Origin of the sequence: Paenibacillus borealis, from assembly GCF_000758665.1 — a bacterium.
GTDB classification, from domain to species: domain Bacteria; phylum Bacillota; class Bacilli; order Paenibacillales; family Paenibacillaceae; genus Paenibacillus_AQ; species Paenibacillus_AQ borealis.
This window is the reverse complement of sequence record NZ_CP009285.1, coordinates 7894567-7952237: the sequence shown is the minus strand read 5'-3', so window position 1 is coordinate 7952237 and position 57671 is coordinate 7894567. Positions and strand designations below refer to the sequence as shown.

At 52.7% G+C, this 57671-nt stretch carries 55 protein-coding genes and 1 riboswitch (2 of these 56 only partly in view); of the genes, 38 read left to right on the top strand and 17 right to left on the bottom strand.

Annotated features, from left to right (window positions below; translation table 11 throughout):
* Window positions 1–619, bottom strand: the 5' portion of a protein-coding gene (gene nudC / locus PBOR_RS33805) for an NAD(+) diphosphatase (RefSeq protein ID WP_042218442.1). Its footprint begins 254 nt before the window's first position; only the first 619 of its 873 coding nucleotides appear in the window; its start codon is at window positions 617–619; its stop codon lies off the left edge, out of view.
* A 227-nt stretch (window positions 620–846) separates the two neighbouring features.
* On the opposite strand from nudC, the gene PBOR_RS33800 reads away from it, so the two are divergent.
* The 6 genes from PBOR_RS33800 to PBOR_RS33775 all read left to right on the top strand — a co-directional run bounded on the left by PBOR_RS33800 (window position 847) and on the right by PBOR_RS33775 (window position 7707).
* Complete coding sequence (locus tag PBOR_RS33800; protein WP_042218441.1) at window positions 847–1701, top strand: SDR family oxidoreductase; 855 nt, start codon at window positions 847–849, stop codon at window positions 1699–1701.
* Window positions 1702–1855: 154 nt separating this feature from the next.
* Window positions 1856–3472 (top strand): copper amine oxidase N-terminal domain-containing protein, encoded by a 1617-nt coding sequence (locus PBOR_RS33795; protein WP_042218439.1) that lies wholly within the window; start codon window positions 1856–1858, stop codon window positions 3470–3472.
* Window positions 3473–3733: 261 nt separating this feature from the next.
* Window positions 3734–4828: an iron-siderophore ABC transporter substrate-binding protein gene (locus tag PBOR_RS33790; protein ID WP_042218437.1), complete on the top strand. Its 1095-nt coding sequence runs from the start codon at window positions 3734–3736 to the stop codon at window positions 4826–4828.
* The gene (locus PBOR_RS33785; RefSeq protein WP_042218436.1) at window positions 4821–5861 is read left to right on the top strand and encodes a FecCD family ABC transporter permease; all 1041 of its coding nucleotides are present in this window, start codon (window positions 4821–4823) and stop codon (window positions 5859–5861) included. Before PBOR_RS33790 ends, PBOR_RS33785 begins: the two co-directional genes overlap by 8 nt.
* Window positions 5858–6889, top strand: a complete 1032-nt coding sequence (locus PBOR_RS33780) for a FecCD family ABC transporter permease (RefSeq protein ID WP_042218434.1) — start codon at window positions 5858–5860, stop codon at window positions 6887–6889. Before PBOR_RS33785 ends, PBOR_RS33780 begins: the two co-directional genes overlap by 4 nt.
* Window positions 6889–7707 carry an ABC transporter ATP-binding protein gene (locus tag PBOR_RS33775; RefSeq protein ID WP_042218432.1) on the top strand — a complete coding sequence of 273 codons (819 nt, stop codon included), beginning with the start codon at window positions 6889–6891 and terminating at the stop codon, window positions 7705–7707. Before PBOR_RS33780 ends, PBOR_RS33775 begins: the two co-directional genes overlap by 1 nt.
* 57 nt (window positions 7708–7764) lie before the next feature.
* Here PBOR_RS33775 and PBOR_RS38275 read toward each other — a convergent pair whose 3' ends face one another.
* A complete protein-coding gene (locus PBOR_RS38275) occupies window positions 7765–8109 on the bottom strand; it encodes a hypothetical protein (RefSeq protein WP_245647983.1) in 345 nt (114 codons plus the stop codon).
* Between PBOR_RS38275 and PBOR_RS38270 the strand changes: the two genes are divergently transcribed.
* The 3 genes from PBOR_RS38270 to PBOR_RS33760 all read left to right on the top strand — a co-directional run bounded on the left by PBOR_RS38270 (window position 8068) and on the right by PBOR_RS33760 (window position 10149).
* The gene (locus tag PBOR_RS38270) at window positions 8068–8319 is read left to right on the top strand and encodes a LytTR family DNA-binding domain-containing protein (RefSeq protein WP_245647981.1); all 252 of its coding nucleotides are present in this window, start codon (window positions 8068–8070) and stop codon (window positions 8317–8319) included. The two genes, PBOR_RS38275 and PBOR_RS38270, sit on opposite strands and share 42 nt — an antisense overlap.
* 14 nt (window positions 8320–8333) lie before the next feature.
* A complete protein-coding gene (locus tag PBOR_RS33765) occupies window positions 8334–8768 on the top strand; it encodes a DUF3021 family protein (RefSeq protein ID WP_042218430.1) in 435 nt (144 codons plus the stop codon).
* 145 nt (window positions 8769–8913) lie between these two features.
* Window positions 8914–10149, top strand: coding sequence for an alpha/beta hydrolase (locus PBOR_RS33760; protein WP_052429766.1), 1236 nt, complete (start codon window positions 8914–8916; stop codon window positions 10147–10149).
* Window positions 10150–10166: 17 nt separating this feature from the next.
* On the opposite strand, the gene PBOR_RS35920 is transcribed toward PBOR_RS33760, so the two are convergent.
* Window positions 10167–10994 carry a GNAT family N-acetyltransferase gene (locus PBOR_RS35920; RefSeq protein WP_052429765.1) on the bottom strand — a complete coding sequence of 276 codons (828 nt, stop codon included), beginning with the start codon at window positions 10992–10994 and terminating at the stop codon, window positions 10167–10169.
* A gap of 200 nt (window positions 10995–11194) precedes the next feature.
* Here PBOR_RS35920 and PBOR_RS35915 point away from each other — a divergent pair, with 200 nt between their 5' ends.
* Window positions 11195–12112, top strand: a complete 918-nt coding sequence (locus tag PBOR_RS35915; RefSeq protein WP_052429764.1) for a GNAT family N-acetyltransferase — start codon at window positions 11195–11197, stop codon at window positions 12110–12112.
* 62 nt (window positions 12113–12174) lie between these two features.
* On the opposite strand, the gene PBOR_RS33745 is transcribed toward PBOR_RS35915, so the two are convergent.
* Both PBOR_RS33745 and PBOR_RS33740 read right to left on the bottom strand, forming a co-directional pair.
* Window positions 12175–12510, bottom strand: coding sequence for a hypothetical protein (locus PBOR_RS33745; protein WP_042218426.1), 336 nt, complete (start codon window positions 12508–12510; stop codon window positions 12175–12177).
* A gap of 92 nt (window positions 12511–12602) precedes the next feature.
* On the bottom strand, window positions 12603–13280 hold the full coding sequence (locus PBOR_RS33740; RefSeq protein WP_042218424.1) for a helix-turn-helix domain-containing protein: 678 nt from the start codon (window positions 13278–13280) through the stop codon (window positions 12603–12605).
* Window positions 13281–13445: 165 nt separating this feature from the next.
* Here PBOR_RS33740 and PBOR_RS33735 point away from each other — a divergent pair, with 165 nt between their 5' ends.
* From PBOR_RS33735 to PBOR_RS36720, 3 genes are all read left to right on the top strand, one after another.
* Window positions 13446–14069 (top strand): NAD(P)H-dependent oxidoreductase, encoded by a 624-nt coding sequence (locus PBOR_RS33735; protein WP_042218423.1) that lies wholly within the window; start codon window positions 13446–13448, stop codon window positions 14067–14069.
* A 117-nt stretch (window positions 14070–14186) separates the two neighbouring features.
* On the top strand, window positions 14187–15056 hold the full coding sequence (locus tag PBOR_RS33730) for an AraC family transcriptional regulator (protein ID WP_042218421.1): 870 nt from the start codon (window positions 14187–14189) through the stop codon (window positions 15054–15056).
* 494 nt (window positions 15057–15550) lie between these two features.
* The gene (locus tag PBOR_RS36720) at window positions 15551–15706 is read left to right on the top strand and encodes a short-chain dehydrogenase (protein WP_099052508.1); all 156 of its coding nucleotides are present in this window, start codon (window positions 15551–15553) and stop codon (window positions 15704–15706) included.
* A 186-nt stretch (window positions 15707–15892) separates the two neighbouring features.
* Here PBOR_RS36720 and PBOR_RS33725 read toward each other — a convergent pair whose 3' ends face one another.
* A complete protein-coding gene (locus PBOR_RS33725; protein WP_042218419.1) occupies window positions 15893–16984 on the bottom strand; it encodes a GIY-YIG nuclease family protein in 1092 nt (363 codons plus the stop codon).
* A 140-nt stretch (window positions 16985–17124) separates the two neighbouring features.
* Between PBOR_RS33725 and PBOR_RS33720 the strand changes: the two genes are divergently transcribed.
* The 7 genes from PBOR_RS33720 to PBOR_RS33690 all read left to right on the top strand — a co-directional run bounded on the left by PBOR_RS33720 (window position 17125) and on the right by PBOR_RS33690 (window position 24502).
* Window positions 17125–17574: a YdeI/OmpD-associated family protein gene (locus PBOR_RS33720; protein ID WP_042218418.1), complete on the top strand. Its 450-nt coding sequence runs from the start codon at window positions 17125–17127 to the stop codon at window positions 17572–17574.
* A gap of 93 nt (window positions 17575–17667) precedes the next feature.
* Window positions 17668–18504, top strand: a complete 837-nt coding sequence (locus PBOR_RS33715; RefSeq protein WP_042218416.1) for a MerR family transcriptional regulator — start codon at window positions 17668–17670, stop codon at window positions 18502–18504.
* A gap of 121 nt (window positions 18505–18625) precedes the next feature.
* Window positions 18626–20617, top strand: a complete 1992-nt coding sequence (locus tag PBOR_RS33710) for an FAD-dependent oxidoreductase (protein WP_042218415.1) — start codon at window positions 18626–18628, stop codon at window positions 20615–20617.
* A 76-nt stretch (window positions 20618–20693) separates the two neighbouring features.
* Window positions 20694–21242 carry a DUF6033 family protein gene (locus tag PBOR_RS33705; RefSeq protein ID WP_042218414.1) on the top strand — a complete coding sequence of 183 codons (549 nt, stop codon included), beginning with the start codon at window positions 20694–20696 and terminating at the stop codon, window positions 21240–21242.
* A 145-nt stretch (window positions 21243–21387) separates the two neighbouring features.
* On the top strand, window positions 21388–22809 hold the full coding sequence (locus tag PBOR_RS33700) for a hypothetical protein (protein ID WP_042218413.1): 1422 nt from the start codon (window positions 21388–21390) through the stop codon (window positions 22807–22809).
* A gap of 322 nt (window positions 22810–23131) precedes the next feature.
* On the top strand, window positions 23132–23413 hold the full coding sequence (locus PBOR_RS33695; protein ID WP_042218412.1) for a hypothetical protein: 282 nt from the start codon (window positions 23132–23134) through the stop codon (window positions 23411–23413).
* A gap of 246 nt (window positions 23414–23659) precedes the next feature.
* Window positions 23660–24502, top strand: a complete 843-nt coding sequence (locus PBOR_RS33690) for an EcsC family protein (RefSeq protein WP_042218411.1) — start codon at window positions 23660–23662, stop codon at window positions 24500–24502.
* 141 nt (window positions 24503–24643) lie between these two features.
* On the opposite strand, the gene PBOR_RS33685 is transcribed toward PBOR_RS33690, so the two are convergent.
* Complete coding sequence (locus PBOR_RS33685; protein WP_042218410.1) at window positions 24644–24967, bottom strand: putative quinol monooxygenase; 324 nt, start codon at window positions 24965–24967, stop codon at window positions 24644–24646.
* 82 nt (window positions 24968–25049) lie between these two features.
* On the opposite strand from PBOR_RS33685, the gene PBOR_RS33680 reads away from it, so the two are divergent.
* The 8 genes from PBOR_RS33680 to PBOR_RS33645 all read left to right on the top strand — a co-directional run bounded on the left by PBOR_RS33680 (window position 25050) and on the right by PBOR_RS33645 (window position 33226).
* Window positions 25050–26309, top strand: a complete 1260-nt coding sequence (locus PBOR_RS33680) for a nitric oxide synthase oxygenase (protein ID WP_052429763.1) — start codon at window positions 25050–25052, stop codon at window positions 26307–26309.
* 257 nt (window positions 26310–26566) lie between these two features.
* A complete protein-coding gene (locus PBOR_RS33675; RefSeq protein WP_042218409.1) occupies window positions 26567–27115 on the top strand; it encodes a TetR/AcrR family transcriptional regulator in 549 nt (182 codons plus the stop codon).
* A gap of 623 nt (window positions 27116–27738) precedes the next feature.
* Window positions 27739–28707 carry an NAD-dependent epimerase/dehydratase family protein gene (locus tag PBOR_RS33670; RefSeq protein WP_042218408.1) on the top strand — a complete coding sequence of 323 codons (969 nt, stop codon included), beginning with the start codon at window positions 27739–27741 and terminating at the stop codon, window positions 28705–28707.
* Between the two features lie 109 nt (window positions 28708–28816).
* The gene (locus tag PBOR_RS33665; RefSeq protein ID WP_042140424.1) at window positions 28817–29173 is read left to right on the top strand and encodes a nucleotide excision repair endonuclease; all 357 of its coding nucleotides are present in this window, start codon (window positions 28817–28819) and stop codon (window positions 29171–29173) included.
* Between the two features lie 274 nt (window positions 29174–29447).
* A complete protein-coding gene (locus PBOR_RS33660; RefSeq protein ID WP_042218407.1) occupies window positions 29448–30170 on the top strand; it encodes a hypothetical protein in 723 nt (240 codons plus the stop codon).
* 5 nt (window positions 30171–30175) lie between these two features.
* Window positions 30176–31513, top strand: coding sequence for a polysaccharide deacetylase family protein (locus PBOR_RS35910; RefSeq protein ID WP_081972293.1), 1338 nt, complete (start codon window positions 30176–30178; stop codon window positions 31511–31513).
* 190 nt (window positions 31514–31703) lie between these two features.
* Window positions 31704–32801, top strand: a complete 1098-nt coding sequence (rlmN, locus tag PBOR_RS33650) for a dual-specificity RNA methyltransferase RlmN (RefSeq protein WP_042218405.1) — start codon at window positions 31704–31706, stop codon at window positions 32799–32801.
* A gap of 137 nt (window positions 32802–32938) precedes the next feature.
* Window positions 32939–33226 (top strand): DUF6509 family protein, encoded by a 288-nt coding sequence (locus PBOR_RS33645; protein WP_039294928.1) that lies wholly within the window; start codon window positions 32939–32941, stop codon window positions 33224–33226.
* Between the two features lie 79 nt (window positions 33227–33305).
* On the opposite strand, the gene PBOR_RS33640 is transcribed toward PBOR_RS33645, so the two are convergent.
* The 3 genes from PBOR_RS33640 to PBOR_RS33630 all read right to left on the bottom strand — a co-directional run bounded on the left by PBOR_RS33640 (window position 33306) and on the right by PBOR_RS33630 (window position 35764).
* Window positions 33306–34055 (bottom strand): esterase family protein, encoded by a 750-nt coding sequence (locus PBOR_RS33640; protein ID WP_042218402.1) that lies wholly within the window; start codon window positions 34053–34055, stop codon window positions 33306–33308.
* Between the two features lie 13 nt (window positions 34056–34068).
* A complete protein-coding gene (locus PBOR_RS33635) occupies window positions 34069–35238 on the bottom strand; it encodes an ATP-grasp domain-containing protein (RefSeq protein WP_042218400.1) in 1170 nt (389 codons plus the stop codon).
* Window positions 35239–35326: 88 nt separating this feature from the next.
* Window positions 35327–35764 carry a MarR family winged helix-turn-helix transcriptional regulator gene (locus tag PBOR_RS33630; protein WP_042218399.1) on the bottom strand — a complete coding sequence of 146 codons (438 nt, stop codon included), beginning with the start codon at window positions 35762–35764 and terminating at the stop codon, window positions 35327–35329.
* A 260-nt stretch (window positions 35765–36024) separates the two neighbouring features.
* Between PBOR_RS33630 and PBOR_RS33625 the strand changes: the two genes are divergently transcribed.
* On the top strand, window positions 36025–37509 hold the full coding sequence (locus PBOR_RS33625) for an MDR family MFS transporter (RefSeq protein ID WP_052429761.1): 1485 nt from the start codon (window positions 36025–36027) through the stop codon (window positions 37507–37509).
* Between the two features lie 89 nt (window positions 37510–37598).
* A complete protein-coding gene (gene greA, locus PBOR_RS33620) occupies window positions 37599–38081 on the top strand; it encodes a transcription elongation factor GreA (protein WP_042140416.1) in 483 nt (160 codons plus the stop codon).
* A 98-nt stretch (window positions 38082–38179) separates the two neighbouring features.
* Here greA and PBOR_RS33615 read toward each other — a convergent pair whose 3' ends face one another.
* A complete protein-coding gene (locus PBOR_RS33615; RefSeq protein WP_042218395.1) occupies window positions 38180–38899 on the bottom strand; it encodes an SDR family oxidoreductase in 720 nt (239 codons plus the stop codon).
* 148 nt (window positions 38900–39047) lie between these two features.
* The gene (locus tag PBOR_RS33610; protein WP_039294909.1) at window positions 39048–39386 is read right to left on the bottom strand and encodes a winged helix-turn-helix transcriptional regulator; all 339 of its coding nucleotides are present in this window, start codon (window positions 39384–39386) and stop codon (window positions 39048–39050) included.
* Window positions 39387–39592: 206 nt separating this feature from the next.
* On the opposite strand from PBOR_RS33610, the gene PBOR_RS33605 reads away from it, so the two are divergent.
* Window positions 39593–40519, top strand: a complete 927-nt coding sequence (locus PBOR_RS33605) for an AEC family transporter (protein ID WP_042218393.1) — start codon at window positions 39593–39595, stop codon at window positions 40517–40519.
* Between the two features lie 103 nt (window positions 40520–40622).
* Here PBOR_RS33605 and PBOR_RS33600 read toward each other — a convergent pair whose 3' ends face one another.
* Together PBOR_RS33600 and PBOR_RS33595 are read right to left on the bottom strand one after the other, a co-directional pair.
* Entirely contained in the window at window positions 40623–41465 is an 843-nt protein-coding gene (locus PBOR_RS33600; RefSeq protein ID WP_042218392.1) for an aldo/keto reductase, read from the bottom strand.
* A 366-nt stretch (window positions 41466–41831) separates the two neighbouring features.
* A complete protein-coding gene (locus PBOR_RS33595; protein ID WP_042218390.1) occupies window positions 41832–43037 on the bottom strand; it encodes an MFS transporter in 1206 nt (401 codons plus the stop codon).
* A 172-nt stretch (window positions 43038–43209) separates the two neighbouring features.
* Here PBOR_RS33595 and PBOR_RS33590 point away from each other — a divergent pair, with 172 nt between their 5' ends.
* A complete protein-coding gene (locus PBOR_RS33590; RefSeq protein WP_042218388.1) occupies window positions 43210–43602 on the top strand; it encodes a winged helix-turn-helix transcriptional regulator in 393 nt (130 codons plus the stop codon).
* Window positions 43603–43704: 102 nt separating this feature from the next.
* On the opposite strand, the gene PBOR_RS33585 is transcribed toward PBOR_RS33590, so the two are convergent.
* The 3 genes from PBOR_RS33585 to PBOR_RS33575 form a co-directional block, all read right to left on the bottom strand.
* Entirely contained in the window at window positions 43705–44880 is a 1176-nt protein-coding gene (locus PBOR_RS33585; protein WP_042218386.1) for an ATP-binding response regulator, read from the bottom strand.
* An 8-nt stretch (window positions 44881–44888) separates the two neighbouring features.
* Complete coding sequence (locus tag PBOR_RS33580; protein WP_245647979.1) at window positions 44889–48473, bottom strand: response regulator; 3585 nt, start codon at window positions 48471–48473, stop codon at window positions 44889–44891.
* Between the two features lie 170 nt (window positions 48474–48643).
* Window positions 48644–49210 (bottom strand): hypothetical protein, encoded by a 567-nt coding sequence (locus tag PBOR_RS33575; protein ID WP_245647978.1) that lies wholly within the window; start codon window positions 49208–49210, stop codon window positions 48644–48646.
* A 230-nt stretch (window positions 49211–49440) separates the two neighbouring features.
* Window positions 49441–49544: riboswitch (purine riboswitch) on the top strand.
* Between the two features lie 166 nt (window positions 49545–49710).
* Between PBOR_RS33575 and PBOR_RS33570 the strand changes: the two genes are divergently transcribed.
* The 6 genes from PBOR_RS33570 to PBOR_RS33545 form a co-directional block, all read left to right on the top strand.
* Complete coding sequence (locus tag PBOR_RS33570) at window positions 49711–50340, top strand: xanthine phosphoribosyltransferase (protein WP_042218384.1); 630 nt, start codon at window positions 49711–49713, stop codon at window positions 50338–50340.
* On the top strand, window positions 50334–51632 hold the full coding sequence (locus PBOR_RS33565) for a nucleobase:cation symporter-2 family protein (protein WP_042218382.1): 1299 nt from the start codon (window positions 50334–50336) through the stop codon (window positions 51630–51632). Before PBOR_RS33570 ends, PBOR_RS33565 begins: the two co-directional genes overlap by 7 nt.
* Before the next feature lie 95 nt (window positions 51633–51727).
* A complete protein-coding gene (locus tag PBOR_RS33560; RefSeq protein ID WP_245647976.1) occupies window positions 51728–54844 on the top strand; it encodes a hybrid sensor histidine kinase/response regulator in 3117 nt (1038 codons plus the stop codon).
* A gap of 40 nt (window positions 54845–54884) precedes the next feature.
* The gene (locus tag PBOR_RS33555; RefSeq protein WP_042218379.1) at window positions 54885–56021 is read left to right on the top strand and encodes a response regulator; all 1137 of its coding nucleotides are present in this window, start codon (window positions 54885–54887) and stop codon (window positions 56019–56021) included.
* Between the two features lie 98 nt (window positions 56022–56119).
* Complete coding sequence (locus tag PBOR_RS33550) at window positions 56120–57469, top strand: MFS transporter (protein ID WP_042218377.1); 1350 nt, start codon at window positions 56120–56122, stop codon at window positions 57467–57469.
* Window positions 57470–57507: 38 nt separating this feature from the next.
* Window positions 57508–57671 carry the 5' portion of a hypothetical protein gene (locus PBOR_RS33545; protein ID WP_042140406.1) on the top strand. It continues 43 nt past the right edge of the window, so the window shows 164 of its 207 coding nt (coding positions 1–164); its start codon is at window positions 57508–57510; its stop codon lies off the right edge, out of view.

The window sequence follows — 57671 nt, the reverse complement described above, 5'->3', positions numbered from 1 at the left end:
CAACCTCTTCCATAGTCTCACGCCGCACACAGTCCTCCAGAGTTTCACCCGGCTCGACAAAGCCGGCAATCAGCCCGTACATCCCGTTCTGGAAATGCGGAGCATGGGCGAGCAGAATCTGATTGTCCTTCAGGATAGCTGTAATGACGGCAGGCGCAAGCTGTGGGTAACTAACCAGACCGCACTGCGGGCAGATCCGGGACCGTTCCGTCAGAGAGTGGGCGGTTTCGGTTCCGCAACGGCCGCAGAACCGGTGATTGCCGTCCCAGACCAGCAGCTGCAGCGCTTTGCCGGCAAGATGGAACAGATCTTCCTCCAGCAACCCATATAAGGAGCGCAACGGACGGAAAGCAAGGCCAGGCGGTTCGGGAGTTTCTGCACTTACTTCTGAAGCATAGCAGGGGAGACCCGCGAAGGTGCCCAGGTAGAGTATGCGCAGCGGCGTGACCGCCAGCTCTTCAAGGGAGCGGGCCATAGGGATGCCGGGAGCAGAGGGAGGCTCCGTAATGAGCAGCTTACCGGATTGGAAGATGAGCTGGCAGGCCTCACCAGTGAATTCAGACTCCGGAGTCAATCCCGGAACATAACGTTTATAGATGCTGTCACTTAGTTTCTCCATTATGCAGAACCTTTCTGAAGGGGAATTTGTCTATTAAGAATAGCATGATAGGGGAAAGCTAACCATTCAGCGTTATGCACATTCCATGCTGTCTTCAGCTGATGAAACAATCCATTTGACATTGCGCCTACTTGTAACTACAATGGTTACAGGATAGATATTCACCTATGCTTACGGAAATAACAGCTGATATTCAAATAAAAGACACCCACAATGGAGGAATTGAGATGAAAATTGCATTAACAGGAGCAACAGGTCAATTTGGTTCCATCGTAGCAGAGACATTACTGAAGACCGTACCGGCAGAGAATATTATAGCCAGTGTCAGAAACCCGGAGAAGGCAGAGAAGCTGAAGGCACAAGGCGTGGATGTCCGTCATGGCGATTTCGATCAGCCGGAGACCCTGGATGCAGCCTTTGCCGGAGTAGAGCGCCTGCTGATTATCTCCGCAGACGGTGACAATGATACACGTATCCGCCAGCACAAGGCGGCTGTGGACGCAGCGGTCCGTGCAGGTGTGGGTTTCATTATCTATACCAGCGTAGGCGACGCCGATAACAGCTCCCTGTTTCTGGCACCGGTACACCGTGCTACTGAAGAGTTTATCCGCGAATCCGGCATTCCTTATGCCTTCCTGCGCAATAACTGGTATCTGGAGAATGAAGTTGGCTCCATTCAGGCAGTGAAAGCCGGTGCACCTTGGCTGACCTCAGCGGAAGACGGCAAGGTTGGCTGGGCCACACGCAGTGATTATGCCCAGGCGGCAGCCGCCGTTCTGGCTGCTGAAGGCCGTGAGAATGTCATCTACGAATTGTCCGGCAAACCGCTCACCCAGGCTGAACTGGCAGCCGTGGTTGGTGAGGTTCTGGGTCAAGAGGTTAACGTGCAGCAGGTAGATGACGCTACTTACGCGAAGATCATGGCCGGCGCAGGCGTGCCGGAAGCGGCGCTGCCGATTGTAGTTGCCATTCAGGGCGCGATCCGCGACGGCGCACTGAATATCGAGAGCAGCGATCTGGAGAAGCTGCTGAACCGTCCGCTCACACCGCTTAGTGAAGGTGTACGCCAGCTGCTGGCCTGATTTCCTATCCGGCATAGCAGCCTCTGACGCCTTATTTTCAAAAGCATCCCCACTTGCTGATTACAGCGGGTGGGGATTTTTTTTGATCCTATAGTGATCCATACCTGAACTGCCCCCGTAACACTCATAACACTAACCTAAGGAGTGAAGCGAGATGACAATGAAGAAATGGATCGTTCCCATGTTAAGCATGACCTTATTGATGCCGGCAATTGCAGGTGCAGCAGAACCGGCAGCTACAGCAGTGAAAGCATCGGTGAACACACCGGCGGCTGAACTTAGAGCAGGACTGGATTATTTGCTCTCCGAGCATTTCACCCTGGCGGTAACGGCAATGACCAAAGCATATGACGGGACAACGGATGCGGCTGCTGCCTACAAAGCGCTTGATCAGAACGCACTTGATATGCAGCCGGCTATTGCTTCGCTGTACGGCGATGCAGGCGCAGCTGAATTCGAGAGAATCTTCCGCGCCCATAATCAGTACACAGATGATTTAGTGAAGGCAACCAAGAACAAGGATGCAGCCGCAATGAAAACTGCGGAGGATAAAGTAAGCGGCTTTGTAGACGAATTCGGTAATTTCCTCGGCACGGCCACAGAAGGCAAGCTTCCGGCAGCCGCAGCGAAGCAAGTCATCCGCAGTCATGAGGATCATGTACAGGAAGTATTCGAAGATTATGCAGCAGGCGATTACCTAGGCGCTTATGAGGCATATCGCAAGGGCTACGCTGAAATGTTCGGCATCAGTAAGGCATTATCGGGCGCAATCGTTGCCCAGATGCCTGCCAAATTCGAAAGCACCAAGGCCGATACCAAAGCAGCTGATCTGAGATCCGCGCTCAATCAATTGGCCGGCGAGCATTTCGCCCTGTCGGTTCTGCAAATGCAGGAGCAATACGAGGGAAGAGCTGCTTCAGACGCGCTGATCCGGGCAGAAGCCATGAACACGGCTGACTTCAAAGCAGCGATTGCCTCCATCTATGGTGCAGAAGGTGCAGCGGCATTCGGGCAAATCTGGGTGACGAACCATGTCAATGCGCAAGCTGATTTTGTATCGGCAGTCAAAAATAAGGATGCAGCAGCCCAAGCGGCAGTAGAGGCGCGTATCGCCGGATTCACTACTGAATTCGCCGCGTTCCTTGATTCGGCAACCGCAGGCAACCTGCCGGAGGCTGCGGGTCAAGCCGCGCTAACAGCACATGAGAATCAGGTGCAGCAGGTGCTTACACAGTATGCAGCCGGAGATTACACCGCTTCTTATCAGACGAACCGCGAGGGCTATAAGACCATGTTCAGTGTCGGACAAGCGCTGGGCAATGCGATTGTAACGCAGTATAACGACAAGTTCCAGGAAGCTGCTGCACCTGCCACAACAGATCCAGCAGCAATGACCAAGGTCTGGATGAAGGTAGGCAGCGGTGTCCTGAACATTAATGGCACTGTAACCCAAATGGATACAGAGCCCTTCATCTGGAGCGGCATGACCTACATTCCGCTTCGTTACCTGAGCGAGGGCATCGGGGCTGAAGTGAAATGGGATAAAGCGGCGCAGCAGGTCACGATTACAGCAGGCAGTGACACACTGGTATTCTGGATGAACAAAGACTTCATGGAGGTCAACGGGATGAGAAAATCTGTTGGCGCCAAAGTATTTGTGAACTCCGACAACCGGACGGTCGTTCCGCTCCGCTTCATTACGGAGCTGCTGGGCTGGAATGTGCAATGGGGACAAGCCGATCATTCCATTACGCTGACTAAAAAGTTGTAAGGTAAGGCAATTCGACCATCTGCCTATCCGTAAAGTTACCCGCAAGCAGGCGCCGCTCAGGTGTTCCGCTTGCGGTTTTTTTGCGTGCGGAATCCATTTTTTACATTGACAACCTGTCCAAGCAATTATATATTTATCGATAATGATTCTCATTATCGTATAAAGTTGCACAATGTTTCTGGAGATGAGGGGTTATTCCGCCGGTTAGTCAGCAGCAGCAGAACAAAAAAAACATTATAAGATAAGGAAGGGTCCACACACATGAACACAACAAGAAGGTTCTCTTTGAAAACATTATTAATTCCATTCGCTCTTACTATAGCGCTGGTTGGATGCTCCAATCAGGAGTCCAATTCGGCAGCTTCACCATCACCGGCTGCAACAGCTGCGGCAACTGCTGAAGCGGCTGCTACAGAAGCACCAGCCTCCCAGGAAGCAGTCCAGTATCCGATTACGATCAAGCATGCGCTTGGCGAAGCTGTTATTGAGAGTAAGCCTGAACGTGTAGTGACTATTCAATGGGCGAACCATGATGTGGCTCTCGCGCTTGGAGTTGTTCCTGTAGGCTTCTCGGCAGCGAACTTCGGCGTTCAGGACGGCAGCGGACTGTTGCCTTGGACAGCAGATAAGCTGAAGGAGCTTAATGTAACCGATCCGAATGTTTTCCAGGATACCGACGGTCTTGATTTCGAGGCCATCTCCGATGCAGACCCGGATGTCATTCTTGCCGCATACTCCGGGATCACGCAGGAAGACTATGATACGCTTAGCCAGATCGCTCCGGTAGTCGCTTATCCGACCGCTCCTTGGGCAACCACTTGGCGTGAGCAGGTACTGTTGAACTCAGAAGGTATGGGCATGAAGGCAGAAGGAGAACAGCTGATCAAGGATACGGAAGCCATGGTTAACGAGAAAGTAAGCAAGTATCCGCAGATTGATGGTAAAAAAGTGGTTTGGGTTAACTTCTCCGCTGAGGATCTGTCCAAACTGCATATTTATACGCCTGTAGACTCCCGTGTCTCGTTCTTGTATGAGATGGGAATGGTTTATCCAGAAAGCATTACCTCCCAGATCACTGACCCTACCAGCTACTCTTTGAGCTTGAGCGCAGAGAATGTAGAAGCCCTGTATGACGCTGATCTTATCGTTGGCTATGGTAATGACGAATTGCTTAAGACGCTCCAGGCGGATTCGCTGCTGGGCAAAATTCCTGCGATCGAGAGAGGTTCAGTTGCCTTCATCGACAGTGATACACCGCTGGTAGCTGCCGGAACGCCTAACCCGCTGTCCATTGCTTACACGATTGATGAATACCTTGCCTTAATTGGAGGAGCTATTGATAAAATAAATGAATAGTTCACCGGTTTCGGACGATAAACAGCTAAAATTGCATATCCCGAAGAACTTTACTCTGGTGCTGATGAGTTGCCTGGTATTGCTTGTCATGTGCGTGATAGCCTCGCTGGTACTGGGAGCGCGTCACGTGGGGTGGAATGAACTGATCGACGGTTTATTTCACCCGGAGGTGGACAGCTACGGGGCAAATGTGGTCCGCAAGCGGATTTCCCGGACGGTATTCAGTTTAATGTGCGGCGGGGCACTCGGAGTATCGGGAGCGCTGATGCAGGCGGTTACCCGCAACCCGATTGCCGATCCGAGCATACTGGGAGTGAACACGGGGGCATCGTTGTTCGTGGTTTGCGGAATTGCGTTCTTGAACATCAGCTCCGCAAACCAGTATATATGGTTAGCTCTGGCCGGAGCTGCGATTACTGCTGTATTCGTATTCGGAATCGGCTCAATGGGACGTGGCGGAGCCACGCCCATTAAGCTCGTTCTGGCGGGTGCTGCCATAAGCGCAGCCTTATCTTCGCTGGTCACAGCCATAATGATTCCGCGTTCTTATGTCATGGACCAGTTCCGTTTCTGGCAGGTGGGGAGCGTAGGCGCGGGAACCTGGAGCGGCATCACGACATTTATCCCGTTCCTGCTCGTCGGCATGCTGATCGCGTTCATTACAGCTCCGGCCCTGAATGCGCTGGCACTGGGAGATGATGTCGCGACGGGACTGGGTGTGCGCACAGGCACACTGCGGCTGATTGCGGCGCTTGCAGGTGTTCTGTTATGCGGTGCAGTTACGGCTCTGGCCGGGCCGATCGGCTTCATCGGCTTGTTATCGACTCACGTCATACGTCTTATCCTCGGATCGGACCTGCGCTTCCTTATCCCGATGTCAGCGGTTACCGGAGCTATTATTCTGACGATATCGGATGTAGGCGGCAGGCTTATTGGAAGCCCCGGGGAGCTTGAAGTCGGTGTAGTTACAGCGTTTGTTGGAGCACCGATCTTAATTCTATTAGCGATGAAATCGAAAGTGCGGTCATTATGACAATTCAGACGATTGAATATATTATGGCAGGCAGACGCCGCAGACAACGCCGGGGCATACTGGTGACCAGCCTTCTCGCAGTACTTGCACTTATTCTGTGCTGCGCGATGCTTCTGCTCGGGAACACGATCTATCCGGTGGCAGATGTAATCCGGGCGCTCTCCGGCGAGGAGCTCAAGGGAGTCTCTTTCGCCGTTAATATCATCCGGCTGCCGCGCATGCTGGCGGGTCTGTTCGCCGGGTTTGCCTTTGGCATTGCCGGGTACACCTTCCAGACGATGCTGCGCAACCCGCTTGCGAACCCCAATGTGATCGGGATTACGTCCGGATCAAGCGCGGCGGCTGTGTACTGTATCGTTATGCTTCACGCAAGCGGAGCGGTTATATCGCTGGCTTCGGTAATTGCCGGTCTGGCCACGGTGCTGCTGATTTATGTACTATCCAGGGGGAAGACCTTCTCCATCGGGCGGTTAATTCTAATCGGAATAGGCTTACAGGCTATGCTGGATGCTGTAATCTCCTATCTGCTGCTGATTAGCTCCGAGAAAGACGTTCCCTCGGCTATCAGATGGCTTACCGGCAGTCTCAACGGCTCGCAGATGCGCGAATTACCGCCGCTGGTGATCATCGTAATGATCTGTACGCCTATCATCATGCTGCTGGGCAAGCATCTGAGTATCCTGGAGCTGGGAGAGCAATCGGCTACCTCGCTTGGTGTAAGCACAGATAAGACAAGAATTGCCCTGATTGTCAGTTCCGTCTGCATGGTTGCGATTGCGACAGCTACAACAGGACCGATTGCGTTTGTCTCCTTCCTGTCGGGGCCGATTGCCAAAAGACTGGTCGGAACGGGTTCCTCGAATCTCCTTCCGGCAGGCCTTGTCGGAGTTAATTTGGTGCTGGTGTCCGATCTGATCGGACAATTTGCTTTTGAGTACAGATTCCCTGTAGGCATCATTACCGGATTACTCGGAGCGCCTTATTTGATCTTCCTGTTAATCCGCATGAATCGAAAGGGAGAGTTATAATGAACAAGGCACATGTGTTTGGGGCTGAACAGGTCGTAGCGGGTTATGAGAACAAGACGGTTATTCACGGGGTGGACCTTGTGATTCCCGATCATAAAATAAGCGTGATTATCGGCTCCAATGGCTGCGGCAAGTCGACTCTGCTCAAAACCATGGCCAGACTTATCAAGCATAGCTCGGGCCGGGTCACGCTTGACGGCAAGCCCATCTCCTCCATTCCGGCCAAAGCCCTGGCCCGGGTCATCGGGCTGCTGCCGCAATCCCCCATTGTTCCGGAAGGGATCTCAGTGGCCGATCTGGTTGGGCGCGGCAGATTTCCGCATCAGTCCCTCCTTGGCGGATGGTCCAGGAAGGATTATGAGGCCGTTGCCGAGGCGATGGAGATTATGAATATCACCGAATTTGCCAATCATAACATCGACGAGCTCTCGGGCGGCCAGCAGCAGCGTGTCTGGATCGCCATGGCTCTGGCCCAGCAGACGGACATCCTGTTTCTCGATGAACCGACGACCTTCCTGGATATTACCTATCAGGTCGAGATTCTTGATCTGCTCACCGACCTGAACCGCAAGCACGGAACCACGATTGTAATGGTGCTGCATGATATCAACCTGTCCGCACGGTATGCTGACCATATTTTTGCGCTTCATACGGGTAAGCTTGTCGCTGCCGGTACGCCTGCAGAGGTGATTACAAGCACGCGGGTCAAAGAGATCTTCGGGCTGGATTGCACGGTAATCGCAGACCCGGTCTCGGGCTCTCCGCTGGTCGTACCCAGAGGACGGTATCATGATAGGCAGGCGAATGCTCTAAAATAAGGACTGGCAGGCATCATCCCTGGCAGGTCCCCGTTTCATACAAGGCTGTCCGACCGGTCAAACCGGAGGGCAGCTTTTTGTGTATTCTTTTCCCTTGTAGCCGTGAATCCGTTCCCTTATCATGAGGATGAAACAGGCAGCGGGAATTGAATCTGAACGATTGTAGGTGATCCTATCAAAATTTCTATCGAGGAAATCAGCAGGGAGCAGGAAGAGGAGATCCGTATCCGGTGCCATGAAGTCGATGAAGAGATCTCTGAAATCGTAAATAAGCTCAAGACAGAGACCCTTATCATACTGGGTTATCAGGAGGACCGGCTCAGCCGCATCAAGCTCAGTGATGTCTATTATTTCGAGGGCGTGGACGGCAAAGTATTCGTCTACAGCGAGAATCAGGTGCATGAAGTGAAGCAGAAGCTGTATGAGCTTGAGGAGCTGTGCAGAGACAAGAACTGTTTCCGCGCCTCCAAATCCACGATTCTGAATATCGCCAAGATTGCCAGTGTGCATCCGTCCCTCAGCGGCCGGTTCACAGCTTTGCTTGATAACGGGGAACGTGTAGTAATCTCAAGGCAGTATGTGCCCGCACTCAAACAAAGACTTGGATTATAAGGGGGGATCAGAGCATGAAGCTATCTGAAATTGCCAAAGACATCATCCGCGACTTTCTGGTCATCTTCGCATCCATCATCATTATCATTACGGTGCTGCGGCAGATTTATATCCCGGAGCTCGCATTTGACCTGATATCGATCTATACGATTATGGGCTTCTCCCTGCTTGGGGCATTAACGGGAATCCTTTGGTACACTCCACATGAGATAAGCGAGCGGGCCATGCGTGTCCGAATCGTTATTCATTTTCTCCTGCTAGAGATTCTGTTGATTGGCCTTGCCAGCCTGATCGGAGTTGTAAACGATGTGTCCGGCGCACTTCTTCTTGCCCTCCAAATCGCCGTGGTGTATGCCATTGTCCGCGTACTGTCCTATGAGAAGGATAAGAAGGAAGCAGATCAGATTAACGAGAGACTTAAGGCCGTTAAGCAAGAAAATCACGAATAATCCCGAAGCCCTTGCGTGCCCCGCTTTGTGGGGTTATTTTGCATCTTATTGCCCTGTAGCTACAGCTTACCGCAAATCTATATACACCCTTTTCGCAGTTTTTTATGATGAGGTCATAACTTAACTGGAAGAGGAGAATCCCCCTATGCACAGCCCAGGCAAGCTCAAAAGCTGGATTAGAATTACCCTGTTTATCGTATTCGTTATACTGACACTGTCCCCCGTTATTGATTGGAGCTTCAGCTGGGTACTGCTGGCGGCACTGCTGTTCATGTTTGCGCTGAAAGGTTCGATTGATCTTATCCGGAGTAAGGCGAAGCCCCGTAAGCCCAAACGTTCAACCAGGGTGTGGAAAATCATTATAACCGCTGTAGCACTGCTAATCGCACTTATACCGCCCGTTCTATTCCCGCAGTACCGTGTACCTGAAGTGACAGGGGAATATGAAGTAAGAACCGCTGCTTACACGTATACGGACCCTAACCGGATTGAAGAATTTACGGATACAGGGGAGAACCGGTTTGTGAATGTGGAGTTCTGGTATCCGGACAATGCCGGGGGAACCTATCCGCTAGTGGTCTTTTCTCATGGGGCATACGGGGTCAGGGAAAGCAACACTTCAACCTTTACGGAGCTGGCCAGTCACGGCTATGTAGTGGTGTCCATCGATCATCCTTACCATTCTTTTTATACACGGAGCGTGGAAGGGAGGATCACTATGGTTAATGCAGATTATATGCGGGAGGTTAACGATTCCAACAAAGATGGGATTTACACCATGGAAGAGCTGTACGGCCTTACGCAAAAATGGATGAAGCTGCGGACCGGGGATATGAATTTTGTAATCGGCACGATCCTGGATAAGGCCGTAAGTGACCAGGACCCTGTATATCAGCTGATCGATACTGGGCACATTGGCGTATTCGGCCACTCCATGGGCGGTGCGGCAAGTGTGGCGCTCGGCCGCGAGCGCAGCGATGTGGATGCTGTTGTGAATCTGGATGCCCCCTTCTTCAATGAGCTTGTGTATAACCCTGAGATTAATGATCTGGCGGCAAAAGATGAACCTTATCACGTACCGCTGCTGAACATTTATACAGACGATGTGTGGAAACAGCTCGGGAAGAACTCGGCTTACGCGGCGAACGGGCTGGATAATCCAAACTTCAAGGATGCGTATACCGTTCATTTTCAAGGAGCCAGGCATTTAAGCCTAACCGATCTCCCGCTGTTCTCCCCGGTTCTTGCGAATATGCTGCAGGGCGGGCGGGCCGATATCGATAAGTATTACTGCATTGAGACGATGAATGCGCTGGTTCTGCAGTTTTTTGACTATACGTTAAAAGGGACTGGACAGTTTGAGCCGCAGGCGGTGTATTGATGGCAATGCAGCTGTGGTTATAAGATCATCCCCGGGAACATTGTTGTTGTCTCCACTTCAATGAATCCCAAGGATCTGTAAAGCCCGGCTGCGCGGGTATTGAGTTGCCAGACCTCCAGTCTTACTGCGTCCATCCTATGGGTTAAGAAATAATCAAACATGTAATTCATAATCGCCCTGGCGATCCCGGTTCCGCGGGCTTCGGGCACCACATATACCGTTTCAATATAACCGCAGTTGTCCTTCGCGAAAAAGGTACAGCCTCCCAGCAATTTGCCTTCTTGTAGGAACGAGAGGTTGTGGAAATAGGGGTACCTTCCTTGTTCTGCAAGTGCCTCCAGATTCAGCGGCGTAACAAAGATCTCATCATACCGCTCCTTGTACTCCATAGTCTCTTTGTCAGAATTAAGGTTCACCTGTGTAACTTCTATATCATCCGGCAAGGTATATGTGAAGCTATCCGGAATGGGAGCCTCCATAACAACGCTGTCATTGGACTCAAACCCGTTACGCATATAAAAGCTCAGTTTCTCCTGATCCGCTTCAAATCCGGCGTATATTCGGGCGGTTAGATCCGGCCGCAGTCTCCGCAGCTCTTTAGCCCTTGCAAGTACTCTGTCAAAGAGCCGCTGGCTAACCTCCTGCTTCAATAATTGATCTGAATGATCGGCGGGATCTACACTAATATAAATCAGATAAGGGGTATCCGGAGTCTGGTGATGATTGATTGCCGGATAGGCAAAAGCGCTCCCCAAGTAGCTCCGGTGTTCACCGAATGCTATAAAGATATTCTCTTTGCTGTTGCCGTACTGGTCTTCTTCCGAATGGATGATAAAAATATTCATATATTAGGCCTCCTGCTAAGAGTTGTCGGGATGGGGAACGCCCATTAGGTATTATGACATCATTCAGCGGGCTGCGCGGTGGTAAAGTTTTTCTATAAACATTTGCTGCATACCCAGTGATTCCAGACGCTGGTAAGATTAGTAAGGATCTTAGGCCGTTCATGCCCGAACAGATCATTTACTACAAAGGCGGTGGAACTATGAACGTGAAATTTCGCAATTACAGAGCGGATGATTTCATCAAGGTCCGTGACATGCTTGTAGCCAGCTTTTGCGAAACGGCTAAGCTGGGGAACTGGCTGATCGACAGATGGAACTTCTGCAGAGCGGTGAGCCACACGATGCATGATACATACGACTCCTGGGAGGACACCGTAGGGGTTTGGGTGGATGAAGCCGGAACAATCGCCGGGGTGGTTAACTCGGAGGGGGAAGAGCGGGGAGAAGCCTTTTTCCAAATACGGGTTCCTTTACCGGCTGCAGTATATGAAGAAATGTTCAATTTCGCGGAGAGCAGCTTAGCGGTGCAGGAGAAGGGGCGGCGGATTATCCGTCTGCGGATTCCGGCGGGTGACTCTGTTCGTGAATCGATTGCTTATTCGAGGGGTTACAGCCAACTGGAGTGGAATGATTCGATGTCGGTTCTGTCTTTGGGGAATCTGGGGCCGGTTGATCTTCCCCCCGGGTACCGGATTCTGTCCGGAACGGATGTCTCAAGCGAAGCCAAGGCGCTGGCTCACGCCAAGGCCTTCGGTTACTTTGAGGAGGCCGGTGATCACTCGGTCCCTCTGGCTTTTGAGCGGATGAAGCAGGCTCCCGATTACCGGCCGGAGCTGGATCTCTCCGTTGTGGATCTATCCGGCGAAGTCGTCTCCTTCTGTACACTATGGTACGACGGGAAGAATCGGCATGGTATTCTGGAGCCTGTCGGGACTATACCGGCTGCGCGTAAGCAGGGATTGGCCAGAGCCGTTATTACAGAAGGGCTCTGGCGGATTGCCGCGTACGGTGCGAAATCTGCTTACGTAGGGTCAACAATGGAATTCTATAAGAGGCTGGGATTTGAAGCGGTGTATACCAGCTATGTTTGGGAGAGGATTACTGACGGTTCGGAGTGAGCAGGAAGAGCCTGCCCGAATAAAGCCTTAAGGTTCATCTGGGCAGGAGAATTCGTATTCTTTTAATACAGAAACGGCTTGGCGATGGCAATCAGTGCTTCTTTGCTTAGAAATTGTCCGCTCATCTCGTCGATCTGGTATTGATAGGTGTCCCCACTGCCGGGAACCGCTGCTGACCACGTTAGGCTATTTCCGCCTCTATACTTGGTGTAGATCATTTCAGTGCCGTTGACAACTGTTTTGTCTGCGGTAAAATTCACTTGTTCATCTACATAAGCCGTGAATCCGTAGTTTCTGCCCGCTGCTTCGGCCTGCTTGCGCAGCTGATCAGCAATAGCTGCTTCTTCGTCCGATCCTTTATGCTCTGTACAACGAACCATCCGCTCATATTGTGACATTGCCGGTTAAATTTCTGAACGATACGGCAAATAACCCCCAAGCCTTACGCTTGGAGGTTTAAATATCAGTAACAGGTTCCTCAGGGAATCTCCTACGCATCAAAAGAGGTGAAAAACACATCCCGCAGAATCGTCTTGGCTTTCTTAAGGCTGCGGGTATCCAGCTGCTTAAGCATAGCTGTAATCTGCCTTATTTCCTCGTCTTCCATGGACCCCGGATGCTCCCCGGACTCCGCATGCTCTTCCTCTCCGCCAGATTCCGGATTCACCCAGGACGCTTGCAGAGTGTCCTCGAAACCCTTGATCAGAAACAACAATTCCTCTTCGTTATATCTCTGCAGGAAACGGTGAATTCCTTTATCCATCTGCCTGTGCAGCGCACGATGCAGCTCGAATATTTCTTTGCCCAGCGGTGTAGTGAGGAAGAGGATCTCTTTCTTGTTGTCCGGCAGAGATTCGGTGCAGATGATTTCCTGTGCAACTAATTTCCGGGTGATCTTGGATACGCTGCCTTTAGGGATTCCAAATTGCCTGGAAATCGAAGTGCCGTTCACTGGCTCCAGCTGACCAATTGCATCGATGACATGAAGCATCATCACTGTGGACTCCTGAAGGAACTCGATAACAAGGGGATTGCTGCAGTGCTGGAGCATCCATTCTTTCTCTTCATCATCCTCGGCCTGAAATCGCTTATGCAATTTGGGGATAGTCTCCATCAGCTTGTGTATCAGTACATCCTTATGGGCTGAATCATCGTAAGAATGGGTCACGGTCCGGTCTCCTCATAAGTTCATCTTAAGCTCATTCTAACAAGATAGAGCACATAAATAAAGTTTCCTGGAAATAATATTGACGAAAGGGAAACCTAAAGAGTATATTGTTTCTTAAGATATAATTTAATTTCCGAGAAACAATATATGGTGAGGAGGGAATCCATGAAAGTGTTAATCGTTTTTGATCACCCGTATGGTGCAGCAGCGTCGGGAAATGTCCCGCATCAGCGGAGCTACTGTGCAGCACTGCTAGCCTCAGTAATGCGGGGACTTGCCGCCAAAGGGCATGAGATTGACCTTATAGATCTGCATCAGGACAGATTCAATCCGGTCATGTCAATGGAAGAGCTGGCTTCCTGGAGGCAAAAGAAAAGTGAAGATCCTCTGGTCATCAATTACCAGCAGCGTCTTATGGCGGCGGATCATATTATCTTCCTGTTCCCAATCTGGTGGGAGTCCATGCCCGCTCTTACCAAAGGCTTCCTCGATAAGGTGTTCGCGAAGGGGATTGTATACGAGGAAATCAAACCGGGACGGCCGTTTAAATGCCTGCTGCCGAAGATTACGGGCGTCACTCTGCTAACTGTAATGAATACGCCTGATTTCGTGTACCGCTGGATCTTCGGCAATCCGGTCACCAAAATTCTGTTCAGAGGCACCTTCCGCAAGATGGGTATACGCAAGAATCTCCGCTGGTATAATTACACCGGCATGTCAGACCGCAGCCTGGAGGAGCGGGTAAGGTATCTGGAGAAGACGGAGCAGAGATTCGCCCGGCTGCAATGAAATTCTCCGGTTAGAGGATTCTGTAGAAGCAATAGCGAACATGATATTTCGGTGCACGGATTGCAAGGTTTCCTGTCTCATCCTCCCCTATAATCAGACTTGAAAGGAGGGACTGGTATGGATTGGCTGGATCGCATGAATAACGCAATGGAATATGTAGAAAACCATCTGACGGATGTGATTGATTTCAATCAGGCGGCCAGGATTGCCTGCTGCTCAACGTACCATTTTCAGCGGATGTTCTCGTTCATAACCGAAGTGCCGCTCTCAGAGTATATCCGGCGCAGAAGGATGACTCTTGCAGCCTTTGAGCTGCAGCAAAGCGGAACCAAGATTATCGACATCGCTATGAAGTATGGCTACGAATCGCCTGAAGCCTTCTCCAGAGCGTTCAAAAAAATGCATGGTGTAATGCCAATGTCAGCGCGCGACAAAGGCGTATCACTCAAGGCTTATCCCCGGTTATCCTTTCATATTTCGATTCGGGGAGATGTAGAAGTGAACTATAAAATCGAGGAAAAGCAAGCTGTTGAAATGTTTGGCGTATCCACTGTAATCAATGCTGATGGCGAGAATCCGTTTATTGAAATCCCTGCTTTCTGGACCCGGTGTATTGCTGGCGGAGACGTTGACCGGATTCGTGCTGCCGCAGGACTGGGGGAGAACGGCCAAATTCATGCGGTAATGTATAACAAGCAAGGTGATAAGTCTTCGTATATGATCGGATATTTTGTACCCGCAAGCGGTTTGCCGGAAGGGTTTGAACAGCTGCAGATTCCTCCGCAAACCTACGCAATATTCTCAACAGGCGTCTACCCTGATGGAGAGAGTAATATCCATGATTTGTGGAAGCGTATCTGGGGAGAATGGTTCCCTGGCTCAAATTACGAAGCCACAGAGGGTCCTGAGTTTGAAATGACGTATGACCGGGGCAATAACACGTATGAAATGGAAGTCTGGATTCCTGTCGTTAAAAAGCTTGCATAATAGAACCAAGAGCAGCACCAGCTAGTTCATAATTAAAGAAGTGAGTTCACCCAACAATGCAGTTATTGATGTATTCAGTTCCAAGTGAAATTTAATAATAGTTGTATTTTGTACAATTAAAAACAGCGAAAAGGGTTGCTTGCCTCTTATAACTGCAGTCTGTACAACTAAATCAGCCCGAATCGGTGAGATTCAAGGTACAAGGGCCGTTTAATTGTACGAAATACAACTAAACAGATAATTGGTATAAAACCAGAAGATTTAGTTGTACAAAGTGCAATTAAGCATACGGCATATACCGTAATAGGGTTACTCAAGCCCTCATATTTCTTGAACAATCTGCTGAGACAATGTGTATCTGATTAACCGACGCCGCCAGATAGCTCCCAGTTCACCTATTCATTCATCCATATGAACATTTAAGATATTACGCAGATGCTTAACATCGTTCATGGGAGGACGCCCGAACATGCGCACATACTCCCGGCTAAAGTGTGACAGACCCGGTAGTGAGAGATCAGCATGCCGCCGTCCGTGATAAGCTGGCGATGACACCGGATGCAGCAGCGCATGCCATTGCCTACGCGATTGAACAGCCGGATAATATCGATGTGAACAAGATCGTGATCCGTCCTGCTGCGCAAGTGTAACCTATAAAGTCAGGACTGCCTGCGACCTTCGAGCAGAGGAAGGCTGCAGCCGTAAGCTCATCTTATTAGAACCCGGGACCGCTGCTTGTGTGCAGAGATCCCGGGTTATTGTTGCAGAGATTTATTGTTGCAGCGACTAGGTTAACGGTCTTTTCCTGTATCATCTGGAGAGCCGGTATCTCCCCGCTATAATGCGCTACCGATCAGCCCGTTGATCCCTTCTTCCAGCTTAGCCGTACCTGTATCCTCCAGCCACTCCGGCGGAACCAGCAGATAGTTGCCGGAGCTGCTCTTCAGATAACTGTAGATAATCTGGGCCTCGTCGATCTTGTGGCGGCTCATTTCTTCTGCAGCCGCAACCAGGCTGCTGATGCGGAAATGCTCTTGTGCTGCCGCAGTAATCACTTCAGTAAGCTGTCCGCAGTCCAGCGCTCCGGTTGCCAGGCGGGTACGGTAGAGAATCACGCTGCCCTTGATCAGAATCAGCTTGTGGGACTGCCCGTCCACCTGCTCCAGCACGATAATATTCTTGTTCTCCCCGGTGAAGCCGATCACCTGCTCCTTGTGCAGCAGCGAGTGGACCGCCCCGAGGTAATCACGGTACTTGGCAGCCGCTTCGAAATCAAACCGCAGCGCAGCCTCCTCCATCCGGGCTTCCAGTCCGTCTATGATAGAATTGCCGCTCCCGTTCAGCAGCGAAATGATCTGCCCCACAATCTCCTCATACCGCTTCAAAGCCTCACCGCCCCCGCACATGCCGATGCATAAGCCCAGCGAATGGTTGAGACAGCGGGTGGTCCGGGAATGGGGGCTGCTGCAGAGGATTCTCTGCGATTCCTTAATGCCCTGCACAGCTCTTTCCACGGTGCTGCGGCTGGTATAAGGACCATAGGACAGACTATTGGCCTGGGTGCTGGGCTCATAGCCGATCTCAATCTGCCGGTACGGCGCAGTGTCCACGATGGAAATATAGCTGTAGGCGAGCGGATTTTTCATTTTGCGGTTATACATCGGCTTGATTTCTTTGATCAGCTGGCATTCCAGCATGAAGGCTTCGAATTCCGTATCGGTCAGCCTGTATTCCAGATCGCGGATATGCTTGACGAGCTGCTTCACCTTGGGCGAATGTCCTTTGTTATTGTAGAAATAAGACTGGACCCGCTTCCTCAGCTGCTTCGCTTTACCGACATAGATGATATGGCCGAGACTGTCCTTCATCAGATACACGCCCGGGGATAAAGGGAGGTCCGCTACCTTTTCTGTTAGATTCGCGGGCATGGCAGCCGCCTCCGTTCGTCACATTCTTCAGTACCTTTAAGTATAAACCATGCCGCCGTCACCGGCGACTGGAAAAGCACCATTCCTTGCACTACAATGGGAAGAAAAATGGCTAAGCGCCTATCCAGGAGGAAATGAGCATGAAATTCCGGACAACCGTTATACTGGGCGGCAAGACGGCAACAGGGATCCCTGTTCCTGCGGAGGCGGTAGCAGAACTCGGGACAAGCAAGAAGCCGGCGGTGAAGGTAATGATCGGTGAATATAGCTACTCCAGCACGGTGGCGACGATGGGCGGGCAGTTTATGATTCCGCTCAGTGCGGAGCACCGCAAGGGCGCCGGTATCAGTGCCGGTGATGAGATCGAAGTAGAGCTTGTGCTGGATACCCGGCCGCGTGAAGTGGAAGTACCGGCTGACCTGGCCGCGGAGCTGGAGCAGAATGCCGGAGCGAAGCAGTTCTGGGACGGGCTGTCCTACACGAATAAACGGCGGTTCGTCCTCTCCATTGAAGATGCCAAGACGGCAGAAACGCGGCAGCGGCGGTTGGATAAGACGATGGCGATGCTGAGCGAAGGCAAGGCGCAGTAGCACCCGTGTGACATAATCCACAAAGTCTCCCGGCTAAACCCTCTATCATGAAACACATGAAAGCATGGGATCAAGGAAGCTGGGGGGCTGCTGATGAAATATTCTATAGGTGAATTTGCGTCTATTCTTGGGGTGACGGCGGATACACTGCGTTTATATGAGAAACATGATATTGTCCGGCCGGTGAAGGATCATCATAACAATTACCGGTATTTCAATGATCTGGACGCACGGAATTTATTGTCGAGCAGATGGTACCGGAGCATGCAGATACCGCTTCAGGATGTAGCCGGACTGATTAGAGACGCACCATCCGAACAAGTGATGGAGTCGATAGCTGCTGCCGGAATGCAGCTGGAAGAAGAGATACGCCGCAGCACGCTGCTGCTGAACAAGATTCAGGAGATTCATGCCGAGCTTGGGCGGATCAGTGAATCCTTTTATACCTGTAAGATCAGGCAGGTGCCGGGCATGTACCGGATCCAGCAGACGGACAAGAACCATTTGCTGCAGAAGGATGGTCTCAAAAGAACTGTACAGGCGTGGATGGAGCTGTTGCCTTTTACCTTTTATTCCTTCCGGATTGAGAATTCAGAGTGCATCTATGGAACCGGAGAGCTGGATTACAGCTGGGGACTTGCCCTGCTGGCGGAGGATCAGCGGAAGCTTGAGGTCTGCCTGAATGACAGCGTGGAGTATCTGGAGCCGGCAGCCTGCATCTCTGCAGTGATTGTCAGCACCTATGAGGAATATCTCGAACGGGAGTCTTTCCAATTCATGCTGGACTATGCGGACGCGCAGAATTATACGGTCTGTGGGGATATCAGCGGCAAAATTCTGTTCACAGAGCGCACGAATAGCGGGAATAAAACATATCTGGAGATCAATATTCCGGTAAAACAAGCGGAAACGTCCGTTTCTATACTATGAGAAATATTTCACATATATTTCATTGACCTTGGTGCTGTACCAAGGTTTACACTCTGTGCGTAGTCAACGGCCCTTAGAGATAGAGAACCAGGGCTGCACTAACCACACAGGGGGAGAAATAATGCATAAGCAAGCAGCACAACCATTGTTAAAAGTAATTGTATGCCTGATCCTGGTCCTGTCGATCATCAGCGGCTGCAGCGGCAATAATTCAGCCGATCCGGCCGTGTCAGAGCAGCCTTCAGCATCACCGGAGGCTACGCAGCCTGCGGATAACAGTGCGGTACCGGCAACGTTTAAAGCGGGAACCTATAAAGCGGAAGCTGACGGCAAAGACGGCAAGATTCAGGTTGAAGTTACACTCGACGCCGAATCCGTAATCACGGATATCCAGGTGGTTAGCCAGAACGAAACGGCCGGAATCGGGGTGGAGGCTATCAATAAGATCAAGGAAGAGATCATTGCAGGCCAGACCCTGGCCATTGATGCAGTAAGCGGTGCTTCGGAGTCCAGCACAGCGATTCTGGCAGCCGTCGAAGATGCGGTGAAGCAGGCGGGCGGCAACGTGGAAGCTTTTAAATCTAAGACAGTAGTTAAATCCGGAGAAGGCAAGACAGAGCAGCTGTCCGCGGATGTTGTTGTCGTAGGTGCAGGCGCATCCGGCGTATCTGCAGCAGTCTCGGCAGCGGATAAAGGCGCAAAGGTCATTCTTATTGAGAAAACAGCTACGATTGGCGGAGCAAGCAATCTGTCCTGGGCAGGTAAGTTCTACAACTCCTCAGCTGCTGTCAGCAGCGGGCTTAAAGTGGAAGTGGAGAAGGAGATTGCCGACTGGATCGTTAATAATCACTGGAGAGTAGACGCAGCGGCAATCCGCCAGTACGTGACGAAGTCGGGTGAAACCTATGACTGGCTGACAGGCAAGGGCTATACCACCACCTTCCTTAACTTCGGCGGAGAACAGCTGCATATGCTTCCGGCCTATGATACCCGCCAGGATCTGCTGAAGGCGATGCTTGCAGAATCCGTGGAAAAGGGCGGCGGACAGGTAATCACAGAGACAACAGCCCAGAAGCTGATCACTGGCAGCAATGGGGAAGTTACCGGAGTGGTTGCCGAGAAGGCCGATGGAACTGTGCTTGAGATCACCGGCAAAAGCATTGTCATGGCTACCGGCGGTTATGCCGGCAATAAAGAGATGGTCAAGGAAGCCTTTGGCTTCGAAGGCGTCAATGGCGGACTTGGACAGAATATCGGCGAGGGGCTGCAAATGTCCTGGGATATTGGAGCGAAGGTTCCTGATAACTTTGGCGGACAAATGCTTCATCAGACGCTGGCCAGAGCAACAGAGAAGCTGAAGGCAGAGTATGAGCCGTTCGAGGCCAGCTATCCGCTGATGCTGTCCTACCTGCCAACCCTGATGAATGTCGGCCCTTCCGGGGCGAGATTCCGGGATGAGGCGGCAACCCTTACCGCAGTAGCAGCGGCGAATACCAGTGCTTTTAACGGAGCCTACCATCTGGTTATTCTCTCGCAGGCGCAGATTGATGCCCTCAAGACTAAGGGAATGAACGGTTTGAAAGCACCGGGCCTGCCGGGAATGCCGCCGGAGTTCTATGCCTCTTTTGCCGATAAATTCACGCTGGACCAGCCCTGGAAGGATGCAGACAAAGTCTTCGAGTCCATGGTTGCAAACGGTGACGGCTTCAAGGGCAATACCATCGCGGAACTGGCAACAAATGCGGGCATGGACGCTGCGGTATTTGCTGCTGACTTTAAGCTGTATCAGGAAGCGGCGAAGACCGGCATCGATACTGAGTTCGGCAAAGCGAAGGAATATCTGCTTCCGATGGGCGAAAGCGGCCCGTATTATGCCATTATTTCCGAGATCAACAATCTCTGTTCGGTAGGCGGTCTGCTGGTAAATACCAAGTTCCAGGTGCTCAATGACAAACGTGTGCCTATCAAGGGGTTATATGCCGTGGGCGTAGAGTCCGAAGGCGTACTCTTTAACGATACTTATGTTGGTAACGGCGTCGGACTGGGATATTCCTTCACCTCCGGCCGGCTTGGCGGTGAGGATGCGGCAGCGGGCGCACTGGGTACAGAGTAGCGCAATTTAAGCAATCTCCTCCTTTTCGCCGATAAAGAGGTAGCCTGGACTTTTTATTGGAGAAGAGGAATGTCCGATGTATATTCCCATATCCCGAATCAATGCGGCTTCGCTGACCCGTTCACCGCAGCAGGAGGCCCATGCGTCTGCAGAGCCGTCTGTGCTTAGCTTTTCGGAGACGCTGGCAGCTGTCGCAGCGGCCATTGAAGATCAGGCCCGCAGATTAAGGAAGAAATATGGCTTGTCCGTCCGGATCACAGCGGTATCCAAAGACGGAAGCAAGAGTGCGGACAGTGCCGGCAAGGGAGTCCGGGATGTACGGGAGATTGTGATTGCTCCGAACATCCTGCAGCAGATGAGCAAAGATCCAGTGATCCGGAGAAAAATAGACGGTTACATCGATGAGTATGTAGCCAAAGATCACCTCTCTGCTGAGCATAGCCTGATCATTTACAGGGATGGCACTCGTACCCTGTCACTTGCTGCCCCTTCGCCGGAAGCAGCAGGGAAGAGCAGCGAGCTCCCTGCCGGTCAGCCTGGTCTTTGGAGCGGAGGAAGCTCTACCCAGGACAGGCTGCAGCAGCTGGCCTTCATCCGGGCGCGGAGGGCGAACCGGCAGTCTTAATAGGGAAACAGTCAACAACATTGATCTCAGAATCCGCAGGTAACGCGGAGGCTGAGATCTTTTTTTGGTACGAACAACAGCCTATGGGCCTGCATAGCATATAGCACCTACTTGCTATAAGTAAGTGGGAAGGGGGCACAGGATAATGGGGATTCAGCTTACGGCGATTCATTGGGTTTATTTAGTGTTCATTGTATTCATTCTGGCGCTGCTGATCCGGCGGCGTGATACGACAATGATCTGCGTGACCGGGATTTTGGCGCTGGGGCTGCTGGCAACGGCTACACTCAGCGGATCGGTGTCGGGAATCTTCAACTCCTTCGTATATGCTACCAAAGAGCTGCTTGGCACCATTATGATCATCTCCATTATTGTGGCGATGAGCCGGATTCTGATTATTACAGGCATCAACGAGACGATGGTATCCCCGCTCACCCGGTTTCTGCGCACACCTGCGATGGCCTATTGGGGGATCGGGCTGATCATGATGGTGACCTCTTTCTTCTTCTGGCCTTCCCCTGCGGTGGCGCTGGTCGGGGCAGTTCTGCTGCCTGTGGCTGTCCGGGTGGGGCTGCCCGCACTTGGTGCGGCGATGGCAATGAATCTGTTCGGGCACGGAATCGCCCTCTCCGGCGATTATATTATCCAGGGAGCACCGAAGCTGACTGCGGATGCTGCCGGTCTTCCGGTATCCAGTGTCATGCAGGCAAGCATTCCGCTGGTCATCGTGATGGGAGTTGTGACCACGGTCTCTGCCTTCTGGATGATGCGCAGAGACCAGAAGAATGGAACGTGGAGAGACGGTCTGGTCACTGCCCAAGGCACGGCAGGGCCGCTGTCTGCAGCGGGGACGGGCAATGACGGGCTCGTAGTTATGAGTGACGGCCTTCGTAGAGGGCTGGCTATCGCCATTCCGCTGCTCTTTCTCCTGGACGTGATCGCCATGTTTGTGCTGCATCTGCAAGGCGGTGACGCTACAGCACTGGTCGGCGGAACCGCCGTGCTGATCCTGATTGTCATCACCCTGCTGGCCCACCGCAGCCAGGGACAGGGGCTGGAGAAAATTACGGCCTATCTCATTGAAGGATTCATATTCGGCTTCAAGGTCTTTGGACCAGTCATCCCGATCGCCGCCTTCTTCTATCTTGGCGACTCGGCCTTCACCGAGCTGTTCGGCCAGGTGCTGCCGGACGGCTCGCACGGCATCGTGAACGACCTGGGCGTTGCCCTGGCGGATCACGTGCCGCTTAATGGCGCCGTGGGAGCCGTAACGCTGACGGTGATCGGCGCGATCACCGGTCTCGACGGCTCCGGCTTCTCCGGCATCTCGCTGGCCGGCTCGATTGCCGGGCTGTTCGCCGCCGCGATCCATTCCGGCGCGGCGACCCTGACCGCCCTTGGGCAGGTAGCCGCCATCTGGGTCGGCGGCGGCACCCTGATCCCGTGGGCGCTCATTCCCGCCGCGGCGATCTGCGGCGTCAGCCCCTTCGAGCTGGCCCGGCGCAACCTGAAGCCGGTCCTGCTGGGTCTGGCGGCGATGACCCTCACCGCCATGTTTCTGATATAGCCGCCGCTCAAGGTTCGCGGCGGCTGCCCGCAAAGCCCCGGATACTGCCGCCTGCCCTGGACTCAAGCTCTCTCTGTTAATTTATGTTATAGTCTCATGTCACAGTCCATCGCCGCCAATATGCGCTTATGGACACCAGGGACGTTATTTAGGTAATCTCATACGTTCTGGCGGTGTTGTGGACACCAGCGCCGTTATTGTTCAGCACAACCTGCAGATATCAGCCCAAGCTGACCGGCTGTCAGGATTCTTGTATAAGATTCCCGCCCCCAATCCATCCTAGAGAAGAACAGAAACCGTGATTGAGGGGGGAAGTATACTTATGAAGCATTACGAATCCAGTCTGCGGACGAACAGCACGGTGGATCAGGCGCAGGATTCTGTGACCAAGCTGCACAACTCGGTAACGCAGGCGTTAAGCCATCCGACGGAGCAGATGATTGACCAGGCGGAGAACAGCCTGGAGCATGCGGAAGAAGCCGTCCGCCATGCTCCCGAGGGATCAGTCGGCGGACACGGGGTAGACTTGGCTGAAGAGAGGCTGGCCGAAGAGAAACGCAGACTCGCTTCGCTGGACGCCCCGGAAGGCAAGGCCCAGAGCTAAAGCCGGGCACAGCCAGCGTGACCCGCTGCAACAGGCATTTCCGGATATGATCCGGGAATGCCTGTTTGCTATTTATCTGATTCAGCGCCACTTCCTGCAAACTTGTGCAATCATATGGAGTGAATAGGGTTATAAGGTATCAGGCACATATATAACTTAGTTGAACCGGATCAGGAGAATGAAACGTAGTATTACAACTAAGACGTAACAACAATGACAAGATCACCATTCAAGGGAGGCATAAATATGCAGGATACTACTGATTCACGGGTACCTCTGGAGACACCGGAGGCGCTGCGTGCCGAGCTTGCGGGGATTGCCAGGTGGGAGAAGGAGCAGAATAAGCTAATGATCTGGGACCGGGTTACCCGCCTGCCGTTTAAGCTGCTTGATAAAATCACGCCGAAGATTATTCATGAGAAGGTAGGCAGGCTGCTGGATGAGCTGGGCAGCTACATTCAGAACGGCGGCAATTATCTGGTTGCCGGGCGTAAGGTAGGCACGCTGATCGGGGAGGCAAGCGTGGCGGCCGGAGGCACAGGCACCGGGCCATATCCGCTGGCCGTAATGGACGCGGCAGCGCTCCGGCTCTCAGAAAGGAGCCGGAATACGGCTACTGCCCAAGGGGCAACAACCGGCTTCGGCGGAATTTTCACGCTTGCCGCCGATATTCCGGCTGTGCTCGGCCTTTCATTGAAGGCTATCCAGGAGATAGGCTTATGCTATGGTTACGATCCGACGGATAAGGCGGAACGGATCTTCACTGTGAAGGTGATGCAATTCGCATCCTCCGATATTGTCGGCAAGCGGACGATTCTGCGGGAGCTGAATTTGCAGGCGGGCGGGGATGGCAACATCATTGCCGGAACGAATGCGGCGGTCTCGAAGATTCAGGGCTGGAAAGAGGTAGTTATGGTATACCGTGACAATTGGGGCTGGAAAAAGCTGCTCCAGACGGTTCCGGTCGCAGGTATGTTCTTTGGCGCGTATCTCAACCGGAAGACGCTGGAGGATGTGACGGAGGCTGCGCGCATGCTATACCGCAAAAGACGGATTATCGCCAGGCTAGCAGAGCTGGAACAGAAATAAGTTTCCTATGCGAAGCGGAACTGCATATGGACGCGGCGCGGCTAGCGGCAGGGCGGAGCATCATGATGAAGAGGCAAGGAGTGCAGCCCTTGGGCGATACTCCTTGCCTCTATTTCAGAGAAGATATAAGCAATGAGCAGCCTACTGGGCAGCTGAGCCGAACACCAGCCCTTTGCCGCCCGCAGGTATTAGCTTGACCGGCTCGACTCCGGCAATCAGCGGCATGGCCCGCTGGATCGTGGCGCGGGTAGCTTCCAGGGCAAGTGAAGCAGCATGCGCTTCGGCACTGCTCCATACTTCCGTCACCCAGAGGATGTCAGGCTCTGATTCCGAGAGGTTCACGATATACAGCTCGCATTCCTGGACAGGCTCAGCCGCCGCTGCGGCTTCCAGCAGGATGGCAGCCAGAGCTTCCCTTTCACCCGGTTTAGCGGTGAATTTCGCGTACATTCCGAATTTGCTCAACCTCATCACCTCAGCATGTAGTTATCCGCTCCAATGGCGGAGTTGATCAACAATATTTTACCAGAACCAGGGAGTGAACGAAATGAACCATATAGATCAGCAACACAACATGGATGAATTAATCCGGCAGGCGGAATCCTTCATCACTGCAAGTTATCAGGAACTGGAGAAGTCAGAGAGTGAGCGGGACCAGCGTCTTGCGGGTATACGCGAAGAGGTAAGTCTCACTGGTACATATAAGCATACGGAGGAAGAGTTGGCTCATGGGGCAAGGATGGCCTGGCGTCATAACAGCCGCTGTATCGGACGGTTGTTCTGGCATTCGCTTGAAGTGATTGATGCCCGAGGGGCAGAGACCGTAGAGGAGGTAGCCGGGGCGCTATTACGGCATGTGGAGCATGCGAATAATGGCGGCCGGATCCGTCCGGTCATCACCGTGTTCCACAGTGGGGAAAGTGCGGATAGAGCTATCCGGATCTGGAACCATCAGCTCATCCGTTATGCCGGCTATCCCGGGGACGGGGAGCAGCCGCGTGCCGGTGATCCGGCCTCGGATGAGTTCACTGCGGTCTGCCGGAAGCTGGGCTGGCAGGGCACAGGCGGGGATTTCGATATTCTGCCGCTTGTCATTAGCATTGGTGAGGAGGAACCCCGCTGGTTCCCTATCCCGTCTGGACTCGTGCAGGAGATTCCGCTCAGTCATCCGGAGATCGGACGGTTCACAGAGCTGGCCCTGCGCTGGTACTCCGTTCCGATTGTCTCGGATATGTGCCTGGAGATCGGCGGCATCCGTTACCCGGCGGCGCCCTTCAACGGCTGGTATATGGAAACAGAAATCGGCTCCCGCAATCTGGGGGATACAGGACGCTATAACCGCCTGCCGGCAGTGGCTGATCTGCTGGGCTTAGACCGTTCAACGAACACATCGTTGTGGAAAGACCGTGCGCTGCTGGAGCTGAACCGCGCTGTACTGCATTCCTTCAAGCAGGCCGGTGTCAGCATTGTGGATCATCATACAGCGGCGGATCAGTTCGTCCGCTTCCAGGAACAGGAGAAGCGGCAGGGGCGCGAAGTATCAGGCAAATGGGGCTGGCTGATCCCTCCAATGTCACCGTCCTCCACGCCGATCTGGAATGACAATACCTTGCGGGATCTGCATCTCAGTCCGCGCTTCATCTACCAGAAGAAGGCGTACGCCGGCATGACAGACGGAGCAGCGGGTCTATCCGGTGAATCCGGCGGCTCTGCCCCGTTACACGAGGGGACGTCTGAACAGGCGCCAGAGTCTGCACTAGATGGCGCTGCCGAAGCATTGACATGTCCTTTCCATCATCCTAATTAACCCGGTCCGGCGGAGAATGTAATAATGGGCAGTACGTAACCGCCGGAGCAATAACAGGCTGTACATAATAGCTGGAATAGTACCCGGCTGTATATCCCCGCCGGAGTCACACCGGCGGGGGTTATTATTTTTCCGGCAGACAGGTTGATTATTTAAAGAGTAAAGTATATACTGCTAATCAAGAGAGTGATTGATCAATAACCATGAGACAACAACCGGTAATCCATCAATCATTCCGGCTGAAAGGGAGACTTATTATGAACAAGCAATCCGGCACTACCCGTTCCAAAGGAGATGAGGCCGTTCCGGTGAACCGCAGGGAGCAGATTCTGGAGGCGGCCGTGGTTGTGTTTGCAGAACTTGGCTATTACCGGGCAACAACCGCGCAAGTAGCGGAGAAGGTGGGAATATCCCAGCCGTATATCTTCAAGCTGTTTAAGAATAAAGAGGAATTGTTCGTTGCTGCGCTGGAGCGTGCGTTTGAACGGATTCTCCGCACCTTCTCGGGGCTTCAGGCTCCTGCGGACCATCTGCTTACGGAAGCCATTCAGGTATACGAGCAATTAATGGAGACCCATCCGAACGAGATTATTCTGCAGGTGCAAGCGATCGGTATACGCGACGAAGCCATCCGCCAATCGATGCAGGCTGGAATGCTGGAGGTAACCCGCCTCATGGAGGGCAAGTTCTCGGCAGCAGGGTTTGCGCATCCTGAGGTAGAGGTGAGTACCTTTATGGCTAATGGGATGCTCTGCAATATTGCCCTGACGCTGGGAATGCCGGAGCTGAAGCCGAAGCATCTCTAAGCATCGCGGGGCGGGCGGAAGAATAATCGGAACTAACGGTGCATCGGGCGCGGTAGGTAGATTAAGCGAAATTCAGAGCAACAGGTAAGAACGACATGTAAGATCCAGCCGCTTAATCCCCGATCCATCTGGATCATCATTTTTCCGGTATAAGTAGTGACTGATCAATAACCAAATAGCGCAATGGAGAACTAGCAAAGAATTAGTAAGGAACAAGCAAAGAACAAGCAAAGAACAAGCAAAGAACAAGCAAGGAACTAGCAAGGAACGGAGCTAAAGAGTGGTCCGCATCCATCTTTTTTATGATGTGCACAGGTAAGTAGACAGGAATAGATAATGTTGCAAATATTACAACTTGGATTCATAAATACTGGGGTGTTCGTAATTATTGTTGTATGAAATACATGATTTGCTCTGCGTAGCCGCTTGAATCAGATGAAATGTTGCCTTTTGTGCAACAATTTTCAATTTAGCCCGATTTCATGGGGGGAATGTTGTATTTCGTGCAGGATTTTAGATACCAGCTTAAATTCAGATATATGTAATTAATTTTTATTATTTAGTTAGTGATCAATCACTAAAAATTCAATCTTATCAATTCAACTTTATGAGGAGGCATTCAAATGATAAACAAAGCGATTGTACTGGGAGCAACCGGAGGAACAGGGACGGTAATTATTGCGGAGCTGCTCCGAAGAGGGATCGAAACCGTCGCCTTTGGGCGCTCCATGCCGAAGCTGGAACAGCTCGCGGCCAAGCTGGGCAGGCCGGCAGGGCTGAGCCTCGAGACTGGAGATGTGTTCCGTGCAGATGATATTTATAAGGCAGCAAGGGGGGCGGATGTTATTTTTCACAGTGCATCGGTGCCGTATCACGAAATGGCCGCGAAGCTGCTGCCGATGGGTGAAGCTGTAATGGAGGCGGCGAACCGGCTGGGGGCGAGAGTAGTTGCTGTAGACGGGATCTATCCGTATGGCAGACGGGTTAATGAGCAGCCGGTGGACGAGGAACATCCGAAGAATCCGCATACCCGCAAAGGAAAAGTGAAGCTGGAATTCGAGCGGATGTTCTTCAGCCCGCGCTGGAGCGGCACGAAGGGAATGATTGTCCGGCTGCCCGATTATTATGGACCTACCGCCAATGAAGCCTCTTACCTCGGGTCGACACTAGAAGCGGTTGCAGCCGGTAAACCCGGGATATTCATCGGCAATATGAACGTTCCGCGCGAATATGTCTATCTGCCGGATGCCGCAGTGATGATGGTAGAGCTTGCCCTCCGCGAGGAGGCATACGGGCAGAACTGGAACATCCCGGGCGCTGGCGTCATATCCGGCAAAGAGATCATCCGTATTGCCCGTGAAGCCGCCGGAAGCTCTAAACTGGTCATCCCCGTGGGTGCAGCAGGCTTGTCACTGCTTGGCCTGTTTGTTCCAGTGATGAAGGAAATCGTCGAGATGCTTTATTTGACGAAGGAGCCGCTGCGGCTCAGCGGTGCGAAATACGAGCGGGTAGTCGGGCCGGTTCCGGCCACGTCTTTTGAACAGGGGATAACAGCAACGATTCATTCCCTCCAGAATCGGGCAGCCAAATAAGTGTAACTCCCCCTCATAAAACACAGGTTATCTGCAGAAGATAGAAATAGTCAGGGTTCCCAATCTGTGATAATATTTATTTCTATATACAATGAGGAAGTGAAGCTTAATGATCAGCATTACCATTCCGGCACCGGAAGTTACTATTTTTAAGCAGGAGAACCCTGTGCTCAGCCATATTTACGGATTTACGGATTTCCACCTGATTACCCGCGAAGCCGGCGGCATCTTCATGTTCTACAATGACAAGGATGAGCTGCTGTTTGTAGGCAAGGCGCGTAAGCTGAGACCGCGGATTAAGAAGCATTTCGAGGATAATGTATCCGTCATGAAGCCTCACCGCGACGAGGTTACCAAGATTGAAGTCTGCCTCGTGGAAGACCCGGTCGACAGAGAGATTTATGAAACTTACATTGTGAACAAGCTTAAGGCGAAATACAATGTGGAGAAAGTACTGTACAAATAAACGTTTGGATGAAGAAGCGTGGTCCTAGAGGGCTGCGCTTTTTTTGTTGCTGTATATGAGAAGACATTCCTCTTTTTCATGAATGAACAGTGCAAATGGCATAGGCCATTCATCCTATAATTAGCCGGATAACTTCTGTTCAGCGTGATCTGGGCCTTTGGATACATTTAGTAAAGTTAGATACTAAGGCTCACTAACGCATCCGCTAAATCAACTATAATAAACTCGTACATGCTCGACATATTTTGACATTTATAATGAGGTGATTATATAGATGGCGGCTCCGTTTTTTAAGAAGAAAGATACCCAGGATAAACCTGTTAAGCCGGGTATGGTTCAAAAGGTTCAACTGGACGAACTTCCACCTGAGGACAGCGACAGTTATGAGAAGGCTGACAGTGCCCCCGGCCTCGTGTCTGTCGGCAAAGCGCAACTGGACAAAAAGTCGCTGGATCTTGTCTTCGCAGTAGAGCAGATGATTCAGGCAAGAGCGCATGCTGAAACGAACAACCATGAGCTGCAGGACCGGCTGAATCATTCCAGCAGCCATGTGGAGAGGTTAGGCCGGGATCTCAAGAACCTGAACAAGGTAATTGAAGAGCGGGAGAAAAGCATCCTGGAGCTCGAGCATAAGCTGGTGGAGAAGAATCTGAAGGTGGATCAGGTGCTGGAGGATTACCGTGAGCTGCACACGACCCTGTCCGGAGAAATGGATGAGCTCAAGAGCACCATTGATCTGGAGCAACAGAAATATGCCAATCTTGTACAAAAGCATAACGATGCCATCTCCGAGAAGCTGAAGCGGATGAATGAGCTGGAAGAGAAGATTGGGCGCCTGGAGACAGAGAACAGTCATCTGAAACAGAAATACGACACGGTCCGGCAGGAGAAAACCTACCTCTCCAGCATGATCAGCGATTTCACCAACCGCATGACAGTACCCTTTGGCGGAAGCACTCCACCGGCAGAGCGTAACGATAGCAACGGAGATACATAGGAGTTATGCCCGTACACCCGGCGAACACTGCTCGGATGGTAGAGCTGCTGTCCCTTGAGCAGAGGCAGGGCGTCTATCAGATGGAGGTAGGTTTAACCCACAGCAGCGGCTCCGCCCGCCAAATACTTATCATCGATGAATATACATATCTGCAATTGAGCTTGCTTGGCCCTTTCGAGGGGCAGCGGGTGCGTTTGTCTCTCTATCCCAAATGGGATCCCTTCCGCCGCAGTTTCTTCAGTTCCCTGATCAAAATGAATAAGAACTTCAGCGAAACGCTGTATTATGCCTGCTCCGAGGAGTATGCCACGCAGCTGGCTAAAGCGAGGCAAGAGGAACTCCCTCCACCTGCAACCGAATCCGCTGTCCAGGTCCCGGCACTGGAATTGCTGCAGCCTGGGCCTGGACAGCCGAAGCGCAGAACCAGCCACCGGCCTGCCCGGGCAGTACTGCTGCGGGGTGTTCTGTTCAGCTGTCTCATCGCGTTGTTCCTGCTGCGCATGGACGGCAAGCTGTTCAGCAACAGCGCGGAAGCCCATGAGGATTCTGTTCAGGCGGCGGTAGTTACAGAAGTTAACAGCCGTCTCGTTAATGCTGAGCCGGGTATTCAAACGGCAGCTTACCAGAGCAGCGAAGTCCCGGCAATTCCGGAAGCATCTCCGGAACCAGCCTCTGTAGCAGCTCCTGAAGTAGCCCCTGGAGCAGCTCCTGTACCATCCCCTGCAGCTGTTCCAGACGCTGTGGCGCTGCAGGTTGAAGAGATTGAACTGAACGGGAGCAGCTATGAATACAGCCTGCCCCATGGTTATGTGGCTCTAACCTTCGACGATGGACCCTCGCAGTATACACGGCAGATAGTAGATATCCTGCATGAGTATGGAGTAGCGGCGAACTTTCTGTTTATCGGACAGAATGCCAGCCGCCATCCGGCCGAGGTCAGCTATGCCGATGAGCACGGCATGCCGGTGGGCAGCCACTCCTGGGACCATAGTGATCTGACACGGAACAGCAGTGAGGAGAACCGGGGCAATCTGGAGCGGGCCAGCCGGGAGCTGGAGTCGAACATGAAGTCTGCGGTAACGGTCTTCCGTCCCCCTTATGGTGCGGTTAATGATGAACTGGCCGCGGAGGCGGGCCGTCAGCATATGAAGCTGCTGCTCTGGAACCGTGATCCCGAGGACTGGAAGGCGGACAATGCCCAGCAGGTCCTCCGGTACTTCCATAAGACAGACCCGTCCGGCGGAATCTATCTGCTGCACGAAAAGGCAGTTACGGTCGAGGCGCTTCCTGAGATCATCGAGTATCTTCAGGCACAGGGGTTAAAGTTCGCCGTCTTCAAATAAAACAGGTAAGCGTATCCCTGATGGAGGGATGCGCTTTTCTGCTTTTGTGCACGGAAAAGACGCGGAATCCGCAGTGTTTCCTCTTGTTTTAATAAACAAAATTTGAGACAATAAGTTATTGTTGTTGCTAATGTCCCCGCAAGGTAGAATAGATTGATTGAACTTTAAAGTTTTGAAAAGAGGATATGAAATGAATAAAGAATCCATTTATGGATTGACTTTGGAACAGTTGACAGCCTGGCTGCTGGAGCATGGGCACAAGAAATCCCGTGCATCCGCTGTCTGGGAATGGCTATACCGCAAGCGGGTTACCAGCTTTGCAGAAATGACGGGGATGAACCCCGATTGTGTGCAGCTGCTGGAAGAGCATTATGTCTTTCAGACCATGGAAGAGCATGTGAAGCAGGAGTCGGCTGACGGCACCGTCAAATTCCTGTTCCGCCTGCAGGACGGCAACCTGATTGAAACGGTGCTGATGCGGCAGAAATACGGATTATCCGTCTGCGTCACCACTCAGGTCGGCTGCAATATCGGCTGCAGCTTCTGTGCGAGCGGCCTGCTGGCGAAGAGCCGCGATCTCACCAGCGGTGAGATTGTCGAGCAGATAATGAAGGTCCAGCATTACCTGGATCAGGCCGGCCTCGGGCAAAGGGTCAGTCATGTAGTTGTAATGGGCATCGGCGAGCCGTTCGATAATTTCCGGCACCTGCTGAACTTCCTGGTTACGATCAAGGATCATAAGGGCCTGGCGATTGCCGGCAAAGGCATTACGGTATCCACCAGCGGTCTGGCTGACAAGATCAGGGAATTCGCCGACGCGAATATGCAGGTCAACCTGGCGATCTCCCTGCATGCGCCGAATAATGAGCTGCGGACACAGATCATGAAGATTAACCGTGCCATTCCTATAGAGAAATTAATGCCTGCGATTGATTACTACCTGGAGAAGACCAACCGGAGAATTACCCTGGAGTATATCCTGCTGAAGGATATCAATGACCGCGAGGAGCACGCCTTGGAGCTGGCCGAGTTAATCGGAGACCGGCGCCAGCTGGCGAATGTGAATCTGATTCCGTATAATCCGGTGGATGAGCACAGCCAGTACCAGCGGAGCGAGCGGGAGTCGGTACGCGCGTTCTTCGACACACTGAAGAAACAGGGAGTCAGCGTCAGTACCCGTCTGGAGCATGGAGTCGATATTGATGCGGCCTGCGGACAGCTGCGCAGTAAGCAGATCAAGAAGACCAAAGGCCAAGCAGAGGGTGCAAGCAGCGCAGTTACCGGATAGATTTAGCTGCAGATAGTTATCATAAGAACGGTGCGGGTGACGGGTTCACTTCGCACCGTTCTTTTTGAAAGGACAGCAAGCCGTTTCGACTTGTGATACAATAATCTGGCAGTGATTTGAGAAATGAGGAATGCGACGTGTTGACATTTACAAGCTACACCGTGGAGAACGTAAGAGATCCTTTTGGAATACTAAGCGGCAAGCGATATGAGTTCGTCATTAACCTGGATGTGCCGGAAGATGATGAACTATACGTAGAGAACGGTGTTTCGGCCCGCGTAATTGTGAAAGTGGAAGAAGAGCAGACAAGCATTGTCAGCTACGATCTGCAGGAAACATCGTCAGGCAAGGTTCTCGATTTCGATATGGAAGAAGACGAGGAAGCAGCGCTGGTTCTATTCTGTTCAGAGCATTTGCCTGAATAAGAAAGAGCTGTAAATGCTGGAAGGGAACTGCTGAGTTAAGCAGTTCCCTTTTTTTTTGCGCTATTTTCATAATGAAGCTCTATAAGCAGCCTTCCACATAATAATGAATCTGCTTGTTCCACCATGGCCAGTCATGACCGGCATCATGTCCCCAGTAGTCGATCCGTGCGGGAATTCCCTTGCGTCCAAGCACATCCTGAAGCAGGCGGGTCTCGTGAAGCATCTCATCCTCATACGCGCCTTGTCCCACGCAGACGATGATATTGCTGTTACGGTACTGGTTAAGATAGTAATCATCCGTCAGTCCCGGCAGGTAATGCAGCGGTGAATTCAGATAGATATTCTCACTCATATAGTCGCCGAAGAAATAATAGGTGGAATAGACGCCGCTCAGGGCGATTAGGGTATCGAAATATTGCGGATAACGGAAAAAGAAGCTGGCACTGTAATAAGCGCCCATAGAGCAGCCTGAGATCAGAATGCGCTGATCGGTCCCGCCGTTGTTCTGCTTGCTCTGGTGGAGGAGGCCGGGAATCAGCTCATGTGCGATATATTTATCATACTGCTCATGACGGTGCACCCGGTCCTCGTTATTCCAGTGAGTGGAGAAGAAGGTCTCTTCATCAATACTGTCGCAGGTCCATATCTGCAGCTTGCCCGCTTCAATGAAGGAGGAGAGCGTGTCAATCATGCCCGAATCCTCATATTGATAAAAGCGTCCAAGCGACGTGGGGAAGACGAGCATCGGTTTGCCGGCGTGGCCGTATATTTTATATTCCATATCTCTGCCCAGGTTGTGGCTGTACTCCTTATGGTAGCTTATCCTCATCCGTTAACACATCCTATCCCTCTTCTTGGTGAATATAACCTCTGATGTCCCTAACCTCCGAAAGCTCGGGAGAACGGAACTGATAAGCACTGTTACCCATCGCTCGGCTGAATACCTCTTCGATCTCGGCATAGTTCACAATCTGCCCGCCGAATGTGCGGTAGATGTCCTCGTGGCTGTGAGCGTAATGCTTATGATTCTTGCGGCTGGCATAGCCAGTGTAGTATTTGCCTTCGTATGGACCGCCGACCTCATTGTGTACGATCATGCTGGCCCATTCTTTATAGACATCCACATCGTATGCGAAGTTAATGGCATCGGTCATCCAGGCGCCCGGCGGCCGCATATTTACTTCCAGGGCTATGATCCGGCCATCCTTGTGCGATTTGAACAGCTCGATATGGAAGAACCGTTCCCGGATGTCAAAAGCCTTCAGAATATTCTTCCCGGCCTCTTCTACCTCGGGGCTGATATCTCTCAGACAGAAATAGTAGAGGTGGTTATCTGTGTTAACGACCTCCATGACACTATTCTCGAACAGGTGGCTGACCGCGAACCGCACATTGCCGTCAATATCGACCAGCCCGTCATAGGTGAGGATGACTCCATCAATGAATTCCTCAATAATAAAGGCTACATCCTCCGGCTTAGTGTCAAAAAAGTGCTGCAGCTCCTCTTCATTATTGATCTTGTAAGTATTGCTGGCACCGGAGCCGAGATCGGGCTTAACCACCAGCGGGAAGCCGGCGCTTTGGATGAAGCTCTCCACGCTTTCGCGCGTAGTCCCGGTGGAGAACTGTACGGTGCTTACACCGCTTTTATGGAAGAACTCTTTCATCTTGGATTTCTGCTTCAGGTTGGAGACGAAATCGGACTTGGTGCCGTAAATGTTGAAATCCGTCCGGATGGCGGCATCCTGCTCCAGCCAGTATTCGTTCAGCGACTCGAAGCGGTCAATCTTACCGTATTTATAGGTGAAAAAGCCGACGGCCCGCAGGATCTCCTCGTAGTTCTCCAGATTACTTACCTTATAATACTCTGTCAGTGCCGACGTCAGCTTGTCCTCCAGCTGGTCATATTCGGCATCGCCAATCCCGAGCACCGTCGCCCCCTGCTGCTGCAGCTGGGTACAGAAATCAGCGCTGTTCTTAGGGAAATGCGGGGAAAAGAAGATAAAATTCATGCAGACCAGCCCCTTTGGCTAAAATATAATTCCGAGTTAAATTGTATGATTAATTCAATCTACCAGTTTCGTCATTATTCGTCAATCCTTAGTCTGGCTTTTGCTGCAGTTTACGGTTGAGCCGGGCCAGCAGTCCGCTGAAGGTCTGGCAATCCCCGGGAGACCAGTCTTCAAAAATCTGCTCATAGCGCTGCAGCCGGATGTCCCGGGCCTCGGCAAACGTCTGCGCACCCAGCGCGGTAATCTGAAAATAGCTCGATCTTCCATCCTGCGGATCAGGCACCTTTACCACATAATCCTTCGCCTCAAGAACGCTCGTCTGCCTGCTGATGGTAGAGGTATCGAGGCCGAATTCTTCGGCGAGCGCTTTAACGCCTACCTTATCGTGGTTCGACAGATGGTGGAGCAGGGTGTAGGAGGAGCGGTCCAGTCCGCCATGCTTTTTATCCAGCGAACCGAGGCGGATTAGCGTAATCAGCTCATGGTTCAGGGTTTCGAGGTTCTTATCAGTCTGTTCTTCAGCCATAGTTAGTATCCGTCCTTTATGATTGAGTAATTCTTAAGGTCTACCCTTATGTGTCTCCATATTATAAGTGAAAATACAGCCCTAAGCGAAAGCTGACGGTTATTTATGAAAGAATTATGAAACAAAAATGAAATAAGTCACATTGACTTTAAAACATATAGTTGTATAATACACATATATTAAAGTGATTGTATCATACACCTACATTGGGGTGAAACCTAATGTTTCTTAGTGGTGGCAGTGCAGAGGAGAGAGCATATTTGAGTACTCAGACGGCAAAAAATTCATCATTCTGGCTTATTATTCTGGCCATCTTTTTCGGTAATTTCATGGCCATTCTCAGTACGACAACGATTAACGTGGCGTTCCCGGTCTTTCTGAAAGACTTCCATGCAGAGATCAGCACCGTGCAATGGATGATTACGGGTTATCTGCTGGCTACCGGCGTAATTGCTCCGGTCGTAGGGTACTTCGGCGACAAGTGGAGCTATAAATATCTCTATGTGTTTGCCCTGTCGGGTTTCACTTTATTCTCGGGACTGTGTACGATTGCCTGGAGCATTCATTCCCTGATTATCTTCCGGATTGTGCAGGGAATATTCGGCGGGCTGATTATCCCGACGACGATGACGATGATTTATCAGTTTATCGAAAAGGAGAAGCAGGCTTTCGCCATGAGTCTCTGGAGCCTGTCCTCGATGCTGGCTCCGGCCTTCGGGCCAACGCTCGGCGGCTGGCTCACCGGGTACTTCGGCTGGAAATCGCTGTTCATGATCAATCTGCCGATCGGCATCATCGCGATTGTGGTAGCACTGAAATGCCTGCCGTTCCAGCGTCAAACCGCCAGCAGCAGAAGCTTCGATCTGCCGGGATTTTCAACCGTGATTCTGAGCAGCGCCTTTATTATTCTGGCCTTCAATAAGGGGAATGCCTGGGGCTGGACCTCCTGGAAGACCTTATCCCTGCTGCTGATTGGTGCAGCGGCCTTAACCTACTTCATCCGCCGGGAGCTGTCACTGCAGGAGCCGCTGCTGAACCTCAAGGTATTCAAGCAGAACCGGTTCACCTACAGTCTGATTATTAACTGTATCATTACCATTGCCTTATATTCCGGGACCTTCCTGATTCCGGTCTTCCTGCAGGATATCCAGCAGTCCACACCGCTGAAGACAGCGCTGGTGCTGCTGCCCGGCTCGATCGTGATGGCTGTGATGTCGCCGGTTGTCGGCAAGCTGTATTCGCGGATTGGTCCGTTCTGGCTTATTCTCAGCGGCATTCTGCTGCTGAGCGCTTCAACCTGGGAGCTTAGCCATCTTACGCTGGCCGTTACGCATACCCGTGTAGCCTTATTAATGGCTCTGCGCAATGTCGGCATTGCCCTGGCCTTCATGCCGGTGACGAATGCCGGGATGTCAGCTGTACCCAAGCAGATTACAGGGCATGCTTCTTCCGTAACGAACTGGGTACGTCAGGCTACAGGCGCGTTGTCCATTGCAGTGTTCAGCTCCTTGCTCGCTTCCAGATCGCTGGCCCATCAGAAGGAACTCAGCGGCGGAGCTTCTGCGGCAGGTGCGCTGATCAAGGCGCAGGGAATGACCCTGGGCGTACAGGATATTTTTCTGATCGCTACGGTGGTTGGCCTGCTGGCGATTCCGCTGACCTTTCTGCTGAGAGGCGGAAATGGCAAAGCTGCAGCAGCAGCTGTGTTGCAGGCCGGGACCGGGAAGCAGAAGGCGAACAGCTAAGCTTATGGATGCTGCAGCCCATTCTTTTTACAACTCCGCCTGAAATGGGGTAGAATACAGTAAAGCAGGCACAAATAGGAGTTGTAAACATGTCCAACAATGACGAAGTGTTTTTGACGAAAGAAGGGTTAGCCAAGCTCGAGGATGAACTGAGAGAACTTAAGGGAGCAGGGCGCAAGGAGCTTGCAGCCCGGCTTAAGCTGGCGATCAGCTACGGCGATTTGAAAGAGAACAGCGAATACCACTCCGCGAAGGAAGATCAATCCTTCATGGAGACACGGATCATGATTCTGGAGAAGATGCTGATCAAGGCGCAGATTGTAGATTCCAGCAATATGGATCTGAGCACAGTCAGCGTAGGCTGCATCGTCATTCTGAATGATGTGGAATACTCCGAAAAGATTGAATATAGAGTGGTAGGTCCCGCAGAGGCAGATGTGCTGGACAACAAGATTTCTTACGAAAGTCCGCTCGGCAAAGAGCTGATCGGCAAAAAAGTGGGCGACATTATCAGCGTCAATGCCCCGATGGGCGTCATCAAATATGAGCTGCTTGAGATTAAAATGCTGTAATTCTTAGATCCTGTACCCTGCTTTAATAAGGGTACAGGATTTTTTGTTTAAAGATAAGAATTTATATGCTACTATTTCACGTTTCCACTTGCAGTGGCTTAGATAAGGCTGTGGCCCCCTTCTATATGGAGTACTGTGCCGGTGACGAAGCTGTTATGCATGAGATAAAGTACTCCCTGGGCGACATCCGCAGCGGTTCCTACGCGCTGTGCCGGCAGTTTGGCAGCTAAGCCGCTATAGAAGCTGGTCCGCGCCTCTTCCGCCATCCCGGCGCGGGAAGGAGTGTCGATGATGCCTGGCGAGACGGCATTTACCCGCAGCGGAGCCAGCTCAAGAGCCAGCGTCCGGGCCAGATTGGTGACGGCGGCATTGACCACACCCAGCATGGAGGAGCCGGTCATGGATTTGAAGGCAACGATCCCGGAGAACAGCGTGACCGATCCGGCAGGACGAAGCTTCGGGGCAGCATATTTGGCGGCATAATACTGGCCCCAGAATTTATTATCCATCAGCTGACGGGCGGCGCTTGTTGCTGTAGACAGGAAAGCGCCTCCGCTGGTCTCGGCCGCAGTCACGACCAGATGATCAATGTCATCCAGCTCTGCGAAGAACGCCTGCATCTGAGCCTCATCTGTGATATCCAGCGTATAGGTGCTCACCTTAGCCTCAGTACCGAGCTTCGCTCTCGCCTGCTCCAGCTTATGAGCGGAACGGCTGGCGATGATGATCTCAGCGCCTTCGGCAGCAGCAAGTTTTGCCGTTTCAAGGCCAATTCCTGAACTCCCTCCGATAATAACGATCTTCTGTCCGGCTAACATATAATTTCCTCCTCGAAAGTATCTTGTTGAAGCTCTGTGAGGAGAGTATAGCTCTATAAACTTCCCTTAGGGAAGTAGTTACATTGCTGACATATAGTTACCGGAAGGATAGTTTCTTATAGAGGGCGGCTGGAGCCTAAAGATATTTTTAGAGCGCGAGCCCGTACCTTTTGAGTTCAATAAAAATACCCTCCAGCTTGAGTCCCTTCTCCGTCAGCGTATATTCCACCCGTGGCGGGACTTCAGGGTACACAGTACGTTCCAGGATGTCATGAGATTCCAGTTCCCTGAGCCGCAGCGCGAGGGTCTTCGGACTGATCCCTTCAAGTGAACGGAGCAAATCGCTGAAGCGCAAGGTGCCCCCAATCAGCAGATCGCGGATAATCAGGAATGTCCATTTACTTCCAATCAGTTCCAGGGTTTTGGCAATAGGGCAAGGTTCGCCGGGGGTGCCACGGGTCAGTGTAAGAGGTTCCAGAATGTCCATGCTAAGTCAGCCTCCTGTGGAAATAACGATTGTCACCTATCATAGCACAATACTATCCTTAGGGAAGTTATGGCTGATAATTAAATAAATGAGTCGGAGCGGGGACCATAGGCAGTTTCTATTAAGGATATTGATTCTGGGTCTTAGACGTTCCTTACCCCAAAGGTTATAGTAGGAGTAACTAAAGAACAGAGGGGTCCTGGCTTGTGATTCAGACTGTGCTATCGACACTTGTAGAGGTTATTGTGCCGCTGTCCATTCCGGTGGCCGCCGGGGCGCTGCTCGGACGTTATAAGAATCTCGACACGAAGCCCCTGCTGACGCTGTACCTGTATTTTCTCAGTCCGGCGATTATTCTGGATACGCTCGCTACGGCGGAAATCTCCTTCGATGATGTCTATAAGACGCTCGCATTCTCGCTGCTGAATCTGTTTCTCTTATGGGGGTTGGCTACCCTGATCGGCAAAATCCTGAAGCTGGCTCCGCCGGAAGCCGCCGGCCTGACGCTCATCTCCACCTTCACGAACAGCGTCAATTACGGTCTGCCGCTGGTGCTGCTGGCCTTCGGCCAGCTGGGCCTGGACAAGGCATCGGTCTATGTCATCGCCCAGATGGTGATTGTGAATACGATCGGCGTGTATTTTGCCGCCAGATCTCAGTTCTCGGTGCGCAGCGCCGTGAAGTCGGTCTTCTCGCTGCCGGCCATCTATGCGGCCATTCTGGCCCTATTGCTGCGGGCGCTCGGCCTGCATATGCCGCATGAGCTGGCTTCGGGCGTATCAATGGCTGCAGGAGCCTACTCGCCGGTAGTGCTGGCGATCCTCGGCGCGCAGATGGTGAAGGTCCAGGTTGCGCATACGGAGCGCAACGTGCAGCTTGCTTTCTGGACTGGGCTGACCGTCCGGCTGCTGCTGGCTCCGCTGCTGGCCGCGCTTGTGCTGCTCGCGCTGAATATTACAGGCACCTTGTTCTCGGTGCTCCTGATTCTGGCGTCGATGCCGGTAGCCGTCAATTCCGTGGTGCTGGCCGAACGCTTCGGCAGCTCGCCTTCGCTGGTCTCGCGCTGTATTGTCTGGACTACGCTGGCGTCCTTCCTGGCTCTTCCGGTGCTGATTGCTGTGGTGGGCGGGTAGCAAAGAAGCTCCCGTCTTCAGAGGTGAAGGCGGGAGCTTCTTCTATTGGCAGATGTTCAGCAGGCTGCACATCAGGTTGGACACTAGGCGGAACGCCAACCGCTTAGAAATCGAAATTGTCGGGATCGGGACCGGTCCGCTGATCACGATTGAGGCTGTCAATGCGCTCCATATCGGCGCTGCTCAGCTCGAAATCAAACAGGGAGGCATTCTCGATGATCCGCTGCTCTTTGGTTGATTTCGGAATGGTGACGATCCCATGCTGCAGATCCCAGCGCAGGATGATCTGGGCAACGGACTTGCCGTGGCTGGCGGCGATTTCCGTTAGCACCGGCTGATCCAGCAGCTTGCCCTGCATCAGCGGAGCCCATGCTTCGATCTGGATGCCATGCGTCTTAGCGAAGCTCCGCAGCGGCTGCTGGGACAGATAAGGATGCAGCTCAACCTGATTGACCATCGGTTTGATCTCCGCATCCTGGAGGATATCCTCCAGATGATGAATCTGGAAATTGCTGACGCCGATGGCTTTGACACGGCCCGCTTTATAGAGGGCTTCGAGCGCTCTCCAGGACTCCTTGTATTTGCCATTCACCGGCCAGTGAATGAGATACAGATCCAAATATTCTAGACCCAGCTTCTCAAGACTGGCCTCGTAAGCGGCAAGGGTCTCTTCATAACCAAGGTCTGCATTCCAGACCTTGGAGGTTATGAACAGCTCTTCGCGGGCCAGCTTGTTCCCGGCCATAGCTTCCTTGACCGCTTGCCCCACCCCGCGTTCGTTGGCATAGACTGCGGCTGTATCAATACTGCGGTAGCCGTGAGCAATTGCGGACTTCACCGCATGCACCAGCCCGTCGCCGTCCTCTACCTGAAAAACTCCGAGTCCAACCCATGGCATACTCACGCCGCCCTGAAGTATTGTTCTATCTTGTAAATGCTGTGCCATATCCAATGACCTCCTGAAGGGATAGTGTAGTTAAAGTTAAGATAATAATTAGACAAACGGAACATTCAATCCGCAGATCTGATTCGATGATGACAGAATGAAGACTTTAATTTCACACTGTACGGGCAAAATGTTGTACGTAGTGCAGCTTTGATTCCTGAATATTTGTATGTTCTGAAGGATTGTTGTACGAAATACAAGAATTTCTCCGCTAAGCCGCTTAGAAGATGAGAAATGTTGCCTTTTATACAACAATCTTGAAATATGGCCGGAATAAAGAGGGCAATGTTGTAATTTGGGCAGGATTTTTTGAAACATACCGCTTGACTGCGCACACTGCCATTTGCGCGTACACAGCAATTAAGCTTAAGCAGCTTCCGCCCGCTGCGTACGCTCGTCCCTGTTCTCCAGCGCCCGGCTCCAGGCCGTGAGCAGAACGGCCCCGAAGACCATGACTGCGCCCACCCAGGCCGTGTGGATCAGTCCCATATGATCGGTGACCAGGCCGCCGAGGTAGGCTCCGATGGCAATGCCTGCGTTGAAGGCGGCAATGTTGACGGCGGAGGCGACATCGCGGGCACTCGGCGCGAACCGGTCCGCCAGCATGACTACATAGACCTGCAGCCCGGGGACGTTCATGAAGGCGAGCAGCCCCATGAAGAAGATGGTGATCAGGGCAGCGGTCTTGAATGGTGCCGTGAAGGTGAAGACCAGCAGCACAGCGGCCTGCAGGGCGAACATATAGAATAAGGCGTTCATCGGCTTGTGGTTCGCCGCTTTGCCGCCGATCACATTGCCGATGGCAATGGCGATGCCATAGACGAGCAGGATCACAGCGACCGTCTTCTCCTGGAAGCCGCTGATCTCATGCAGCAGCGGGGAGAGATAGGTGAAGACGACGAACGTTCCGCCGTAGCCCAGTGCTGTGATGGCAAAAGCCAGCAGCAGCCGGCCGTTCGTCACCAGCTTGACCTGCTCGCGCAGCGGCGTGCGGGTCCCCTTGCGCAGTCCGGCGGGCACCAGGATCAGATTGGCGATCAGTGCGAGGATGCCGGTCGCCACAATGGCGATGAAGGCGGCCCGCCAGCCCAGCTGCTGTCCGAGGAAGGTGCCGATCGGCACGCCGGTAACTGTAGCTACTGTAAGGCCGGTGAACATAATGGAAATGGCGCTGGCCCTGCGGTTCTCGGGCACCAGATCGGCAGCGATGGTGGAGGCGATCGACATGAACAGCCCATGAGAGAGGGCGGATATCACCCTGGCAACCAGCAGAGTGCCAATTCCGCCAGCAGCGGCGGCAAGACTATTGCCGGCGATGAATACGAGCATCAGCAGGAGCAGCAGTGTTTTGCGGGAGACTCTTGTGGTCAGCGAGGTTAGCACAGGCGCACCGAAGGTTACGCCAAGCGCGTACAGAGTTACGGTTAATCCGGCGGTGGTCACGGATATATTCAGGTCATCAGCAATGAGCGGCAGCAGCCCGACGCTGATAAACTCGGTTGTTCCTATCGCAAAGGCGCTGATCGCCAGAGCCAGCAGCGCGAGGGTGCTTCTTTTTTTGTCCAGAGACATGTTCTTCACTCCTACTATGGTAATCACCGGCCGGTAAGTGCTATTATGGATTACAGATACGAAAATGGATAGTACGTACTTTCAAGTACTATAGGTACCAAAAAGTACCCATAAACTACCCGCTAGGCTACACATAGAGGGATTATATAGTGAGCATACAGGAGGCATACTAATGGCTAAAAAATATAATATTTCGGTCGAGGCTACGCTTGAGGTCATCGGGGGGAAGTGGAAATGCGTTATCCTCTGTCACCTCACGCATGGCAAGCTACGGACAAGCGACCTGAAGCGCCATATGCCGAATATTACGCAGAAAATGCTGACCCAGCAGCTCCGGGAGCTGGAGCAGGACGGCATTGTCAACCGGATCAGCTACAATCAGGTTCCGCCCAAAGTGGAATATGAGCTGAGCGAATACGGACGGACGCTCGGGTCTATCCTGGATTCCTTATGCGCGTGGGGAGAACAGCATATCATCAAGGAGTATGGCGATAAATTTGCCGTGCTTGAGGACAATGTGCTGAATAACAAGAAGGTAGAGCTGCTGCCCGGCGGCGTGGAATAAGGCGCAGCAGCCCTATGAGCATACACAAAGAACCGCAAGTCTCCCGGAGAGACTTGCGGTTCTTTGTGTATGCCTGGACTCCAGGCGCTATGCTCAGGGACACTAATCCGGTTGTCCTTCACTGACCTGAATCGTGAAGATAAAGACGGCCCCTTGCTCAGCATCCGGCTTGGCGTAGATTGTTCCGCCCATCAGATCGACCAGCATTTTGCAGATGGACAGCCCGAGTCCGGTTCCCCCGAACTTACGGTTGATCGTAGCACCGATCTGGGTGAATGGCTGGAACAGGTAGTTCATTTTGTCCTCAGGAATACCGATGCCGGTATCTTCGATAATGAACTCAAGCTCCATTACCGTATCCATCGCCTGCCGGAGATGAACCCCCACCTTGACGCCGCCGGAGTACGTGAACTTAATCGCATTGCCGATCAGGTTGTTCAGTACCTGGCGCAGACGGTTAGGATCGCCAACGAGCAGCGCGGGAATGGCTGGATCAATGAAGGTGTCCAGAGCCAGGCTGCGTTCCTTGGCCAGTGCCCGGAATAAATCAACGGTTTCCTTGATGCAGGAGTGGAGGTTGAACAGCTCATAATCCAGCTCCATTTTGCCGGATTCGATCTTGGTGAAGTCCAGAATATGATTAATGACCGACACCAGCGCGTGGCCGCTCGTATGAATGATTTCGGCCATTTCCAGGTCGTCTGGGGCTAGCTCAGAGGTTCGCAGTACATCTGACATGGCAATAATCCCGTTCAGCGGTGTGCGGATTTCATGGCTCATCATGGCGAGGAAGCCGCTTTTGATCCGCAGAGCGACTTCGGCAGTGTCCTTCAGTTCGGTCAGGACACTATTCGCCGCCTCCAGCTCCTGGGATTTAAGCTGCAGCTCCTTGCGGGTCTGGTAGAGGCGGACGAAGCCGTCAATTTTGCTCTTGAGCACGATCGGATGGAACGGCTTGGTCAGGAAATCTATAGCTCCGGCTGAATAGGCCATCATATAGTTCTCAAGCTCGGAAGTCAGCGCGGTCAGGAATATAATCGGGATGTCACGTGACTTTTGACGCGCTTTGATCCGCTTCGCCGTTTCGAATCCATCCATGTCCGGCATGAGCACATCCATTATAATCAGGGCGAACTCCTGCTCCAGCAGACATTTCAGGGCCTCCATACCGGAGGTTGCACCAATCAGCTGATAGGGGGTGTCAGCCAGCAAAGCCTGCATGGACAGGAGCTCGTCCGGCCGGTCATCGACAAGTAAAATATTAATAGGGTACTCCATAATTCCTCCTACTGAATCAACCATAATTTCAGCACACTCACCAGCTGTGTCGTATTTATCGGTTTGGATATATAATCGTTCGCTCCGGCCTGCAGACATTTGACCCGGTCTTCGTCCAGGGCGCGGGCGGTCAATGCGATAATCACCAGCTGGTCGTACTCCGGTCTAAGCCGGATATGCTTCATGGTCTCGTAACCATCCATCTCCGGCATCATAATATCCATGAATACGAGCTCAACGCCCGGGTGGGTTTCCAGATGCTCCAGGGCTTCTTTACCGTTCTGGGCAAAGCTGATCTCCATATTATAACCTTCCAGCACACTGGATAACGCAAAAATATTACGCATATCATCATCCACAAGCAGAATGCTTTTTCCGGCAAAGGCTGATTCCGGATTATGCAGATTTTCGATCAGGCGCTGCTTGTCCAGAGGCAGGTCAGCATGCTTGCGGTGCAGGTATAAGGCCGTATCATCGTAGAGCCGTTCCATAGAGCGTACGTTCTTGATGACAATGCTCTCGGCGTAGTGCTTGAGGCGCTGCTCGTCTGTTTTGCTGAGATCCTTGCCTGTATAGATTATGACCGGCAGGGTTTGCAGCTTGCGGTTGGTTTTGACCTGCTCCAGAAGATCAAATCCGGAGATATCTGACAGGCCTAGGTCCAGTACCATACAGTCAAAATGATGACTGGCCAGATGCTCCATCGCTTCCCTGCCTGTGCCGACTGCAATAATGTTTACATCGGGATGGGCGATGAATTCAACAAGGCTGCTGCGCAGAACCTTGTTATCTTCGACGATCAGCAGGCTCTTCACCGGGCGGCGGATATACGTCTCAATCTGCAGGAAGGCTGCTTCCAGCTCGGCATAATCACTTGGCTTCTTCCAGAAGGACAACGCCCCCATCGCCAGGCTCTGCTGATTCTCCTCGGCTGTCGAGATGACATGCACCGGAATATGGCGCAGCTCCGGCCGGCTCTTCAGCCGGCTGATAATTGACCAGCCGTCCAGAACGGGAAGATGCAGGTCCAGCAGGATGGCGTCGGGCTTATAAGCATGTGCCAATGCCAGACCCTGATCGCCCTGGAAGGCGACGATCGCTTTGAAGCCCCGGCTGCGCGCCAGCTGCAGCAGCATGGCGGCGAACTCGGCGTCCTCTTCAATAATCAGCAGAAGGGTGTCGCCGCTGAGCAGATTGCCGCGGTCATCCTCCATCTCCGCATATTGCAGCAGTTTCGGATTAGAGATGGAAATATCGGGAACGAACGATTCCCGGAAGGCCGGATTCTCCCGGCGGCCAGCCTCGGAAACCGGCATATCCGCAGCGTCTGCTGCCGCAAAGGTAGCGGCAGCCAGCGTCAGGGCGTCTTCTCCCGGCTCAACCGCGGGAATGATCAGGGAGAAGGTGCTGCCTTTGCCTTCTACGGAATCCACTTCAATTCTTCCGCCCAGCAGGGTGGCCAGCTCGCGGCAGATCGTGAGGCCGAGCCCGGTGCCGCCGTACTTGCGGCTGGTGGTTCCATCCGCCTGCTGGAACGCCTCGAAGATGCTCTCCAGCTTGGAGGCGGCAATGCCGATGCCGGTATCGCTGACGGAGAAGACGGCTTCTTCGCCGCTGGTGCGGATGGACAGAGATACAGAGCCTTGCTCCGGTGTAAACTTTATAGCATTGGACAACAGATTATTCATGATCTGCTGCAGTCTGTGGCCATCCGTCATCAGATGGTCAGGCAGCCGGCTGTCCGAATGGACATCGAACCGGAGATTCTTTTTCTTCGCCTGCTGTTCAAAGTGGCGGAAGATATGATTGCTGAGGTCCTGCACAGCAACCGGCTCGACAATAGGGGTCATTTTGCCAACCTCCAGCTTGGCCAGATCGAGAATCTCGTCGATCAACTGCAGGAGATCCTTGCCTGCCGAGAAGATGGTATGCACATATTCCAGCTGTTTCTTCTCAAGATTGCCTTCCTTGTTCTCGGCAAGAATCTGCGAGAGGATCAGTAGGCTGTTCAGCGGTGTGCGCAGTTCATGCGATACATTGGCGAGGAATTCCGATTTATACTGGGCAGCCATGAAGATTTCCTGGGCCTGCGCCTGGATTTCTTCCTTCTGCTGCTCGGTAAGCCGGACTTGAAGCTGTAACTGGTCATTTGAGGCAGCGAGTTCTTCCTTTTGGCTGAGAAGCTCATCGGCTTGCGCCTGAAGCTCATCCGTCTGTGCCTGAAGTTCTTCCGTTTGTGCCTGGAGTTCTTCCTTCTGGTCCAGCAGTTCGTTCGTTTGTGCCTGAAGCTCTTCGGCCTGATCAGCGATCTCGACTTTTTGGCGTTCTGTAAGCTGAAGCTGCTTCTGCATGTCGCGGTTGGCGGCAGACAATTCATCAGCTTGTGCCTTGATCTCTGTTGTTTGCCGGCTGGTAATCTCCATTTGCTGCTGCAGCTCCAGATTGGAGGCATACAGCTCTTCCGTCTGCTGCCGCAGCTCATCGGCCTGGGTTTCAATTTCAGCTTTTTGTTCTTCAGTCAGCTCCATCTGTGTCTGCAGCTGTTCATTGGAGGTCAGCAGGCTCTCCGCCTGCATCTTCAGCTCTTCCCTCTGATCCTGCAGCTGATCGGTCTGCATCCGCAGTTCCTCGGTTTGGGCCATAAGCTCTTCGGTCTGGGCCTCCAGCTCCTGGGTTTGTGCCGTCAGTTCTTCGGTCTGCGCTTCCAGCTCTTCCTTCTGCAGCCGGGTTTCGCTCAGCAGCTCTTCAATTCTCGCGACACCGGCCAAAGTATTAACCAGTACACCCATGTTCTGGCCAGCCCGCTCGATAACCTGGTGCTCCTTATAACCGAACGGGTGCAACGCTGCCAGCTCCATTACAGCGACCACTTCCTGCTCATGCATGATCGGGACCACGATTAGCGAAGAAGGGGAAGCCTCCCCCAGCGCGGAGTGGACTTTGATATAATGCTCCGGAAGATCCTGCAGCACGATTACCTGCTGATCCAGGGCGCATTGTCCGACCAGTCCGCTGCCCAGCTGAATGGGCTCCCGGCGGCCTGCCGATTCGTCAAAGGCATAGCCGGCCGCGAAGTTCAGCTGGCCTCCCTGCTTCAAATATACGGCTCCGTAGCTTCCGCCCACAGCGGCAGCCAGCCTGCCGATAAATACACGCGCTGCCGTCTGCAGATGCACTGAGCCCTGAAGCTGCAGAGCCATCTCTGACACTTGCGTGTTGATCCAGGCCTGCTCCTCCGCTTTCAGCCGCAGTTCACGTTCTTCGGCGGTTCTGTGATGAAGATCGGCAGCGAGCTTGTAGAACGAAGACGCCAGCAGCCCGAACTCATCTTTGCGCACAGTAGCCGCAGCTGCGGGGTTTAGAGTGCCTTCAGCGATATCCCGCGAGATATTCGTGATCCGGTCCAATCCGTGGTCTATATTCCGCTGGATACTGAAGATGAGGCCGATTCCGATCAGAATGCCGCCCCCGCCTAATCCATTAATGAAGATCCGCGGAATGCCTTCCAAATAAAGTGAAGATATAATAATCATACTGCCCATCAGCAGTATAGAAATTAATGTTGCTAACCAAACCTGTTGTTTAATCCTCATAGTTCGCCGCCTTTGTTCAGTTAGTACTACTAAATATATATATAAGTATACTTTTAATAGAGGTCGGGCGATATAGAGGACACAGAGAAAACACCGAAAAACCTGAATTTTACAAGGTTTCCGGTGTTTATTTCCAGTGTATGCATGATTATCAATCCCGGCGGCTTACATCAGCGACGCCTTCTGCCGCCCTGCCGCCGCCGTGCAGCGGCCCGGTTCGCGGCATGAGCGCCTGCACCGCCCCCGACTGCCTGCTGCTGCTTGGATCCGGGACTCTCTATGGCGGCATTGGTTCCGCCTGAGCTGTAGGTCCCGCTGCCGCTGCCGATCTGGGTGGCGGAGGAGCTTCTGCTGCCCCCCGGCAGCTTCACTGTCTGGTTGTTCACGACGATGACAATCTCCTTCCCCCCGCCGTGCGGATGAATCAGGGGGGCGTGATGTCGTCTGCGCCGCTGTCCCTTACTGCCTTGATTGCCCTTGCTGCCTATATTTGCAGCCGTCCCCCCGGCTCCGACACTCTCCTGCTGGAAGGTGTAGGGCGAGGCGATGGCTGCATTGCTGCCCGCTGCGCTGCTCCGGCCGGCCCCGCTGGCGATCTGTGTAGTATTGGCTGCATTGGTATATTGATTATTGATCACGAACACCAGCCGGCCGATGCCGGCCAGAGGGGTGCGGGTAACAATCCGCCGCTTCCCTTTTTGAATAATAACGGTTATCCTGTCCTTTTGCTTAGTCATCCGTATCATGCCTCCCTGCATAGGTTTTCCTTATCATTAATGCACGCAGGCAGGAAGCGTGAGGAATACGGGCGCTGCCGCCCCATAAACAAGCGGGTGCCCAGTGAGCAGGGGGAATTAATGAAAGCCGGCTGTATTTCATGAAAACTCATTGAAACCCGCAGCAAATATACTTAAAATTTTGCTTGTAAGGACCGTACAGAGCGTGTAAGATATACAAAGGTTTGTAAAACAGGCTTATCATAATACCTCATATAATCTTGGGAATATGGCCCATAAGTTTCTACCGGATAACCACTGTAATTATCCGACTATGAGTGAAATAGCGCATCTAGGGTTCCGTTTCTTCTGCTGCGGCAGGGGAAGGACTGGTCCAAGCGATGCGGACACGACTATGTGTTACACCACTAAGGGACAAAAACCCAGAAGGACAGATTCACTTGAGAGAAACACTCAAGGGGATCTGTCTTTTTTATTTTAAAGGAGGAAGAATCGCTGTAATGAAAGTACTGGAGGAACGTATCAGACAAGAAGGCTTGATTCTATCGGACACTGTGCTGAAGGTAGACTCTTTTCTGAACCATCAGGTGGACACGGAGCTTGCGCTGCAAATCGGACGGGAATTCCAAACCATCTTCGGGGATCAGCCCATTACCAAGGTGCTGACAGTGGAGGCCAGCGGCATCCAGTTCGCCATGGCTGCGGGAATTGCTCTGGGAGTGCCGTTTATTTATGCCAAGAAAAAGAAGGCGGTCACCCTATCCGAGGCGGTCTACTCGGCACCGGTGCATTCCTTCACCCGTCAGGAAGACTACCTGATCAGCATATCGCAGAAGTACCTCGGACCTGACGACAAAGTGCTGATTGTCGATGACTTTCTGGCTACCGGTGCAGCGCTTGTAGGCCTATGCGATATCGTGGAAGAGTCCGGGGCGCAGCTGATGGGAGTCGGCTGTGTCATTGAGAAGAGCTTCCAGGAAGGGCGCAGCCTGCTGGAGCAGCGCGGAATTCCGGTACATGCCCTGGCGCGGATTGCCTCGATGTCTCCGGGGGAAGTTCACTTTATAGATAATACCGGCACCGGCAATGCCCGTCCGGAAGAATTAATGAAGGAGAGTGCAGGATGTTAAGCAAACAGAAGGTATTCGCCCTCGGGCTTCAGCATGTGCTGGCCATGTATGCCGGAGCTGTAATTGTACCGCTGGTGGTCGGCGGGGCACTGAACCTGAATGGAACGCAGATGGCTTACTTAATCGCAGCTGATCTGTTCACCTGCGGACTGGCGACACTGCTGCAGATTATGGGCAGCAAGTATTTCGGAAGCGGGCTTCCCGTTGTCCTCGGCTGTACCTTTACCGCAGTAAGCCCGATTATCGCTATCGCTTCAGGCTCTAATCTGGCGACGGCGTACGGAGCTATTATTATCTCCGGGCTGTTCGTTGTATTGGCTGCCCCGGTGTACGGAAAGCTGCTGAAATTCTTCCCTACCGTAGTAACCGGCTCAGTAGTAACTATTATCGGACTCTCGCTGATCCCGGTAGCGATGAATAATGTGGCGGGCGGACAGGGCAGCGCAGATTTCGGCCAGCCCCGCAATCTGCTGCTGGCGCTAATCACCCTGCTTGTGATTCTGGCGGTTAACCGCCTGACTACAGGCTTCCTGCGATCCGTATCCGTGCTGGTCGGTCTGGTTGTCGGAACTGTAATCGGCTATGCCATGGGTATCGTTCATTTCTCTACAGTGACTACGGCCTCATGGGTCAGCATCGCCCAGCCATTCTACTTCGGCTGGCCGCAGTTCAGCATTACGGCTATCTTCACGATGATTATCGTTAATATTGTGTCTATGGTGGAATCAACAGGTGTGTACTTTGCGGTGGGCAAGGCGACGGACCAGCAGGTGGAACAGAAGCAGATCGTCAACGGCCTGCGTTCTGAAGGGCTTGCCATTATGCTGGGCGGACTGTTCAATGCCTTCCCTTATACAGCTTTCTCCCAGAATGTCGGATTGTTGTCCCTGACCAAGGTGAAGACGCGCAATGTTATTTTTGCCGCCGGCGGAATTATGATCGTGCTCGGTCTGCTGCCGAAGCTGGCAGCGCTGACCACGGTCGTGCCGAATGCGGTGCTTGGCGGGGCGATGATCGTTATGTTCGGATCGGTTGCCGCATCCGGCATGTCGATTCTGTCGGATGTTGACCTGCGTAAGGACGGCAATCTGCTGATTGCCGCCTGCAGTATTGCTGTCGGCCTCGGCTCTGCTGTGCTGCCTTCCATGTTCGACCAGCTGCCGGAATTCGCCAGAATGCTGCTGCAGAACGGGATCGTATCCGGGTCTCTGACAGCTATTATTCTCAATATCTTTTTGTCGAAGACCCAGGAGAGCACAGCTTCCGCAGTTGCAGCTCCGGAAGTGAAGTAAAATATTCCTAATATTTTAATCTAATAAGATAAGCGGCCGATTCCGAAATAAATGGGAATCGGCTTTTTTTGATTCGCTTAAATAATCAGAACTTAATGTATAATTTATACAATGACAGCCAGAAGGGAATGGCAGAGGGCATGAAAAAATATTGGCTGAATATTCTCGGCAGTCTGATGCTGGTGTTAATCATTCCGTTGATCTCTATCCTCCAGACTCTTCATACAGACCGCGAAATGCCGCAAGCCCGGCAAGGTATGATCGATCTGCACAGCTGGGACTTCCGCAAAGACGGTGTTGTGAAGCTGAATGGGGAATGGGAGCTGTACCGCGGCGCGTTACTGTCACCTGCTGATTTCCATCCGGGGCAGAAGGGCCGGAACGTGCCTGCCCTATCCGGCATGATTCAGGTTCCCGGGAAATGGAACCCTTATATATCCGGAACCGGACAACCCGCAGCCAAAGGGTATGCCACTTACCGTCTGCAGGCCAGGATTGCCCATGGGGAAGCCGCAGTGTACGGTCTGCGCACCAGCAATATCCGTACGGCAAGCCGGGTCTTTGTGAACGGGCAGGAGATTGGCAACAGCGGTAACCCTGCTCCCCCGGCCTCTGAGGGGAGGCAGAATAATATACCCTATATGGGGTTTGCTTCGGTGACCGGAGATTCCATGGAGATTATTGTACAGGTGGCGAATTACAGCTACTCCTCCGGCGGTATCGTTCAGCCGATTGTCATCGGTGATCAGGCCTCTATTCTGAAGCACCGCGAATTTGCGCTGTTTGTAGACGGGGGGGCATTGTTCGGATTTATTATTCTTTCCTTATTCCTGCTCATGTTCTCCAAGGTAAGAGAGAGCCGGGGGGTCACCTTGTATCTGGGACTATTCTGCATGGCAGCCTTTGTCTACATTCTGACCCACGGCGAGAAATTGATCTCAGCCGGGCTTCCCGGGCTTCCCTATGAAATTGTACTCAAGCTGCAGCTGGCTTCTTCCACGCTGGTCTACTATTATCTGGTGCGCTATGTCGCCAATTCCGTGAATTACCCGATGTCTATTACGGTCATCAAGGCGTCTAAGGTGATTACGTGCATGCTGCTGCTGATTTCTATATTCATGCCGGCATATCAGTTCAGCTACCTTGAAGGCCTGCTGCTGACCTGGGGCTCGGTAAGTATTGGCTTTGTGCTCTACTCTATGGTTCAGGGAACAAGACGGAATCCGAAGAATATGTTCCTGATGATGGTCAGTATTGAGAGCCTCAGCGTCGTTATTATTTGCTATCTGGTCAGCTTCACTACAATGGCCTTCAATTATTACGTGATTTCTTACGAAATTGTCCTGTTCGGGTTCGTTCAGGCGATCGTTATGACCCGGCAATATGCATCCTCCTTCCTTGAGGTGGGGCAGCTGTCACGCAGACTGCAGACGCTCGATGGCTTGAAGGACGATTTCATCTCCGATACTTCCCATGAGCTCCGCAAGCCGCTGCAGGGAATGGTCAACATGGCTCAGACACTGGCGCAGGGTGCTGCAGGTTCGGTAAGTATTCCCCAGAACGAGCAGCTGCTTATGATTGTCTCGACGGGCAAGCGGCTGTCTGCCTTAATCAATGATATGTCTGACTTTGCGAAGCTGAATCACGGCTCGCTGTTTCTGCGCCGGCAGGCGGTGGATCTTCGCACCGCAGCCGCCTCCGTCATGGAGGTGACGCGCCAGGTATACGGTAACACCAACCTTGAATTTCGCCTGGATCTGCCCGGGGATCTTCCCCTGCTGGAGGCTGATGAACAGCGCCTTGCCCAAATTCTTCACAATTTATTGGCAAATGCAGTAAATTATACGCCTCAGGGCGTGATAACGCTGTCTGCAGAGGTTAAAGAAGAGTATGTTGCCATTATTATTACGGATACGGGGCTAGGGATTGCTCCTGAGCGTTTGCTGTCCATCTTCGATGCCTATGATCCAAGCGGACCGGCTGCCCAGAAAGCCTACCGGGAGAACGGCCTGGGTCTCAGCATTACGCAGAGGCTGGTTGAGCTGTCCGGGGGAGAGATTGAGGTGCAGTCGGAGCTGGGGCAAGGTTCCGTCTTCCGCTTCACCCAACCTATCCTGCGGAGCAGCAAAGCTCTGCTGGAGCAGGAGTATCAGGAAATTACCGGCTGGGAGACGGCAGCGGCGGTAGAGCTGCCGGGAGAGGAGCCTGTCCTGCCGCCGCCTGCGGAATGCTGCTTCATTCTGGTTGTGGATGATGATCCTGTCAACCTCCAGGTGCTGGTTAATGTGCTGCAGCTGGAGAACCATTCGGTAATCACGGCCAGCAGCGGGGCCGAAGCTATAATTAAAATACAGCAGTACCCTGAACTCGATCTTGTCATTGCAGACTGGGTGATGCCGGAAATGCCCGGACTGTTATTATGCAAAACGATCCGTGAACGCTTTGTCTTGTCGGAGCTGCCGATTCTGGTGCTGATGGCGAGCAGCCGTCCGGAGGATATCCAGGCTGCGTTCGAGGCCGGAGCCAATGATTATCTGAGCAAGCCGGTGGAGCTGCGCGAGTTCAAGGCGCGTGTGCAGACACTGCTCGATATGCGCAAGTCTGTCCGGATATCCGTGCAGGCGGAGATTGCCTTTCTGCAGGCGCAGATCAAACCGCATTTCCTGTATAATGCGCTCAATGCGATTATCTCGGTATGTCCGGTAGACCCGGACAAGGCGACAGATCTGCTGCTGGATCTCAGCCAATACCTGCGGAGCAGCTTTGACTTCCAGAACCGGGGGCAGACCGTTTCGATTGAGAAGGAGCTGGGGCTGGTTCAATCCTATCTTGCCCTCGAGCAGGCGCGGTTTGACGAGCGGCTGAATATCGAGTTCGATGTGCCGGACGATATTATGGGACTGGTTCCGCCGCTGAGCATTCAGCCGATTGTAGAGAATGCTGTCAATCACGGGCTGATGCAGAAGGAGGCAGGCGGGACGGTACAGCTGTCGGTCAAACTGCTGCCCGGCCAGCTGGTTGTTTCCGTCAAGGATAATGGGGTCGGGATGTCTTCGCAGCGGATTGAGGAGATCCTGTCGGAAGAGCGGACCGAGGGCGGCATCGGACTCCGGAATATTCAGCGGCGGCTGCTCAAAATGTACGGAACAGGCTTGAATATTGACAGTGTACCCGGCCAGGGGACGGCTATATCGTATACAATTCCCAGATAAGCGACAACTCGAGAACGATGAACATGAGGTGAGTCCTTCCATGAAAGCCATACTAATTGATGATGAAAAGCCTGCACTGCAGCATCTGGAACGCCTGCTATTGAAAGACGGGCGTCTGGAGATTACCGGGAAGTATACGTCGGCAAGGCGGGGACTGGAGCATCTGGAGCACGAGAAGGCGGATGTCGTCTTCCTGGATATCGGAATGCCGGAGATGAACGGGCTGGAAGCCGGCGAATATATTGCCGGTATGGACCGGAGCACCCGGATTGTCTATATTACAGCATACAGCGAGTATGCTATTGAAGCTTTCGAACTGAACGCAGCCGACTATCTGCTGAAGCCGGTGACCTCCCAGCGCCTGAGCAAGACGCTCGAACGCCTGGAGATCCGCAGAGAGCAGAATGAAGCGCCTGTTGAGACGCTCCCGGAGCCTGCGGCTGCCGTCAAGCAGCTATCGATCCTCTGCTTCAAACGGCTGGAGTTTATAGACAGCACAGAGCCGGGGCGCAAGATGCAGTGGAGAACAAGCAAAGCGCAGGAAGTGTTTGCCCTGCTGCTGCATAACCGCGGACAATGGATTCTTAAGGATACCATTGTGGATTGGGTGTGGCCGGAATTCCAACCGGAGAAAGCAGTAACCAACCTGCATACGACGGTGTACCATATCCGTAAACTGCTCAAGGCCTGGGATATGGAGGTGCAGGTTGAATTCTCGCAGGAGCGGTACAGGCTGACCAAAGAGAATGTGCTGCTCGATCTGGAAGAATTCGAGCAGGGATACTGCAGTACCCCTGTGGAGTCGGAAGCGGAATGGGCGCGCAGAGAAGAGGTGCTGGGGCTGTACCGCGGAGATTATCTTGAAGAGCATCATTATGACTGGGCGGAGACGCGCAGCAAGGAATTGCAGATCCGCTTTATCCGCATGTCGCTGCATTCGGCTGAATATGAATTATCCTCAGGACGTCCCCGGCAGGCCCTGGACAGGCTGCTGGTTCTTCAGGCAGCAGACCCGTATTCCGATCAGATCTGCCGGCTTGTGCTGAGAAGTTACGCCGACCTGGGAGATTTCATCGGGTTTAGGAAACACTATGATAAATATAAGGAACTGCTGCAGCGGGATTTAGGCATCCGGCCGGATCAGGTCATAGACAGCTGGGTCCAAAAGGTGCTATAAATCAGCGGGGGCACTCCTCCTGATCACATTGCCATTATAATTTGTTAGGCATAGAATTTAGTTGAGCCTGAACAGATAATATAGATAGGGATGGAGTAATGAACGACAAAGTTGTAATGCCCCTGTGGACCTTTTGCCTGTTTATCGTTGTAATGAACACCACAATGTTTAATGTATCGCTGCCCACGATTATTCAGGATCTGCACATATCAGCCGACCTGGGTTCGTGGGTCATATCGAGCTATTCCATCGGTTATGCCCTGTCGACTGTGATCTACAGCCGGCTGTCTGATCTGGTGCCGATCCGCAGACTGCTGACCATTGGCCTGACGACGCTGGGTCTGGCCTCCGTCTGCGGATTATTCGCGCACAGCTTCAGCATCCTGCTGTTAACCCGGATTCTGCAGTCTGCAGGAGCCGGGGTCATGGCGGGACTCGGACTTGTGCTGGCCAGCCGCTATGTTCCTGTCGGGAGACGCGGCGCAGCTATCGCCATGATCTCCGCAGGCAGCGCGATGGCGTTCGGGCTCGGGCCGATTATCGGCGGTCTGATCAGCCAGTATTTCGGCTGGAACGGCTTGTTCGCCATCACCTGCCTTGTGCTGATTGTTCTGCCTGTGCTGCTGCATTTGCTGCCGAAGGAACAGCCCCAGCCCTCTGCTTTTGACGTGACGGGGGCGGGCCTGACGGTTCTTAACGCAGGCAGCCTGCTGCTGGCGGTCACCAGCCAGTCCTACCTGTGGCTCGCTATAAGTGTGGTGTCGCTGCTTATTCATGCCCGCCATCTGTCCAAAGCGGAGAACTCCTTCATTAACCCCCGGCTGCTGCGCATGCCCGGGTATCTGAAGCTGACGGCTGTCGGGTTCTGCATTCTGGTGCTGAACCTCGGCAATCTGTTCCTCATGCCGCTTGCCCTGGCAGGACTGTTCCATGAATCGGCGCTGAGCATCGGCCTGTTCATCGCACCGGGAGCGATTCTGTCCGCCTTTCTGACCCGCTATGTCGGCCACTGGATTGACCGCTACGGCAACCTCCGGTTTCTGCTTATCGGTCATGGAGTGCTGGCCGCTGTCCTGGCCGTCTTTGCCATGAATCTGTCGGTGTCCCCGTTCATTCTGCTCGCGGGATATCTGTGCTTCTCGCCGTCGTTCTCGGCGACCATGGCCTCCTTGAACAATGAGGCATCGCGCATTCTTCCCCGCCAATGGATCGGCTCCGGCATGGGACTGCTGCAGCTGATTCAGTTCTTCGGCGGCTCCGTTTCCGTTGCCGCTCTCGGCCTGCTGCTGCATGCACAGCGGAACCTGGCTCCTGCTGCCGCTTACAAGCATGTGTATGTCCTGCTGTTTGCGGTGAGTATATGTTCATTAAGCATCGTATTATGGTACAGATCTTCCAGGCTGCGGGAGTTGAAACGAAATAACAGCGGCAGCGTATCAGAAGCATAAGTGTATTCAGAGAGGATTGGTATAAGGTGGACAATGGAATGAATGTCATCCTGTTTGAGAAGATGCCCGAAGGCGAGCTGCAGATTATTGAAGAGCGCGTCTGGAGCATGAACATGATTACAGCTCTGGAGCATGTCAATTATATTGTCGTAGGCGGCCGCGAGTTCGAGGCTGTAGAGGGCAGGCTGAATGTGGACGAAGG

Excerpts from the sequence above, each read along its gene's own strand:
- PBOR_RS33570 (WP_042218384.1), top strand. The coding sequence starts at position 49,711 with ATGAAAGTACTGGAGGAACGTATCAGACAAGAAGGCTTGATTCTATCG.
- PBOR_RS33700 (WP_042218413.1), top strand. The coding sequence starts at position 21,388 with ATGGGGATTCAGCTTACGGCGATTCATTGGGTTTATTTAGTGTTCATT.
- PBOR_RS33580 (WP_245647979.1), bottom strand. The coding sequence starts at position 48,473 with ATGAGGATTAAACAACAGGTTTGGTTAGCAACATTAATTTCTATACTG.
- PBOR_RS33675 (WP_042218409.1), top strand. The coding sequence starts at position 26,567 with ATGAACAAGCAATCCGGCACTACCCGTTCCAAAGGAGATGAGGCCGTT.
- PBOR_RS33640 (WP_042218402.1), bottom strand. The coding sequence starts at position 34,055 with ATGAGGATAAGCTACCATAAGGAGTACAGCCACAACCTGGGCAGAGAT.
- PBOR_RS33710 (WP_042218415.1), top strand. The coding sequence starts at position 18,626 with ATGCATAAGCAAGCAGCACAACCATTGTTAAAAGTAATTGTATGCCTG.
- rlmN (WP_042218405.1), top strand. The coding sequence starts at position 31,704 with ATGAATAAAGAATCCATTTATGGATTGACTTTGGAACAGTTGACAGCC.
- PBOR_RS33725 (WP_042218419.1), bottom strand. The coding sequence starts at position 16,984 with ATGCCCGCGAATCTAACAGAAAAGGTAGCGGACCTCCCTTTATCCCCG.
- PBOR_RS33720 (WP_042218418.1), top strand. The coding sequence starts at position 17,125 with ATGAAATTCCGGACAACCGTTATACTGGGCGGCAAGACGGCAACAGGG.
- PBOR_RS35915 (WP_052429764.1), top strand. The coding sequence starts at position 11,195 with ATGAACGTGAAATTTCGCAATTACAGAGCGGATGATTTCATCAAGGTC.
- PBOR_RS33560 (WP_245647976.1), top strand. The coding sequence starts at position 51,728 with ATGTATAATTTATACAATGACAGCCAGAAGGGAATGGCAGAGGGCATG.
- PBOR_RS33660 (WP_042218407.1), top strand. The coding sequence starts at position 29,448 with ATGGCGGCTCCGTTTTTTAAGAAGAAAGATACCCAGGATAAACCTGTT.
- PBOR_RS33800 (WP_042218441.1), top strand. The coding sequence starts at position 847 with ATGAAAATTGCATTAACAGGAGCAACAGGTCAATTTGGTTCCATCGTA.
- PBOR_RS33715 (WP_042218416.1), top strand. The coding sequence starts at position 17,668 with ATGAAATATTCTATAGGTGAATTTGCGTCTATTCTTGGGGTGACGGCG.
- PBOR_RS33785 (WP_042218436.1), top strand. The coding sequence starts at position 4,821 with ATGAATAGTTCACCGGTTTCGGACGATAAACAGCTAAAATTGCATATC.
- PBOR_RS33615 (WP_042218395.1), bottom strand. The coding sequence starts at position 38,899 with ATGTTAGCCGGACAGAAGATCGTTATTATCGGAGGGAGTTCAGGAATT.
- PBOR_RS33690 (WP_042218411.1), top strand. The coding sequence starts at position 23,660 with ATGCAGGATACTACTGATTCACGGGTACCTCTGGAGACACCGGAGGCG.
- PBOR_RS35920 (WP_052429765.1), bottom strand. The coding sequence starts at position 10,994 with ATGAATATTTTTATCATCCATTCGGAAGAAGACCAGTACGGCAACAGC.
- PBOR_RS33600 (WP_042218392.1), bottom strand. The coding sequence starts at position 41,465 with ATGGCACAGCATTTACAAGATAGAACAATACTTCAGGGCGGCGTGAGT.
- PBOR_RS38275 (WP_245647983.1), bottom strand. The coding sequence starts at position 8,109 with ATGCACCTGATTCTCGCTGTAGACGAATACTTTGCCGTCCACGCCCTC.
- PBOR_RS33705 (WP_042218414.1), top strand. The coding sequence starts at position 20,694 with ATGTATATTCCCATATCCCGAATCAATGCGGCTTCGCTGACCCGTTCA.
- PBOR_RS33575 (WP_245647978.1), bottom strand. The coding sequence starts at position 49,210 with ATGACTAAGCAAAAGGACAGGATAACCGTTATTATTCAAAAAGGGAAG.
- PBOR_RS33565 (WP_042218382.1), top strand. The coding sequence starts at position 50,334 with ATGTTAAGCAAACAGAAGGTATTCGCCCTCGGGCTTCAGCATGTGCTG.
- PBOR_RS33665 (WP_042140424.1), top strand. The coding sequence starts at position 28,817 with ATGATCAGCATTACCATTCCGGCACCGGAAGTTACTATTTTTAAGCAG.
- PBOR_RS33780 (WP_042218434.1), top strand. The coding sequence starts at position 5,858 with ATGACAATTCAGACGATTGAATATATTATGGCAGGCAGACGCCGCAGA.
- PBOR_RS33745 (WP_042218426.1), bottom strand. The coding sequence starts at position 12,510 with ATGTCACAATATGAGCGGATGGTTCGTTGTACAGAGCATAAAGGATCG.
- greA (WP_042140416.1), top strand. The coding sequence starts at position 37,599 with ATGTCCAACAATGACGAAGTGTTTTTGACGAAAGAAGGGTTAGCCAAG.
- PBOR_RS33775 (WP_042218432.1), top strand. The coding sequence starts at position 6,889 with ATGAACAAGGCACATGTGTTTGGGGCTGAACAGGTCGTAGCGGGTTAT.
- PBOR_RS33760 (WP_052429766.1), top strand. The coding sequence starts at position 8,914 with ATGCACAGCCCAGGCAAGCTCAAAAGCTGGATTAGAATTACCCTGTTT.
- PBOR_RS33680 (WP_052429763.1), top strand. The coding sequence starts at position 25,050 with ATGAACCATATAGATCAGCAACACAACATGGATGAATTAATCCGGCAG.
- PBOR_RS33670 (WP_042218408.1), top strand. The coding sequence starts at position 27,739 with ATGATAAACAAAGCGATTGTACTGGGAGCAACCGGAGGAACAGGGACG.
- PBOR_RS33695 (WP_042218412.1), top strand. The coding sequence starts at position 23,132 with ATGAAGCATTACGAATCCAGTCTGCGGACGAACAGCACGGTGGATCAG.
- PBOR_RS33630 (WP_042218399.1), bottom strand. The coding sequence starts at position 35,764 with ATGGCTGAAGAACAGACTGATAAGAACCTCGAAACCCTGAACCATGAG.
- PBOR_RS33555 (WP_042218379.1), top strand. The coding sequence starts at position 54,885 with ATGAAAGCCATACTAATTGATGATGAAAAGCCTGCACTGCAGCATCTG.
- PBOR_RS33595 (WP_042218390.1), bottom strand. The coding sequence starts at position 43,037 with ATGTCTCTGGACAAAAAAAGAAGCACCCTCGCGCTGCTGGCTCTGGCG.
- PBOR_RS35910 (WP_081972293.1), top strand. The coding sequence starts at position 30,176 with ATGCCCGTACACCCGGCGAACACTGCTCGGATGGTAGAGCTGCTGTCC.
- PBOR_RS33550 (WP_042218377.1), top strand. The coding sequence starts at position 56,120 with ATGAACGACAAAGTTGTAATGCCCCTGTGGACCTTTTGCCTGTTTATC.
- PBOR_RS33790 (WP_042218437.1), top strand. The coding sequence starts at position 3,734 with ATGAACACAACAAGAAGGTTCTCTTTGAAAACATTATTAATTCCATTC.
- PBOR_RS33730 (WP_042218421.1), top strand. The coding sequence starts at position 14,187 with ATGGATTGGCTGGATCGCATGAATAACGCAATGGAATATGTAGAAAAC.
- PBOR_RS33585 (WP_042218386.1), bottom strand. The coding sequence starts at position 44,880 with ATGGAGTACCCTATTAATATTTTACTTGTCGATGACCGGCCGGACGAG.
- PBOR_RS33590 (WP_042218388.1), top strand. The coding sequence starts at position 43,210 with ATGGCTAAAAAATATAATATTTCGGTCGAGGCTACGCTTGAGGTCATC.
- PBOR_RS33635 (WP_042218400.1), bottom strand. The coding sequence starts at position 35,238 with ATGAATTTTATCTTCTTTTCCCCGCATTTCCCTAAGAACAGCGCTGAT.
- PBOR_RS33610 (WP_039294909.1), bottom strand. The coding sequence starts at position 39,386 with ATGGACATTCTGGAACCTCTTACACTGACCCGTGGCACCCCCGGCGAA.
- PBOR_RS33735 (WP_042218423.1), top strand. The coding sequence starts at position 13,446 with ATGAAAGTGTTAATCGTTTTTGATCACCCGTATGGTGCAGCAGCGTCG.
- PBOR_RS33795 (WP_042218439.1), top strand. The coding sequence starts at position 1,856 with ATGACAATGAAGAAATGGATCGTTCCCATGTTAAGCATGACCTTATTG.
- PBOR_RS33765 (WP_042218430.1), top strand. The coding sequence starts at position 8,334 with ATGAAGCTATCTGAAATTGCCAAAGACATCATCCGCGACTTTCTGGTC.